The sequence below is a fragment of the Comamonas composti DSM 21721 genome (assembly GCF_000429845.1).
GTDB lineage: Bacteria > Pseudomonadota > Gammaproteobacteria > Burkholderiales > Burkholderiaceae_C > Comamonas > Comamonas composti.
Genome location: NZ_AUCQ01000001.1, coordinates 325,653 through 383,323, shown reverse-complemented (window position 1 = coordinate 383,323; position 57,671 = coordinate 325,653). Strand labels below are relative to the sequence as shown.

The 57,671-nt window shown below is 64.1% G+C and carries 42 protein-coding genes, 1 tRNA gene and 2 pseudogenes (2 of these 45 cut by a window edge); 21 read left to right on the top strand and 24 right to left on the bottom strand.

Annotated elements, in window-relative coordinates:
• The 4 genes in view from G486_RS0101665 to cydX are tightly spaced (at most 49 nt apart) and all read left to right on the top strand, a layout consistent with a single transcriptional unit that may run on beyond the window.
• Window positions 1-907: the 3' portion of an amino acid ABC transporter ATP-binding/permease protein gene (locus G486_RS0101665; protein WP_027013964.1), read on the top strand. It extends 794 nt beyond the left edge of the window; the window shows 907 of its 1,701 coding nt (coding positions 795-1,701); its start codon lies beyond the left edge, outside the window; it ends in the stop codon at window positions 905-907.
• A 49-nt stretch (window positions 908-956) separates the two neighbouring features.
• On the top strand, window positions 957-2,543 hold the full coding sequence (locus G486_RS0101660) for a cytochrome ubiquinol oxidase subunit I (protein WP_027013963.1): 1,587 nt from the start codon (window positions 957-959) through the stop codon (window positions 2,541-2,543).
• Between the two features lie 22 nt (window positions 2,544-2,565).
• Window positions 2,566-3,717: a cytochrome d ubiquinol oxidase subunit II gene (cydB, locus tag G486_RS0101655; protein ID WP_027013962.1), complete on the top strand. Its 1,152-nt coding sequence runs from the start codon at window positions 2,566-2,568 to the stop codon at window positions 3,715-3,717.
• A gap of 25 nt (window positions 3,718-3,742) precedes the next feature.
• Complete coding sequence (gene cydX, locus G486_RS0101650) at window positions 3,743-3,883, top strand: cytochrome bd-I oxidase subunit CydX (RefSeq protein WP_027013961.1); 141 nt, start codon at window positions 3,743-3,745, stop codon at window positions 3,881-3,883.
• Between the two features lie 118 nt (window positions 3,884-4,001).
• Here the strand turns inward: cydX and G486_RS0101645 are convergent, their stop codons facing one another.
• Entirely contained in the window at window positions 4,002-4,583 is a 582-nt protein-coding gene (locus tag G486_RS0101645; protein ID WP_211233741.1) for a GbsR/MarR family transcriptional regulator, read from the bottom strand.
• Window positions 4,584-4,692: 109 nt separating this feature from the next.
• Here G486_RS0101645 and G486_RS0101640 point away from each other — a divergent pair, with 109 nt between their 5' ends.
• The gene (locus G486_RS0101640) at window positions 4,693-5,820 is read left to right on the top strand and encodes an acyltransferase family protein (RefSeq protein ID WP_027013959.1); all 1,128 of its coding nucleotides are present in this window, start codon (window positions 4,693-4,695) and stop codon (window positions 5,818-5,820) included.
• Between the two features lie 59 nt (window positions 5,821-5,879).
• Here the strand turns inward: G486_RS0101640 and rnk are convergent, their stop codons facing one another.
• A complete protein-coding gene (rnk, locus tag G486_RS0101635) occupies window positions 5,880-6,287 on the bottom strand; it encodes a nucleoside diphosphate kinase regulator (protein ID WP_027013958.1) in 408 nt (135 codons plus the stop codon).
• 289 nt (window positions 6,288-6,576) lie between these two features.
• Here rnk and G486_RS0101630 point away from each other — a divergent pair, with 289 nt between their 5' ends.
• Window positions 6,577-7,692, top strand: a complete 1,116-nt coding sequence (locus G486_RS0101630; RefSeq protein WP_027013957.1) for a PA0069 family radical SAM protein — start codon at window positions 6,577-6,579, stop codon at window positions 7,690-7,692.
• A 6-nt stretch (window positions 7,693-7,698) separates the two neighbouring features.
• Here G486_RS0101630 and G486_RS0101625 read toward each other — a convergent pair whose 3' ends face one another.
• From G486_RS0101625 to G486_RS24760, 3 genes are all read right to left on the bottom strand, one after another.
• Complete coding sequence (locus tag G486_RS0101625) at window positions 7,699-8,484, bottom strand: LytR/AlgR family response regulator transcription factor (RefSeq protein ID WP_027013956.1); 786 nt, start codon at window positions 8,482-8,484, stop codon at window positions 7,699-7,701.
• A 10-nt stretch (window positions 8,485-8,494) separates the two neighbouring features.
• Complete coding sequence (locus G486_RS0101620; RefSeq protein WP_034386256.1) at window positions 8,495-9,544, bottom strand: sensor histidine kinase; 1,050 nt, start codon at window positions 9,542-9,544, stop codon at window positions 8,495-8,497.
• Between the two features lie 149 nt (window positions 9,545-9,693).
• Window positions 9,694-10,662: a DUF6622 family protein gene (locus tag G486_RS24760; protein ID WP_342667314.1), complete on the bottom strand. Its 969-nt coding sequence runs from the start codon at window positions 10,660-10,662 to the stop codon at window positions 9,694-9,696.
• Between the two features lie 405 nt (window positions 10,663-11,067).
• Between G486_RS24760 and G486_RS0101605 the strand changes: the two genes are divergently transcribed.
• The 4 genes from G486_RS0101605 to G486_RS0101590 all read left to right on the top strand — a co-directional run bounded on the left by G486_RS0101605 (window position 11,068) and on the right by G486_RS0101590 (window position 15,012).
• Window positions 11,068-12,213 carry a hemin-degrading factor gene (locus G486_RS0101605; protein WP_051302989.1) on the top strand — a complete coding sequence of 382 codons (1,146 nt, stop codon included), beginning with the start codon at window positions 11,068-11,070 and terminating at the stop codon, window positions 12,211-12,213.
• A complete protein-coding gene (locus G486_RS0101600) occupies window positions 12,210-13,097 on the top strand; it encodes a heme/hemin ABC transporter substrate-binding protein (RefSeq protein WP_027013953.1) in 888 nt (295 codons plus the stop codon). The genes G486_RS0101605 and G486_RS0101600 overlap by 4 nt, the downstream gene beginning before the upstream one ends.
• Before the next feature lie 89 nt (window positions 13,098-13,186).
• A complete protein-coding gene (locus tag G486_RS0101595; RefSeq protein WP_027013952.1) occupies window positions 13,187-14,212 on the top strand; it encodes a FecCD family ABC transporter permease in 1,026 nt (341 codons plus the stop codon).
• The gene (locus G486_RS0101590; RefSeq protein WP_027013951.1) at window positions 14,209-15,012 is read left to right on the top strand and encodes a heme ABC transporter ATP-binding protein; all 804 of its coding nucleotides are present in this window, start codon (window positions 14,209-14,211) and stop codon (window positions 15,010-15,012) included. The genes G486_RS0101595 and G486_RS0101590 overlap by 4 nt, the downstream gene beginning before the upstream one ends.
• 244 nt (window positions 15,013-15,256) lie before the next feature.
• Here the strand turns inward: G486_RS0101590 and ppsR are convergent, their stop codons facing one another.
• Entirely contained in the window at window positions 15,257-16,078 is an 822-nt protein-coding gene (gene ppsR, locus G486_RS0101585) for a posphoenolpyruvate synthetase regulatory kinase/phosphorylase PpsR (RefSeq protein ID WP_027013950.1), read from the bottom strand.
• Between the two features lie 231 nt (window positions 16,079-16,309).
• Here ppsR and ppsA point away from each other — a divergent pair, with 231 nt between their 5' ends.
• From ppsA to G486_RS0101565, 4 genes are all read left to right on the top strand, one after another.
• A complete protein-coding gene (gene ppsA, locus G486_RS0101580; RefSeq protein WP_027013949.1) occupies window positions 16,310-18,703 on the top strand; it encodes a phosphoenolpyruvate synthase in 2,394 nt (797 codons plus the stop codon).
• Between the two features lie 40 nt (window positions 18,704-18,743).
• Complete coding sequence (locus G486_RS0101575; protein WP_407059779.1) at window positions 18,744-19,061, top strand: DUF4212 domain-containing protein; 318 nt, start codon at window positions 18,744-18,746, stop codon at window positions 19,059-19,061.
• The gene (locus G486_RS0101570) at window positions 19,054-21,114 is read left to right on the top strand and encodes a VC_2705 family sodium/solute symporter (RefSeq protein ID WP_027013947.1); all 2,061 of its coding nucleotides are present in this window, start codon (window positions 19,054-19,056) and stop codon (window positions 21,112-21,114) included. Before G486_RS0101575 ends, G486_RS0101570 begins: the two co-directional genes overlap by 8 nt.
• Before the next feature lie 173 nt (window positions 21,115-21,287).
• Complete coding sequence (locus G486_RS0101565) at window positions 21,288-21,803, top strand: hypothetical protein (RefSeq protein WP_027013946.1); 516 nt, start codon at window positions 21,288-21,290, stop codon at window positions 21,801-21,803.
• A 28-nt stretch (window positions 21,804-21,831) separates the two neighbouring features.
• On the opposite strand, the gene G486_RS0101560 is transcribed toward G486_RS0101565, so the two are convergent.
• Window positions 21,832-22,185: an FKBP-type peptidyl-prolyl cis-trans isomerase gene (locus G486_RS0101560; RefSeq protein WP_027013945.1), complete on the bottom strand. Its 354-nt coding sequence runs from the start codon at window positions 22,183-22,185 to the stop codon at window positions 21,832-21,834.
• 95 nt (window positions 22,186-22,280) lie between these two features.
• Entirely contained in the window at window positions 22,281-22,586 is a 306-nt protein-coding gene (locus tag G486_RS0101555) for a winged helix-turn-helix transcriptional regulator (RefSeq protein WP_027013944.1), read from the bottom strand.
• A 267-nt stretch (window positions 22,587-22,853) separates the two neighbouring features.
• Between G486_RS0101555 and G486_RS0101550 the strand changes: the two genes are divergently transcribed.
• Window positions 22,854-24,086, top strand: coding sequence for a CaiB/BaiF CoA transferase family protein (locus G486_RS0101550; RefSeq protein ID WP_051303009.1), 1,233 nt, complete (start codon window positions 22,854-22,856; stop codon window positions 24,084-24,086).
• Between the two features lie 3 nt (window positions 24,087-24,089).
• Here the strand turns inward: G486_RS0101550 and G486_RS0101545 are convergent, their stop codons facing one another.
• The 10 genes and pseudogenes from G486_RS0101545 to G486_RS23875 all read right to left on the bottom strand — a co-directional run.
• A complete protein-coding gene (locus tag G486_RS0101545; RefSeq protein ID WP_027013942.1) occupies window positions 24,090-24,980 on the bottom strand; it encodes a LysR family transcriptional regulator in 891 nt (296 codons plus the stop codon).
• 119 nt (window positions 24,981-25,099) lie between these two features.
• Window positions 25,100-26,716, bottom strand: coding sequence for a methyl-accepting chemotaxis protein (locus G486_RS0101540; RefSeq protein ID WP_027013941.1), 1,617 nt, complete (start codon window positions 26,714-26,716; stop codon window positions 25,100-25,102).
• A gap of 385 nt (window positions 26,717-27,101) precedes the next feature.
• Window positions 27,102-29,534: an RNA polymerase sigma factor RpoD gene (rpoD, locus tag G486_RS0101535; protein ID WP_027013940.1), complete on the bottom strand. Its 2,433-nt coding sequence runs from the start codon at window positions 29,532-29,534 to the stop codon at window positions 27,102-27,104.
• Window positions 29,535-29,824: 290 nt separating this feature from the next.
• On the bottom strand, window positions 29,825-31,957 hold the full coding sequence (locus G486_RS0101530) for an SWIM zinc finger family protein (protein WP_034386252.1): 2,133 nt from the start codon (window positions 31,955-31,957) through the stop codon (window positions 29,825-29,827).
• Window positions 31,954-33,078: a VWA domain-containing protein gene (locus G486_RS0101525; RefSeq protein WP_027013938.1), complete on the bottom strand. Its 1,125-nt coding sequence runs from the start codon at window positions 33,076-33,078 to the stop codon at window positions 31,954-31,956. The genes G486_RS0101530 and G486_RS0101525 overlap by 4 nt, the downstream gene beginning before the upstream one ends.
• The gene (locus G486_RS21295) at window positions 33,068-35,473 is read right to left on the bottom strand and encodes a DUF5682 family protein (RefSeq protein ID WP_034386250.1); all 2,406 of its coding nucleotides are present in this window, start codon (window positions 35,471-35,473) and stop codon (window positions 33,068-33,070) included. Before G486_RS21295 ends, G486_RS0101525 begins: the two co-directional genes overlap by 11 nt.
• Window positions 35,470-36,591 carry an ATP-binding protein gene (locus G486_RS0101515; RefSeq protein ID WP_051302987.1) on the bottom strand — a complete coding sequence of 374 codons (1,122 nt, stop codon included), beginning with the start codon at window positions 36,589-36,591 and terminating at the stop codon, window positions 35,470-35,472. The genes G486_RS21295 and G486_RS0101515 overlap by 4 nt, the downstream gene beginning before the upstream one ends.
• Before the next feature lie 219 nt (window positions 36,592-36,810).
• Window positions 36,811-40,998 carry a DUF4132 domain-containing protein gene (locus G486_RS0101510; RefSeq protein WP_027013936.1) on the bottom strand — a complete coding sequence of 1,396 codons (4,188 nt, stop codon included), beginning with the start codon at window positions 40,996-40,998 and terminating at the stop codon, window positions 36,811-36,813.
• Window positions 40,999-41,141: 143 nt separating this feature from the next.
• Entirely contained in the window at window positions 41,142-43,163 is a 2,022-nt protein-coding gene (gene dnaG / locus G486_RS0101505) for a DNA primase (RefSeq protein WP_027013935.1), read from the bottom strand.
• A gap of 289 nt (window positions 43,164-43,452) precedes the next feature.
• A pseudogene (locus G486_RS23875) lies at window positions 43,453-43,595 on the bottom strand (IS3 family transposase); the annotation flags it as partial.
• A gap of 223 nt (window positions 43,596-43,818) precedes the next feature.
• Between G486_RS23875 and G486_RS23305 the strand changes: the two are divergent.
• From G486_RS23305 to G486_RS0101475, 5 genes are all read left to right on the top strand, one after another.
• Entirely contained in the window at window positions 43,819-44,376 is a 558-nt protein-coding gene (locus G486_RS23305) for a sigma-70 family RNA polymerase sigma factor (RefSeq protein WP_084454968.1), read from the top strand.
• 79 nt (window positions 44,377-44,455) lie between these two features.
• Window positions 44,456-45,520, top strand: a complete 1,065-nt coding sequence (locus tag G486_RS0101490) for a FecR family protein (RefSeq protein WP_027013932.1) — start codon at window positions 44,456-44,458, stop codon at window positions 45,518-45,520.
• An 88-nt stretch (window positions 45,521-45,608) separates the two neighbouring features.
• On the top strand, window positions 45,609-48,032 hold the full coding sequence (locus G486_RS0101485; protein WP_084454954.1) for a TonB-dependent siderophore receptor: 2,424 nt from the start codon (window positions 45,609-45,611) through the stop codon (window positions 48,030-48,032).
• Complete coding sequence (locus tag G486_RS0101480; protein ID WP_027013930.1) at window positions 48,022-49,260, top strand: MFS transporter; 1,239 nt, start codon at window positions 48,022-48,024, stop codon at window positions 49,258-49,260. Before G486_RS0101485 ends, G486_RS0101480 begins: the two co-directional genes overlap by 11 nt.
• A gap of 40 nt (window positions 49,261-49,300) precedes the next feature.
• Window positions 49,301-49,756 (top strand): hypothetical protein, encoded by a 456-nt coding sequence (locus tag G486_RS0101475; protein WP_169728565.1) that lies wholly within the window; start codon window positions 49,301-49,303, stop codon window positions 49,754-49,756.
• A 193-nt stretch (window positions 49,757-49,949) separates the two neighbouring features.
• Here G486_RS0101475 and G486_RS0101470 read toward each other — a convergent pair.
• The 4 genes and pseudogenes from G486_RS0101470 to G486_RS0101455 all read right to left on the bottom strand — a co-directional run bounded on the left by G486_RS0101470 (window position 49,950) and on the right by G486_RS0101455 (window position 53,855).
• Window positions 49,950-50,039, bottom strand: a tRNA-Ser gene (locus tag G486_RS0101470).
• Between the two features lie 293 nt (window positions 50,040-50,332).
• Window positions 50,333-52,630 carry an NADP-dependent malic enzyme gene (locus G486_RS0101465; RefSeq protein WP_027013928.1) on the bottom strand — a complete coding sequence of 766 codons (2,298 nt, stop codon included), beginning with the start codon at window positions 52,628-52,630 and terminating at the stop codon, window positions 50,333-50,335.
• A 215-nt stretch (window positions 52,631-52,845) separates the two neighbouring features.
• Window positions 52,846-53,126 (bottom strand): annotated as a pseudogene (locus G486_RS23870) (solute carrier family 23 protein); the annotation flags it as partial.
• Between the two features lie 63 nt (window positions 53,127-53,189).
• On the bottom strand, window positions 53,190-53,855 hold the full coding sequence (locus G486_RS0101455) for an MSMEG_1061 family FMN-dependent PPOX-type flavoprotein (protein WP_051302983.1): 666 nt from the start codon (window positions 53,853-53,855) through the stop codon (window positions 53,190-53,192).
• Window positions 53,856-53,949: 94 nt separating this feature from the next.
• Between G486_RS0101455 and G486_RS0101450 the strand changes: the two genes are divergently transcribed.
• A complete protein-coding gene (locus G486_RS0101450; RefSeq protein ID WP_027013925.1) occupies window positions 53,950-54,753 on the top strand; it encodes an AraC family transcriptional regulator in 804 nt (267 codons plus the stop codon).
• A gap of 287 nt (window positions 54,754-55,040) precedes the next feature.
• Here the strand turns inward: G486_RS0101450 and G486_RS0101445 are convergent, their stop codons facing one another.
• The gene (locus tag G486_RS0101445) at window positions 55,041-56,315 is read right to left on the bottom strand and encodes a M20 family metallopeptidase (RefSeq protein WP_027013924.1); all 1,275 of its coding nucleotides are present in this window, start codon (window positions 56,313-56,315) and stop codon (window positions 55,041-55,043) included.
• 25 nt (window positions 56,316-56,340) lie between these two features.
• Window positions 56,341-57,671, bottom strand: the 3' portion of a protein-coding gene (uraD, locus tag G486_RS0101440) for a 2-oxo-4-hydroxy-4-carboxy-5-ureidoimidazoline decarboxylase (protein ID WP_027013923.1). It continues 523 nt past the right edge of the window; 1,331 of the gene's 1,854 nt are visible here — the last part of the coding sequence; the start codon falls outside the window, past its right edge; the stop codon is at window positions 56,341-56,343.

Sequence of the window (57,671 nt, the reverse complement as noted above, 5' to 3'; positions counted from 1 at the left end):
CCTGGCCCTGGCCCTGGCCTTGCTTGGCCTGGGCTGGCTGGCTCAGGAGGGGAAACTGGGGGCGCCGGTGGCAGCGTTGGGCTTGCTGCTGGTTCTGTCTGCCATGGAGCCTTTCTCCGCACTTCGCCGGGGAGCTCTGGAAGCCGGGCGCAGCTGGCTGGCCGCGCGCCGTCTGGCGCCTGCCTTGCTTGATGGCGTGCGCGAAGCTGCTCCCGAAGCTCCTGCGCCAGGCGTGGCCGTGGAGCTTGTCGCAGCCATGCCGCGTCATGGCTTGGCGCAAGGTATTCATTTGCAGCTGCGCACAGGTGAGCGGCTGGCCTTGCTGGGTCCAAGTGGCGCAGGCAAGAGCTCGTTGCTGGGCTTGATTGCCGGTGAGCTTGCGCCCATGCAGGGCAGGGTGCGGGCCGGCGGCTGCAGCTGGCTGACCCAGCGTACCGAATTATTCCTGGACAGCTTGCGCGACAACCTGCGTCTGGCCAGTCCCGATGCCACCGATGAGCAACTGTGGCGGGTGCTCAAGACAGCAGGCCTGGCCGACTTCGTGCGCAGTCTGCCGCAGGGCCTGGACACGCAGCTGGGCGAAGGCGGCCTGGGCCTGTCCGGTGGGCAGGCCCGGCGCCTGGCCCTGGCCCGGCTGCTGCTGAGCCCTGCTCCCTGCTGGCTGCTGGACGAACCCACGGAAGGGCTGGATGCAGCGACCGCCATGGATTTGCTGCAGCGCCTGGACCAGGCCGCGCATGGGCGTAGCCTGATTCTGGCAACTCACAAGTACCGCGAGGCCTGCCTGGCCGACAGATTGATATGCGTGGATCGGGGCCGAGTGGTGCTGGAGGCCGTACGCGGCACAACGGCTTTCGAGCAGGCACTGGAGCGCCTGCGCAGGGACGAATTTGAGGAACGGGGCTGAGGGCGGGGCCAGGCTTTAGTCAATAAAAATCTTTGGAAAGGACTTCAACATGAGCTTAGATATCGTCGATTTATCGCGGCTTCAGTTCGCGGTGACGGCGCTCTACCACTTTCTGTTCGTGCCATTGACGCTGGGCCTGTCGGTGCTCATCGCCATCATGGAGACGGTTTATGTGATGACGGGGCGCACGATCTGGCGCGACATGACCAAGTTCTGGGGCGTGTTGTTCGGCATCAACTTCGCGATGGGCGTTGCCACGGGCATCGTCATGGAGTTCCAGTTCGGCATGAACTGGAGCTACTACAGCCACTATGTGGGCGATATCTTTGGTGCCCCGCTGGCCATCGAAGGTCTGATGGCCTTTTTCCTCGAGGCCACGTTCGTGGGCCTGTTCTTCTTTGGATGGGAGCGCATGAGCCGGGTCGGGCACTTGATCGCGACCTGGCTGGTGGCCATAGGCTCGAATTTCTCGGCCTTGTGGATTCTGATTGCCAACGGCTGGATGCAAAACCCCGTGGGAGCCCAGCTCAATCCACAGACCATGCGCATGGAGGTCACGGACTTTGGGGCCGTGCTCACGAACCCCGTGGCCCAGGCCAAGTTCGTGCATACGGTCTCGGCCGGCTATGTGACGGCAGCCATTTTTGTGCTGGGCGTCTCGGCCTGGTATCTGCTCAAGGGCAGGCATGCGCAACTGGCCAAGCGCTCCATGACAGTGGCCGCTTCGTTCGGCCTTGCGGCTTCGCTGTCGGTCGTGGTGCTGGGAGACGAATCAGGCTATCTGTCTTCCGAACATCAGAAAATGAAGCTGGCGGCCATCGAGGCCATGTGGGATACCGAAGCTGCTCCAGCGGCATTCACGGCCTTCGGCTTTCCTGACCAGGATGCGCGCGAGACCCATTACGCGGTGCACATTCCATGGGTCATGGGGCTGATTGGCACGCGTTCGCTGGATACCGAAATCCCGGGCATCAAGGATCTCGTCAACAACGCCGAAGGCTATATCCGAAACGGCATTGATGCCTACGACGCGCTGCAGACCATTCGTGCGGCCAAGACGGAGGCCGAGGTCCCGGCCGAGGCTCGCATGCGCTTCGAGAACAACGGTGCCTACCTGGGCTACGCCCTGCTGCTCAAGCGCTATCTGGACGATCCGCGCCAGGCCACGGATGAGCAGGTCCGCCAGGCGGCCATGGATACGGTTCCGCCCGTGGGTCCGCTGTTCTGGGCCTTCCGTATCATGGTCGCCCTGGGCATGTTCTTCATTGCGCTCACGGCCTGCTTCTTCTGGCTGTCGGTTCGCCGCAGGCTGGATGCCCACCCCTGGCTGCTCAAGATCGCCGTGCTGTCCATTCCCCTGCCGTGGATTGCTGCCGAGAGCGGCTGGATCGTGGCCGAGCTGGGCCGCCAGCCCTGGATCATTGAAGGCGTTCTGCCCACGGCGCTGGCCGTCTCCAACCTCGGAGCCAGTGCGTTGCTGGCCACGATTGCGGGCTTCATCCTGATCTACACCGTGATCTTCGTCATCGAGATGAAGCTCATGCTCCATTCCATACGCAAGGGGCCGCAAGAGGTGAGCGACGCCCATTTGAGCAATTACTACCCGCTCATGAAGCAGATGGCCGGCAAGGCCTGAGGCAGACAAAGGAAAGAGTCACATGATCTTGCATGAACTAATAAGTTACGACATCTTGCGCCTGATCTGGTGGGTGCTGCTGGCTATCTTGCTCATAGGCTTTGCCGTGACCGACGGCTTCGATCTCGGGGCGGCGGCCTTGCTGCCGCTTGCGGCCAAGACCGATGTGGAGCGGCGCGTGGTCATCAACTCCATAGGCCCGGTCTGGGAAGGCAACCAGGTCTGGCTGATCCTGGGGGGGGGAGCCATTTTTGCGGCCTGGCCGCAGCTGTATGCAGTCTCGTTCTCGGGCTTTTACCTGGCCATGTTCGCGGCTCTGGTGGCACTGATTCTGCGTCCCGTGGCCTTCAAGTTTCGCAGCAAGCGAGAGAGCCCGGCCTGGCGCTCGCGCTGGGATGCGGTGCTGTGCATGGCCGGGGTCGTGCCCGCGCTGATCTTTGGCGTGGCCGTGGGCAATGTGCTGCAGGGCGTGCCCTTCGGCCTGGGCTCGGACATGCGCATTTATTACGAAGGCAGCTTCCTGGGACTGCTCAATCCGTTTGCGCTGCTGTGCGGCCTGGTCTCGCTGGCCATGCTGCTCATGCATGGCGCGGCCTGGCTGTTGTTCAAGACCGATGGCGAGGTCGCCGAGCGCGCGCGCAAATGGGGCGTGCTGGCGGCCGTGCTCACCACGCTGCTGTTCGCGGTGGGTGGCCTGTGGCTGAGCGGCCTTGATGGCTACAGCATTACGAGTGCTGTGAACAAGACCGGACCTTCGAACCCCATGCTCAAGACCGCAGCGCTTGAGGCGGGGGCCTGGTTCGCGAACTACAAGGCACAGCCAGTGCTGTATCTCGTGCCGGCCCTGGGATTGCTGCTGCCGCTTCTGTCGGCCTGCGGCATGTGGCTGCGGCGAGAGTGGCTGGGCCTGCTGGCCAGCGGTCTGGGCATTGCGGGCATCATCCTGAGCGTGGGGGCTTCCATGTTCCCCTTCATCCTGCCTTCATCGCTGGATCCGCAGTTCAGCCTCACGGTATGGGACTCATCCTCCAGCCATTTGACGCTGTTCATCATGCTGGTCTGCGCCCTGATCTTCGTGCCCATCATTCTTGCCTATACCAGCTGGGTCTACAGCATCTTGCGCGGCAAGGTGGACCCGATGGCAATTGCAACGGGCAAGGGCCACTCCTATTGATTTGCTAGAAAAGGATTGAAACAGCATGTGGTACTTTGCCTGGTTGCTAGGCCTGCCTCTGGCGGCCGCCTTTGCCGTACTCAACGCCATGTGGTTCGAACTCATGGATGATGAGCACACCCGCCGTGAACTGCTTGCGGACAGCCAGCGCGAAAAGCGCAGGTGAGTGCAAGTCTCTTGAAGGCAATGACAGCCGAAGAGTGAGGCTGCCATTGCGTCATTGAAGACTTGAGGTATCAAAAAGCCGCTCATCCGAGCGGCTTTTTACTTTGGTGCCGGCGGTCTCAATCCTCTGCGGGCAGGCTCTTGCCCTTCTTGCCGGAGATCCGGTCCTTGAACTCGAGCAGGCGCGTGACAGCCGTGCCCATGCCCATGAGCTGCATGGCCGTCTCGGGCGACAGCCGCTGCACATCGTCGAACCAGCTCATGAGCCGGTCTATGAGCTCATACATGTCGCGCATGCGCTGCTGGGCGTAACGTTCATCGTCGGTACTGGCCTCCTCGAGCATGGCGGCCCGCAGCATGGACTGTGTGGGCTCGATCTCTCGGCGCCGGCGCTCTTCGGCCAGGCGGCGGAAGATCTCCCAGACGTCCTGTGGCGCCTCGAAATATTCACGCCTGTCTCCGGGCTGATGGCGCAGTTGAACCAGACGCCAGGCTTGCAGCTCCTTGAGGCCCATGCTCACGTTGGAGCGCGAGAACTCCAGGGTCTCGGCAATCTGGTCGGCATTGAGCGGTGTGGGAGAGAGATAAAGCAGTGCATAGATCTGGCCCACGGTACGGTTAATGCCCCAGCGGCTGCCCATTTCACCAAAGTGCGAAACAAACTGCCGGTTCAACGCGGGCAGCGGAGTGTTGTGCGTCATGCCCACCATTGTGCCTTTGTGGGCTGAGGCGCTGCAGCTGTGTTCTGAAACGCGCACAATCGCGGGTTTGGCACGCTTGCCAAACCCTGACACATATCAACTTCCCATCATGTCCCAAGCAAGCCGCAGCGCCCTGCTCGATTGCACCAAGGGCCTGGCCTGTGCTGCCATTGTCTGGCACCACCTGGCTTTTTACGGACCCATGTCCGATGTGGCGCGTGCAGAGATCCCAGAGCTGATCGACTGGCTCTACGAATACGCGCGCATGGCCGTGCAGATTTTTCTGGTGCTGGGCGGCTACCTGGCCGCTGCCAGTCTCGCGCCCCAGGGGCAGGCTCGCTTCGATGCGCCCTGGCTGCGGATAGGGCGGCGCTTCGTGCGGCTCATCGTGCCTTATGCCGTGGCCCTGGTCGTGGTCATGCTGGTGTCCGAGGTGGTGCGGCCCTGGTTTGATCACGAGTCCATTTCGGCCGAGCCGGATCTTTGGCAGCTCATCACCCATGCGCTGCTGCTGCAAGGCATTGCGGGGGAGGAGTCGCTGTCGGCCGGTGTCTGGTATGTGTCCATAGACTTTCAGCTGTTTGCACTCACGGTCCTGCTGCTGGTCTTGGCGCGCGGCTTGAGCCACAGGCCTGCGGCCTGGCCCCCGGGATGGACGCTTTCACAACTCCTGGTCGTGCTGCTGGCTGCAGCTTCGCTGCTGGGCTTCAACCGTGATGCCGATTGGGACGACTGGGCGCTGTACTTTTTTGGTGCCTACGGGCTGGGCATGATGGCCTGCTGGGCAGTACAGGCTCCGAAAAGGGCAGCAGCCTGGGCCTGGAGTCTGTTGATGGTGGGCCTGGTCATGCTGGCTCTGGCCTTGCAGTGGCGTGACCGCATCGCCCTGGCCGGGGCCACGGCCCTGGCTCTGGTGGCCGCAATGCGCAGCCCGTCGCTGGCGCAGTGGCAGGGCTGGAGGCCGTTGGGTCGGCTGGGGCAGATCTCGTATTCGGTGTTCCTCGTGCACTTTGCAGTCTGCCTGCTCATGAATGCGGTGGTTCATTATTTCTGGCCTGATTCCGTGGTCGCCGCCTTGTGGGGCATGCCAATTGCATTCGTGTTGTCGATTGCGGCCGGGTATGGGCTTTATGAGCGCGTGGAGCGTCCTGTGTCCACCTGGCAGGTGGCGCTGCGCTGGCAGGCCGGTCTGGTCGGGGCAGGCATGCTGGCTGCGGCCGTGGCCGCGCTCCACTGAAGGAATGTGCGTAAAAAAAGCAGCCGAGGCTGCTTTGAGGTTGGGAGCTGGCTTCAGGCTTAGCGGTGCAGCTCGCCCGCGCTTTCGGGCTGAAAGTCTATGCCGTCCACACGAACCGTGACCTGGCCCGTGGGGCTGGGCATGCGGAATTCATCGCCGACGCTCAGGCCCAGCAGGGCAATGCCCACGGGCGCAAACACGGAAACCTTGTCGACGCTACCGTCCATTTCCTTGGGGTAGACCAGGGTCAGGGTATTCGTCTTGCCGGACTCCAGAATGGTGAAGCGCACCGTGGAGTTCATGGTCACCACATTGGGGGGCATGTCCTTGGGATCGAACACGTCGGCCCGGTCGAGCTCGGCCTCCAGAGACTCACGGCCTGGAAAGTTGCCGGCGAGCTTGTCCAGCAAGGCCTCTATGCGCTCCAGATCCAGGGACGACAAAATAATGTGGGGCTTGCGCTCCATGGTAGGGCTCCTGTGAGTGAATGCAGGGCGCCACTGCTGATGAGGAATCAGTGGCGTTCAAACGGACAAAAGCCCGGGCAACGTGCTTGTCCGGGCCTAGGCATGAGATGGCACCAAGTTGGTGAGTTCCTTACATTGTGCAGCCAATAAAAATCCCTGCCAAGCGATCCCGCACGAAGCACTGCGAAATCCTCTTGCCAAACGCAGGCGAATTGCGTAGCCCTGATGCAGAAATGGGGTCTGGAATTTTCTCTTGGCGATGAATGCTGTATTTATGTACAGTATCTTGATGAGCCAAGAATTCTCTCCAGTACAGCCCTTGCTGCCCATCAAGGGGCGTGGTGCAGCCAACTGGCCCGAGCATCGCTTTGCCAGGGATGAGCGCTCGGCTTTCGACGATGGCTGGGGTGGTGGGGCCCTGGCCGACGACCCCGGGGCCGTACGCACCGAGCTCAGTTGGGAGCAGGCGCGCTCGGCGCTAAGCCGCCATGAGTCTCCCGATCTGCCATATCACCTGGGCCTGAATCCCTACCGAGGCTGTGAACATGGCTGCATCTACTGCTATGCACGGCCCACGCACAGTTATCTGGGCTGGTCGCCAGGGCTGGATTTCGAGACCCGGCTCATTGCCAAGAAGAATCTGCCCGAATTGCTGAGTGCCGAGCTGGCGCGCGACAGGCATGTGCCCAGCCCCATCATGCTGGGCTCGGTCACCGACTGTTATCAGCCGATTGAACGCGAACTGAGGCTCACGCGCAGACTCATCGAAGTGCTGGCCCGGGCACGTCACCCCTTCACCATCGTGACCAAGGGCAGCGGCGTGGAGCGCGATCTGGATCTTCTGGCGCCTTTGGCCGAGCAGGGGCTGGTCAGCGTGCACCTGTCGCTGAGCACCTTGAACCCGGAGCTTGCCCGCCGGCTGGAGCCGCGCGCTGCCGCTCCGTACAGGCGCTGCAGCACCATTCAGACCCTGGCCGCAGCCGGCGTGCCCGTAGGCGTGAGCCTGGCGCCGCAGATACCGTTTCTCAACGATGACATGGAGCAGGTGCTCGCAGCCGCAGCCGAGGCTGGCGCGCGTCACGCTTTTTACGCGGTGCTGCGCCTGCCCTGGGAGCTTGCGCCGCTGTTCGAGCAATGGCTTGGGTTGCATTACCCGCAACGTGCGACAAGAGTCATGGAGCGCGTGCGCGACCTGCATGGCATAGACCAGGCCGGGCGCGAGGCAGGCCGCAGCTACAACAGCCAGTTCGGCCAGCGCATGAAGGGCCAGGGGCTCTGGGCCCAAATGCTGGCCCAGCGTTTTCGGCTCGCCTGCCGCAAACTGGGCCTGAACCGCGAACCCTTGCGCCTTGACTGCAGCCAGTACAGTCCTGCGCTTTTGCAAAAGCAGCAACGTCTGTTCTGAATGTGGCTACATGGCCTTGAAACGAGTGGCATACAGCCGGCTCACGGCCAGTCTTTCGGGCCTGTCGCGCAGACTGAGCCACAGGCGGCTGGCCTCATCGCGCTGGGCGCAGGCTATGCTGCTGGCGCGCACCACGGTGCCGCGATGTATCTGCCAGAACATTTCTGGGTCCAGCTGCGGCAGCAGCTCCTTCAAGGGCATGCGAAGCAGGTATTCGTGCCTGGCCGTGAGCACACGCAGATATTTGTCCGAGGCTTCGAAATACACGACTTCGGACAGGGGCAGCATCTGGATTTGATGGCCCATGCCCACCTGTATCAACTGCAGTCGGGGCGAAGCGGGTGCAGAGGCCTGGTGCATGAGCTCGCGCAATTGCTCCAGCGTGCTTTCGAGCCTGCCGGACCGGCACTGGGCCAGTCGTTGCTGTATGCGCTTGACCGTGAGCGCAAGGCGCTGGGGCTGCACGGGCTTGAGCACATAGTCGAGTGCCTGGGCATCGAACGCTGCCATGGCGTACTGGTCATAAGCGGTCACAAAGACCAGAACCGGAAAAGGTAGAGCCTCTGGCCAGGCCTCGGCGAGTTCGGCAGCGGCTTCTAGACCACCTTGGCCTGGCATGCGTATATCGAAAAACAGCACATCGGGCCGCAGGTCCAGGGCCTTGTGCACGGCACTCAGACCGTCGCCGGTCACGGCAGCAATCTGCAGAGCAGGCCAGGCCAGGGCAAGGGAGTGGCATAAATCCTGGGCCAGCAAAGGTTCGTCTTCGGCGATGAGCGCACGAGCTTGCATATGGAGGCGGTTACAGAGGAAGGCGAATGATTGCCAGAGTGCCGTCTTCGGGCCCTGGCCGCAGTTCAAGACTTGCCGCCGGTCCATAGCGGCTGGCCAGTAGCTCGCGCAGATAAGCTGTGCCAAAGCCGGTAGTCCCGTCTTCGGGGCTGGTCTGTGCATGCTCCAGCCCCTGACCGTTATCGGCCACGCAAAGCTCAAGGCAGGGGCCGCAGATGGCTGATGTGCGGCGTGCGCTGACGCTGATGCAACCACCTTGCACACGCGGCTCCAGCCCGTGGCGGATGCTGTTTTCGACCAGCGGCTGCAACAGCAGAGGCGGTACGGCCGTGGTGGCCAGATCCTCGGGTAGATCCAGTACGTAGCTCAGGCGCTGGCCCATGCGCATGCCCATCAACGCCAGATAGCTGTGCAGCAGTTCAAACTCCTGGGCCAGCGTATGCCCGAGTGGAATGGTGTTTGTGCGCGAGCCTTGCAATGTGGCGCGGAGAAAAGCAATCAAATGATCGAGCATGAGCCGAGCGCGCTCGGGGTCCGACCCAATCAGCACACGCAGATTGGCCAGGGTGTTGAACAGCATGTGAGGCTCAAGCTGGGCTTGCAGCAGCTGCAGTTGAGCTTGGGTGGCCTGATGCTGGGCCTGCTGCAGCCGACTCTCAAACCACATGCTGCGGCTGCGGCTGTAGAAGTAATAACAGCCTGCAAGGCTTGCGATTAGCGCAATCGCCATCGTGGTGCGCAGCCGGCTCAGACCCGAATGCCAGGTCGAGAGGCCAGTCCAGAGATCGGCCAGGAACGTGCCCAGCACAAAGCCGATGGCAATACCTGCGGCGGGCAGTCCCCAGGCCAGCCAGCCCCGGGGCCAGCCGGTTTCGGCGCTGGATGGAAAAGCATGGCGACCCAGGTCAATCAAGGCCCAGGTACACAGGCCTATGGCGAGGGAATAGACCAGTGGAGTCTCATAAGACCCATCGGGTTTGAACGCGTATTGCACCGAGGTCACGAGCAGGCAAAAAACCAGCATCTGCAAAAAATGCCTGAGCTTGTGCTTCCAGTTCATGCTGCTCAAGATCCGTCGCTCGGGCTGAATGGAAAAGCCGAAGCACCGAGAAAGGCCGAGGCACGCAGACCCCAGGCGCTTGTCCGTTGGCGTGCCAGTTGCTCCAGGTGGTGGTCGGATGGCATGAAGTTCATTGTAGGGGTCGGGCATCAGGTCATCGCCAGCTGACGGGGGCCAGGCTTCAGCCGCAACAGCCTGGCGGTGCGTGCCATGAACCAGCCGCTGAACAGGCCATAAAGCACGGCCATGGAAAAACCCAGCTGGATGTCTCCAGCCAAGCCGGGGTGCAGGGCCAGCTCCAGACCCAGCAGGTATTTGGTCATGAAAATGCCAAGAATCAGCAGCAAGGGCAGGGGGCTGCCCGGGAGCACGAACTTGTGGCTCGTTGTGTCATAGTGCGTGCCAGCTGGTGCTTGAGGCAGAAGAGTCAGAATGAGTGCTCCGGTCAACAGCGTGAGCAGCAGCCAGGCCAGGAGCAGGCCTGCGCTCTGGCCTGCGGGGCCAAAGGCCGACAGCAGGCTCCAGATGGACAGCAGCCCCATGGCCGAAGGCATGAGCAAAATGCGTAGTAGGCCGGCCTCGCGCGCTCGCAGCTGGCTTGCACCCAGGGCTATCAAGGCGAGCAGCAAAGCCCAGACCCATGCGGGCGTTGCCTTGAGCAGCATGCCGGGCTGGTTGAGCAAAAGCTTGAACAGCAGGCTGGATTGCGAAAACTGCTGAAACTGCCCGATCAGCCATTGGCCCAGCCGGCGGTCGGGGGCTAGCGTGAACAGGCCGGCACCCACGCAGGCACCGAAATATAGGCGCTGCATGGTCTTTCTGTGGCCGTCGATATTGCCGCGCAGCAGGCTGCGAAAGCTCATGAACAGCATGGCCAGCGTCAGCAGTACCAGAAAATGCACAAGACCCAGGCCTTGCCATGAGGGGCCGAGACGGGCGGGTATGAAGATGGCAGAGAGGGCCGTGGCCAGCATGAGCGTGACCCAGGCATGGCCAGCGGCTCTGTGCAGGTGCGGTCTTGCCGCGCCGCGACGCCTGGCCCAAAGTGCCACAGGCCCTACGGCCGTGGCGGCCAGGGCTGCAGCCAGATGCACGGCGATGGCGGGAGTCCATTGCATGTCGGTTGTCCAAAGTGTTGGTGCGCTCACTGTGGAGTAGGCCGCTTTTTGGGGCCAGGGATTTGCGACGGACTGCAGATGCAGGTGTGTGGAATGCCGGGGCTGGACGTGAGCTGGGCACATTCCTTGGATAGAAGATTGGCGTCGAAATGGAAATCAAATGAAAATCATTTGCATATAATTCCAGGTTCAGCCAGCAATGATGCCGCCCGGGGGCAACACCTCCGCCGCCGCAAGCCAGCTCTTGAAATGTTCGAGCAATGGTTTTCCTTGAGGGCTGCACAGTGCGGCTTCTGGCTTGACAGGGTCTGGTTTTGCGCAAGCCATCCTCATGCGCCGTTCGAACTTTCATGCTTTTCATTTTTTCGCATGCCTGTGGCGGCATGCTGCATGGAAGGTTTTGCAATGACAGCAGCAGTTATCGAAAAGCAGAGCTACGAGAATGTGATTGCGGTCAACGCACCCCAGGTACGCGAGCTTTTTGCGCGCGAGCGACTGGGCGGCTTGCGGGCCAGGGAAGCGGCCCAGGCCCTGGGCTTGCCGGAGGGCGCGGTCATAGGCGCGCATGCGGGAGAGCATGGTGCCAGCTTGCAGGCCAGGCCCCTGCGCCCTGAATGGCTGAGCCTGCTCAAGGCGCTGGAGGCTTGTGGGCCCGTGATGGCCTTGACGCGCAACGAGTCAACGGTGCACGAGAAAACCGGGGTGTATCGGAAGCTGTCGGCCCAGGGGCCGGTTGGCCTGGCCCTGGGGCGCGAGATCGACTTGCGCCTGTTTTTCACCCAGTGGCATGCGGGCTATGCGGTGACCGAGCAATCGGCCGCGCCAGGCAAGACCATGCACAGTCTGCAGTTTTTCAATGCCCAGGGGCTGGCCGTGCACAAGATCTATGCACGTGAGGCCACGGACATGCAGGCCTGGCAGGCCCTGGTCGAGCGCTTTGCCGAGCCCAGCGCCGGCTATGTGTTCCGCCGCACAGTGCCATGCGCCGTGGTCAAGCCTGATGTGGACATTGATGTCGCAGGCTTGCGCAGCGCCTGGGCGGCAATGCAGGACACGCACGAATTCTTCGATCTGCTCAAGCGCTTTGGTGCCGAGCGCCAGCAGGCCTTGCATCTGGTGGAGGGCGACTTCTGCGAGCGCCTCGCGCCTCGGTCCCTGCAGGGGCTGCTTGATGCGGCCGCGCTCGACGCTCTTCCCATCATGGTTTTCGTGGGCAGTCCGGGCTGCATACAGATTCACACGGGGCCGGTGCGCAACATCAAGCCGCTGGCCTTGCCGGGCAAGGGTGAGTGGCTCAATGTGCTGGACGAGGACTTCAGCCTGCACCTGCGCTGCGACCAGATCGACGCGGTCTGGCTGGTGCGCAAGCCCACGGCCGATGGCGTGGTGACTTCGGTCGAGGCGTTTGATGCCCAGGGCGAGCTCATGGCCATGTTTTTTGGTGAGCGCAAGCCCGGCAACCCCGAGCTTGGGGCCTGGCGCCAGTTGGCGGAACAGCTGCCGCGTCTGGAGCCGGCGGGCCAGTCGCGGGAATCCAAGGAGTCGGCATGAGCCATGCGCATCAAAGGCGCGCTGCGCTGCGCTGGATGGGGATGAGCATGGCAGCGGGAGCCATGGCCCGCATGGGTCTGGTCCAGGCCGCAAGCCAAGTCCAGCCTGCGCGGCGCCTGGTATCGCTCAGCGGTGCCCTGACCGAGATGGTGTATCACCTGGGCGCAGAAAGCCTGCTCGTGGGCACGGACACCACCAGCCTCTACCCCGAGGCCGCGCAGAAGACGGCCAAGGTCGGCTATGTTCGCCAGCTCTCGGCCGAGGGTCTGCTTGCGCTCAGGCCGGATGCGGTGATAGGCACCATGGAGGCCGGGCCTGCCGTGGTGCTGGATCAGCTGCGTGCGGCAGGCGTGCGCGTGAGCCTGATCGAAGGGAGCAATGACTGGGCCGAGGTCCAGGCCAAGCTGCAGCTCGTGGGTCGAGAGACCGGGCGTGCGAGCCAGGCCCAGGCCTTGCAGCTCAAGCTGGACAGGCAGTGGCAGCAGGTACAGGAGCGTGTGGCCAGGGCCGGGCGCCAGCCGCGCGCGCTGTTCATGCTTGCGCATGGCGGCACACCTTCGGTTGCGGGCCGGGGCACCAGCGCCCATGCCCTGATCTCGATGGCTGGCGGTGTGAATGCGGGCGCTGCCTTCGAGGGCTACAGGCCGTTGACCGCCGAGGCCATGGCGGCGGCTGCGCCCGATGTGCTCATCAATACCGAGCCAGGGATCGAGGCCATGGGCGGGGAGACGGCGTTCTGGCGTCGCCCCGAGCTGGCCTTGACGCCTGCCTTCGCACGCAAGGCCCTGGTCATGGTCGATGCCGGGCAACTGCTGGGATTCGGGCCGCGCCTGCCAGAGGCCGTGGACCGGCTGCACCGGCAGTTCCAGTCACTCGTTGCATGAACCAGGCACGGGTCCGCAGCCTGAGCGAGTTGCTGGTGCTGGCAGATGTCGTTGTGCCGACAGCCGACTCGAATCTTGCGCGCCCAGGAATGCGTCCTGGCCTGGTGCTGCTGCTGGGCCTGTGTCTGGTGCTCGCGGCGTTGCTGATCGGCATTGCCAGCGGCGCCTATGCGATCGAGCCCCGAAGGCTGCTCATCCTGCTATGGCAGTCCGTGGCGGGTTCAGAGCCTGCAGGGCCCGAGCAACTGGTGCTGCTCCATATTCGCCTGCCGCGCTTGTTGCTGGGCGTGGCCGCGGGGGCCGGCCTGGGCCTTGCGGGCGCCTTGATGCAGGCCTTGTTCCGCAACCCCCTGGCCGATCCCGGACTGATCGGCGTGAGCAGCGGTGCTGCATTGTTTGCTGGCTTGGCCATTGTCCTGGGCGCGGCCTGGGCGCCGTTCCTGCCCAGGGCCCTGGGCAGCTGGCTGCTGGTGCTCATGGCTTTTGGCGGCGGTCTGCTGACCACGGCCCTGGTCTATGGGCTGGGGCGCGGCCGCGAGGGCGCGAACATGGGCCTGATGCTGCTGGCCGGCATTGCCATCAATGCGCTGGCCGGCGCAGGCCTGGGCTTTCTGAGCTTTGTCTCCACCGATGAGCAGTTGCGCAATCTGCAGATGTGGCTGCTGGGCAGCCTGGGTGCGGCGCGCTGGAGTGCCGTGGTCCTGGTCGGTGCGGCCGTGGCCGTGTGCCTGTGCGCGGGCCAGGCGCTTGCGCGCCCGCTGAACGCGATTGCACTGGGCGAGGCCCAGGCCCGTCTTCTGGGCGTGGCCGTGGAGCGCTGCAAGCGCCGCGCCGTGCTCATCGCGGCTTTGGCCGTGGGGGCGGTGACCGCAGCCACGGGCATCATCGGCTTCATCGGCCTCGTAGCCCCGCACTGGGTGCGTCTGGTGGCCGGGCCCGATCATCGCGTGGTGCTGCCGGGATCGGCCCTGCTGGGCGCGGCCCTGGTGGTGGTGGCCGATGCCATGGCGCGAACCCTGGTCAGCCCGGCGGAGCTGCCGCTGGGTGTGCTCACGGCCTTTGTGGGCGTGCCGCTGTTCTTGCTCATGCTGCGTCAGTTCGGGAATCGGGTATGAGTGCCCGCAGCTCTTCGCTGGAGTGCCGGAGCCTGGGCGTGGGGATAGGCATGGGGCCGCGCCTGGCCGTGGTGGATAAGGCCCTGCAGGCGGGGCGCTTCACGGCCATCCTGGGGCCCAATGGTGCGGGCAAGTCCACGCTGATGTCCATGCTGGTGGGGGAGCGCATGCCTCAGTCCGGTGACGTCTGGCTCGACGGCCAGCCGCTGGCCGCGCACGATGGCCAGCAGCTCGCGCGCCGGCGCGCCTTCATGGCCCAGGATTGCAGCGTGGCCTTTGACTTCACGGCGCGCGAGGTCGTCGAACTGGGACGCTACCCGCACCGTCAGCATCCCAGCCCCCAGGAGGAGGTGATCGCACCGCAGGCCATGGCGCTTGCGGGTGTGGCCCATCTGGGTGGGCGCAGCATACGCCAGTTATCGGGAGGAGAAAGGGCGCGCGTCCATCTGGCGCGCGCCCTGGCCCAGGTCTGGGAGCGGCCTGGCGATGAGGATACCTGCTGGCTGTTGCTGGACGAGCCCACGGCGGCCCTGGATCTGGCCCACCAGCACCGCTGCATGGGCTTGCTGCGCCAGCTGGCCGAGCGCCAGGGCCTGGGCGTGGTGGCCGTGATCCATGATCTGAATCTCGCGCTGCGCTATGCGCACGAGGTCTTGCTGCTGGGGGCGCAAAGCCTGTGCGGTCCCGTGGCCCAGGTGCTCACGCCTCAGGCCATAGAGCGTGTCTGGGGTGTGACCTGCACCCCCGTCACTGCCGAAGACGGTGTGCAGCAATACCTGTTTGCCAATAAAAATGAATGAAAATAGGCTTTAGCCCTTATGGGGAGCGCGCTATAAGCTATCTTTTTTGATGTTTTTTCGGCGCTGCGCAGCCAATCGGCGCGTCAGCGCCTCAGGGTGAAAGCCAGGCGGATAGCGGATCCACTTGGCGCGGCCCAAGGCCAGGGACAGCAAGCAAGGGCCGCCCCGCCGCGAGGCTGTCGTCCCCCTCCCGCGAAGCGAGAGAGGGGGAAGGCGCGTCAGCGCCTCAGGGGGTGCTTGATTCTCAATGCCCCAGATGCTGGGGCAGCACTTCCTGCAGGATGGTGGTGGCGATCTCCTCGATCGACTTGGTCGTGCTTGACAGCCACTGAATGCCACTGCGGCGCATCATGGACTCGGCCTCGGCCACTTCGTTGCGGCAGTTCTCAAGACTTGCATAGCGCGAGTCGGGGCGGCGCTCGTTGCGTATGCTGGACAGGCGCAGGGGGTCGATGGTCAGACCGAACAGCTTCTTGCGGTAGGGCACCAGCGCCGGAGGCAGTTGCTTGCGGTCGAAGTCCTCGGGGATCAGGGGGTAGTTGGCGACCTTGAGCCCGAACTGCATGGCCAGGTACAGGCTGGTCGGCGTCTTGCCGCTGCGCGAGACGCCGACCAGGATCACGTCGGCGCCGCTGAGGTCGGTATTCGTCTGGCCGTCGTCATGGGCCAGCGTGTAGTTGATGGCCTCCATGCGCTCCAGGTACTCCTTGCTCTCGCTGATGTCGGCGAAGCGGCCCACGCGATGCAGGGATTTCTGGCCCAGCTCCTGTTCCAGCGGGCGCACGAAGGTGCCGAACATGTCGAACACCTTGCCCTTGCACTCGGCCTCGATCATGTCCAGCACATCCTGGTTCACCAGGGTGGTGAAGACGATGGGCTTGTGGCTTTCGACCTCGGCCACATGGTTGATCTGGCGCACGGCCTGATGGGCCTTGTCCATGCTGTCCACGAAGGGGATGCGTACCAGGCGGGGCTTGGTGTCGAACTGGGCCATGATGGCCGTGCCAAAGGTCTCGGCCGTAATACCTGTGCCGTCGGAGATCACGAAAATCGTATGGGTATGCATGGTGAACGGGCACTGCGGCCCTGGTGGCAAAGCAGAACAAGGCAGGCGCCCCGGGCCAGGTGGCCGGCATGCGCCTACAATGGCGCCCATTATTCACAATTTCCCGCCCATGCTTGTTGCCGGCCTCCAACCAGAACAGCAAAGCCTCGCGCCAACCCGCGTGGGCGGATTCGTCGTGCCCGACTTCTGCGGCAACGGCGGACAACGGTTTTCTAACTTTGGAGCTTTCCCATGTCTCAACTCTTTGAGGCGACCGCCCTGGTCGTGGCGTTTGAAAAACTGAGAATGACGGACGTCGAGTCCGTTGGCGGCAAGAACGCCTCGCTCGGTGAAATGATTTCCCAGTTGCCCCAGGGCGTGCGCGTGCCCACGGGCTTTGCGACCACGGCCCATGCCTTCCGCGAATTCCTCGCGCACGACGGCCTGGCCGGCAAGATCAGCGCCAAGCTCGCGGCTCTGGACGTGGACGACGTGCGCGAGCTCGCCCGCGTGGGGGCCGAGATCCGTGCCCTGGTCGAGAACCAGCCTTTCCCTGCCGATCTCGAAAAAGCCATTCGCGAGGAATTCGTGCGCCTGCAGGGTGGCAATGAAGCGGCCTCGTTTGCCGTGCGCTCCTCGGCCACCGCAGAAGACCTGCCCGACGCCTCGTTCGCAGGCCAGCAGGAAACCTTCCTCAACGTGGTGGGCATCGAGGACGTGCTGCACAAGATGAAGGAAGTGTTCGCCTCGCTCTACAACGACCGCGCCATCTCCTACCGCGTGCACAAGGGCTTCGAGCACGACGTGGTGGCCCTGTCCGCCGGCGTGCAGCGCATGGTGCGCTCCGACCTGGGCGCGGCCGGTGTGATGTTCACCATCGACACCGAATCGGGCTTTGAAGAAGTGGTCTTCATCACCTCCAGCTATGGCCTGGGCGAGACCGTGGTGCAGGGCGCCGTCAACCCCGACGAGTTCTATGTGCACAAGCCCATGCTCAAGGCCGGCAAGAAGGCCTTGATCCGCCGCAACCTGGGCTCCAAGCTGATCCAGATGGTGTTTGCCACGCCTGAGGAAAAGGCCGCCGACGGCAAGCTGGTCAAGACCACCGATGTGGCCCATGAGCTGCGCAACCGCTATTCGCTGAGCGACGAGGATGTGCAGCAACTGGCCCACTATGCGCTGGTGATCGAGCAGCACTACGGCCGTCCCATGGACATCGAGTGGGGCAAGGACGGCACGGACGGCCAGCTCTACATCCTGCAGGCTCGCCCCGAAACCGTGAAGAGCCAGGCCAAGGGCCAGGCCGAGCAGCGCTATGCGCTCAAGGGTACGGGCACGGTGCTGGCCGAGGGCCGCGCCATCGGTCAGAAGATCGGTACCGGCCCCGTGCGTCTGGTCAGCGATATCTCGCAGATGGACCAGGTGCAGGCCGGCGACGTGCTGGTCACCGACATGACCGACCCCAACTGGGAGCCGGTGATGAAGAAGGCTGCGGCCATCGTCACCAACCGTGGCGGCCGTACCTGCCACGCGGCCATCATTGCGCGCGAGCTCGGCATTCCCGCCGTGGTCGGCTGCGGTGACGCCACCGAGCTGCTGAAGAACGGCACCCTGGTGACCGTGTCCTGCGCCGAAGGCGATACCGGCAGGATCTACGACGGCCTCATCGAGACCGAGGTCACCGAGGTGCAGCGCGGCGAGATGCCGGCCATCAAGACCAAGATCATGATGAACGTGGGCAACCCCCAGCTGGCCTTCGACTTTGCCCAATTGCCCAACGAGGGCGTGGGCCTGGCGCGTCTGGAGTTCATCATCAACAACAACATCGGCGTGCACCCCAAGGCCATCCTGGACTACCCGGCTGTGGACGCCGACCTCAAGAAGGCTGTGGAATCCGTGGCCCGTGGACATGCATCGCCGCGCGCCTTCTATGTGGACAAGGTGGCCGAAGGTGTGGCCACGATTGCTGCGGCTTTCTATCCCAAGCCCGTGATCGTGCGCATGTCGGACTTCAAGTCCAACGAATACCGCAAGCTCATCGGCGGCAGCCGCTACGAGCCCGAGGAGGAAAACCCCATGCTGGGCTTCCGCGGTGCGGCGCGCTACATCTCCGAGGACTTCGGCGAGGCCTTCCGCATGGAGTGCGAGGCGCTCAAGCGCGTGCGCGAGGACATGGGTCTGACCAACGTCAAGATCATGATCCCCTTCGTGCGTACCCTGGGTCAGGCCAAGCGCGTGACCGAACTGTTGGCGGCCAACGGCCTCAAGCGCGGCGAGAACAGCCTGGAGCTGATCATGATGTGCGAAGTGCCCTCCAACGCCATCCTGGCCGACGAGTTCCTCGAGTACTTCGACGGCTTCTCCATCGGCTCCAACGACCTGACCCAGCTGACCCTGGGCCTGGACCGCGACTCGGGCCTGGAGTTGCTGGCAGCCGACTTCGACGAGCGCGATCCTGCGGTCAAGAAGATGCTGGAGCGTGCCATCTCCGCCTGCCTGGCGCAGAACAAGTACGTGGGCATCTGCGGCCAGGGCCCTTCGGACCATCCCGACTTTGCGCAGTGGCTGTCCGACCAGGGCATTGCCTCCATCTCGCTGAACCCCGACAGCGTGGTTGCCACCTGGCAGCGTCTGGCGGCGGGCTGAGCATCCGGGCCGGCTCGTCATGCACCAGGATCCCGGATACTTGCATGACGATGGCCCGGATCCCGGGGGACAGGGCTTTCCCCCGGATTTCCACGATGCCGGCCACCTGAGGCTCAAGGCCGCTTTGCTCGCGGTCTGGGCTCTGGCATCGTTTGGCGTGGTCTATTTTGCGCGCGATCTGCAGTCGCTCATGCCCGACTGGCCCCTGGCCTACTGGCTTGCGGCGCAAGGCTCGGTGCTGATGTTTCTGGTGGTCCTGATCGTCTACTGTCTGGCCATGAGTCATCTGGAGCGCCGTGGGGCACGCTCCGGCACAGCGCCCAGCCATGGCGCGCAGCAGCCCCCACCGCATGACTGAGTCCCGCTCGCGCGCCTGGCGGCGCCATCGCGGCATGGGCTTTTACATGCTGGGCGTGCTGGGCTTTCTGGCCCTCATGCTGTGGGCCGAACAGCAAGGCCTTTCGCGCCACTGGATCGGCCCGATCTTTCTGTTCTTCACCGTCATGGTCTATGCGGCCATAGGCGTTTATCTGCGCACCAGCAGTCCCGACGAATACTACGTGGCCGGGCGCAACATCCCGCCCGTCTACAACGGCATGGCGGCAGCGGCCGACTGGATGAGCGCGGCCTCGTTCATCAGCCTCTCGGGCGCGCTGTATCTGCAGGGATTTGCGGGCCTGCCCGGCCATGCGGGCGGCCTGGCCTATCTGCTGGGCTGGACCGGCGGCTTCTGCCTGGTGGGCATGCTGATCGCGCCGCATCTGCGCGCCATGAATCTCTACACCATTCCGGACTTCTTCCAGGTCCGGTTCGGCGGGCGCTGGCCGCGCGTGATTGCGGCGCTGGCGGCGATCATGTGCTCCTTCACCTATGTGGTGGCGCAGATCTACGGCGTGGGCCTGATCGCCTCGCGGCTCACGGGCGTGCAGTTCGAGATCGGCATCATGCTGGGCCTGGGCGGCGTGCTGCTGTGCTCGTTTCTGGGCGGCATGCGCGCCATCACCTGGACCCAGGTGGCCCAGTATGTGGTGCTGCTGCTGGCGTTTCTGATCCCTGTCTCCTGGCTGGCCTACAAGCAGCTGGGCAACCCGCTGGCGTCGGTGGTCTATACCCAGCAGCTCGGCAAGATCGCCCAGCTTGAGCAGCAGTTGCAGCAGTCCCCGGCCGAGCAGGAGGTGCAGGCCGCCTACCGCGCGCGCGCCCAGGTGCTGGAGGCCAGGCTGGGCGACGTGCAGCGCAGCCTGGAGGCCGAGCGCCAGGCCTTGATGGAGCGCATACGCGGGCTGCGCACCAGCAGCGGCGACATAGGCGCCATCATGGCCGCGAGCCGCGAGCTCGCGAGCCTGCCGCGCGACGAGGCCTCGGCGCGCGAGCGCTGGACCCAGCAGTTGCAGGAGGTGTGCGATCGCATGCAGCCCCTGGCCGGCATGCCCTTGCACAGCCATCCGTTTGCGGGCGATCCCGATGGCGGGCCCGAGGAAAAGCAGGCATTCGAGAGCAGCCGGCGCAATTTTCTGGCCCTGATGTTCTGCCTCATGGTGGGCACGGCGGGCCTGCCGCATCTGCTCACGCGCTACTACACCGTGCCCTCGGTCTCGGCTGCGCGCGCCTCCGTGGGCTGGACGCTGTTCTTCGTGGGCCTGCTGTATCTGAGCGCGCCGGCGCTTGCGGCCCTGGTCAAGTACGAGGTCATGAGCACCCTGGTGGGCACGCGCTTCGACGAGCTGCCCAACTGGATCGCCCAGTGGTCGCGCGTGGAGGCCGGGCTTTTGTCCGTGGAGGACGTGAACGGCGACGGCATCCTGCAGTTTGGCGAGATCCGCATGGGGGCCGACCTGATCATGCTGGTCACGCCCGAGCTCGGCGGCATGCCGTATGTGGTCTCGGGCCTGGTCGCTGCAGGCGGCCTGGCCGCAGCCCTGTCCACGGCCGACGGCCTGCTGCTGACCATCAGCAATGCACTCGTGCGCGATCTTTATTTTCGTGAGCGCCGGCGCCGAGCCTCGCCCGAGCAGCGCGTGATTCTCTCCAAGTTTGCGCTGCTGGTCGTGGCCTTGTCGGCAGCCTTCGTGGCCTCGCTGCGTTCATCGGACATCCTGCCCATGGTCTCGGCCTCGTTCTCCATTGCGGCCTCGGCCTTTGTGCCGGCCATGGTGCTGGGCATCTTCTGGCGCGGCACCACGCGGCAAGGCGTTGTGGCCGGCATGCTCGCGGGCCTGGGGGTCACGCTCTACTACATGCTGTCCCATGTCGCGGGGCTGCAGGCTGCGCTGCCCGGGTTTTTGCGCAGCGGCCTGTGGTGGGACATACAGCCGATCTCGGCCGGGGTCTTTGGCGTACCCCTAGGCCTGCTTGTGACCTGGCTGGTGAGCTGCCTGGGGAAGTCTGCACGCGACTATCTAAAAGAGTAGCGCCTACCGCTTGCCATATAAGGATTTCAAGACGATTTAGTAATGAAATCGTTATGTATCAAGCGCAAGCCGCTATGGTCTTGATAGAGACTGACCTGCGGAAAACCCGATTGGGCCCAGGCCCTGACCATGGCAGTCTCTAGGCCTCAAGCGACTCCTGTGGATCTGGGTTTATGTATTTCATGAAGACGCCGGCTGGGCAGCAGGCCTTCCAGCAGCGGCATGCGGATCTTTCTCCGCGACTGCGATCGGCCTTTTTGCTGTTCAACGGCGAGCGCAGCCTGGCCCAGGTGCTTGAGTCCGTGACCGGCATGGGCGTGACGCGGGACGAGATCATGGGCCTGGTGGAACGCGCCTGGCTGGCGCCGCGCGATGCCCAGCGCGACAGCGGCACGCCCGAAGGGGCCGAGGCCCGGCCCGAGCAGGAAAAGACCCAGGCCCGACCCGGCCGCGCAGGGCCGCTGGATGCGGCCCAGGCCGCAAAACGCTATGCCAGCGCCTATCCGCTGGCGGTTTCCCTGACGGGGGCGCTGGGGCTCAAGGGCTTCAGGCTGAATCTGGCCGTGGAGGCGGCCGTGGGCTACGAGCAGCTCGCCGCCCTGGCACCGCGCATACGCGATGCGGTCTCACCCGAGCTCTATGCGCCGCTGCACAAGGCCTTGTTCGAGGAGCAGGAGGGCGGCAAGTGAGCTGGCTCAGCCTCTTGCCGGCAGCGCATCAGACGCCCAGCAACTCCACATCGAACTTGAGCGTTGCATTCGGCGGAATCACGCCGCCTGCACCGCGCGCGCCATAGCCGAGCTCGGCGGGGATGATCAGCGTGCGCTGGCCGCCGACCTTCATGCCCTGCACGCCTTCGTCCCAGCCCTTGATGACCATGCCTGCGCCCAGGGGGAACACAAAGGGATCGTTGCGGTCGCGGCTGGAGTCGAACTTGGCGCCTTGCACGCCGCTTTCATAGAGCCAGCCCGTGTAGTGCACGGTGACTTGCTGGCCGCGCTGGGCTTCGGCGCCTTCGCCTACGGTCGTGTCTTCGTATTGCAGGCCCGAGGCCGTGGTCGTGAAAGCCATGTGAGTCATCCTTGAAATCGAAAGAGGATAAGAAAAAGGGCCTGACGGGAATGGCCCCGTGGCCCTGCGGTGGATGCTGGCTTGTCGGCCGGCGCCTATTTCTTGGCGCGTGCCGTAGCCCAGCGGTTGGCAAAAGCCTGTACGTCGGACAGGCGCTTGAGCAGGTCCTGGCCTGACAAGGTGACGGTATAGCCGTCCGAGCCATGCTCCAGCAGACCGCACTCGCGCAGCTCCTTGATGCGCGTGTTCAGCGTATTCGGCGTGATGCCGCCCACGCTGTCCTGCAGCAGGCGAAAAGTCTGTGGATGACCATCGCGCAAGGCCCAGAGCACGCGCAGCGCGTAACGGCATTCGAGCTTTTCGAACAACTGGTTGATGGCGGCGTTTTCCTTGGAGCTCATGGACGCTTCTCCTTGCGCAATAGTGTTTGTTGAGCTTGTGCGTTTGGCCAAACGCACAAAGCCAAGTCTCGAAGACTATAGCCTGTGATCCATTTTGCTACAAGTTTCGTAGCTCAAAATCCATGACGGCAACGCCTTGGGGTTTGCCGTGAGTGAAAAAATGAGGAAGTGTTGCAGACCGGCCACGCTCCGCAGTGACGAGCACTGCCATGGCCAGAAGGCATGGCAGCGGCCGGGCCGGGAGACCTGATGGCCGAGAATGCAGGCATGAATGCAATCGAGGAAAAAGAGGGCGCCGAGACTGTTGCCAGATCGGCGGCGCTGCCGCTTGCGGGTCTGCGCGTGGTCGAGTTTTCACACATGGTCATGGGGCCTACCTGCGGCATGGTGCTGGCCGACCTCGGGGCCGAAGTCATCAAGGTCGAGCCCGTGGACGGCGACCGCACGCGCCACCTGCTGGGTGCGGGCGCGGGTTTTTTCCCCATGTTCAACCGCAACAAGAAGAGCATGGGCCTGGATCTGCGCTCGGCCCCGGGGCTGGCGGCCGCGATACGTCTGGCGGCTTCGGCCGATGTGGTACTGCAAAACTTCAAGCCTGGCGTGATGAAGAAGTACGGGCTGGACTACCGGGCCTTGTCGCGCCTCAATCCGGCCCTGGTCTATGTGAACCATGCGGGCTTTCTGCCCGGACCCTACGAGCATCGCACGGCGCTGGACGAGGTCGTGCAGATGATGGGCGGCCTGGCCTATATGACGGGGCGCTCGGGCGATCCGCTGCGCGCGGGCTCCAGCGTCAACGACATCATGGGCGGCATGTTCGGCGCCATAGGCGCCATGGCAGCGCTGATGCAGCGCCAGAGCACGGGTTGTGGCCAGGAGGTGGATGCGGCGCTGTTCGAGAACAACGTGTTTCTTGTGGGCCAGCACATGATGCAGTATGCGGTCACGGGCCAGCCTGCTGCACCCATGCCCGAGCGCATCTCGGCCTGGGCGGTGTATGACGTTTTCAGCGTCAGGGATGGCGAGCAGATCTTTCTGGCCGCAGTCAGCGATGCGCAGTGGCACAGCCTGTGCCAGGCCCTGGGCTTTGACGACCTGCTCGCCGATCCGCAGCTTGCCAGCAATAACGACCGCGTGCGCGCCAGGCCCAGACTCATGCCCGAGTTGCGCGCGCGTCTGGCGGACCGGGAGGCCGCCGAGCTGGCGGAAATCTTCGAACGCCATGGCCTGCCCCATGCGTCCATCATGCGGCCCGAGCAGTTGTTTGATGATCCGCATCTGAATGCGACGGGCGGGCTCGCAGAAATCACGCTGACCGACGGTGAGCGCGCGGGGGAGAAGGTGCGAACCACCTTGCTGCCCCTGAGGCTGGGCGGCCAGCGTCCGGGTGTACGCATGAACCCGCCGAACCTGGGCGAGCACACTCAAGAGTTGCTGCTGGGCCTGGGCTATGCCGAGCAGGAGATACAGGCAATGCAGCAAGAGGGTGCTGTCGTGTGAGGATCAGGGCGGCGGCTCATGGGCCTGCCCTGCCAGGGCCAGCCAGGCCTGGGCAGCCTGGCCTGGCCTGCTGCCACGCGGCCAGGTCAGGGAGTAATGCCACAGAAGAGGAAGGTCTTGCACTTCGAGGCTTAGCAGCTGCGGGTGCGGATGGCGCTGCATGAAGGAGCGCGGCTGCAGCGAGAACCCCTGACGGGCGGCAAGCATCTCAAGCAAATAATCGCTGGCCCCGGGGCTGACAAGCATCACATGCGGGTGCAGTCCCGCATGGGCGCAGGCCTGGAGCAGGCTGGCATTGAGGCTGCGGCACTGCTCGAACAGCAGCAGCCGCCAGGGGGCCAGCGCCCGGGCCGCAAGGCCTTGCGGGAGCGGGCCCAGCAGGCTCTCGTGAAGGACGGCAACCACCGGCTCGGTGTGCAGCAGACGGGTGTCGGGATCTGTGGCATGGGTGGTGATGACCAGGGCCAGGTCCAGACTTCCCTGATGGATTTGCTCCTCAAGCACATCAGGCGGCAGCAGGCTGACACTCAGCTCGATGCCCGGGTAGCTTTGCTGGAAGCGGGTCAGCATTTTCACGCAAAGCGAACTGGCGCCCAGGCATGGAAAGCCCAGGCGAAGAGAGCCATGCCGCAGTTCGCGCAACTGGTCGAGCTCTGCCTGCAAGCCAGAGACCTCATCCATGATGCGCCGGGCCCGCTGCAGCAGTATCAGACCCGCAGGTGTCAGACCCTTGGCGGGGCCGCCGCGAACCATGAGAGGCAGGCCCAACTCCCGCTCCAAGGCCTTCAAGGCCTTGCTGACGGTGGATGGGGTGGTGCAAAAAGCCTTGGCAGCCAGCGTGAAGCTGACCTGCTCGGCTGCTGTTGCGAAGAGGCGTAGGGTCTTGAGATCCATGAGCTTGAGGCAGAAGCCGAGCCCGGGCGTATGGATGCATGGTCGCTGTTGCAACGCGCCTTAACGGCCCTGGCTGCAGGTACCAATGTCGGGGCTGAAGAGAGGAGCATGACCGAGCTTCACGGCCCTGCGTCTGGCCGGCCCGTGAAGCTTACGGCAGCAAGGGCATCGTGACCAGGCAGGCGAAATTGCGACACTATCTGCATCAGGGCCTCTGCTTTTTGGTGCAGGCTTTCTGCAGCCGAGGCGCGCTCCTCGACGAGGGCTGCATTTTGCTGGGTGGTTTGATCCAGCTCCTGCATGGCATTGCCCACCTGATGAATGCCGCTGGCCTGATGAAGGCTGGCCTCGCTGATCTGGGTGATGAAGTTTGCAACCTGGGTGATCTGCGTCACAAGGTCTCGGATGGTGTGCTGGGTCTGTCCCACATGGGTGTTGCCCATGCCTACATGCCTGATGCCTGTCTCTATCAGGGCCTTGACCTCCTTGGCTGCGGCGGCACAGCGCTGTGCGAGGTTGCGGACCTCCGAGGCAACCACGGCAAAGCCTCGACCCTGTTCGCCTGCGCGGGCAGCCTCCACGGCCGCATTGAGTGCCAGGAGGTTGGTCTGGAAGGCGATGTCGTTGATGACGGAGATGATGTCGGCCATGCGCTCGGAGCTGTCCTGAATGCCGCTCATGGTGTTCACGACGGAGCCGACAGCGGTTGCGCTGAGGCTGGCGACTTCGGATGCTTGATGGGCCAGCTGCTGAGCCTGCTTCGCGGAATCGGCATTTTGCTGAACGGTGGAGGTGAGCTCTTCCATGGACGCTGAGGTCTCCTGGAGACTGCTGGCCTGCTCTTCGGTGCGCAGGCTCAGTTGGGCGTTGTCGTTGGCGATCTGCGCAGCCTCGGTGGCAATCCCTGCGGAGGCGGAGCGCACATCGCCCACAATCCTCACAAGGCTTGCATTCATGCTGCCAAGCGCCGAAAGCAGGCGGCCGGCTTCATCCTTTCTGACCACGGTGATCTGGGTGCTGAGGTCGCCTGCAGCAACTGTCTCGGCGATATGCACGGCCTGACGCAGCGGCGCCGTGATGGAGCGTGTGAGCAGCCAGCCGAGCAAGATTGACAAGAGGGTGCAAGCGCCGCCGGCACTCACGACAAGCACCATTCCCAGGCGCACCTGGTTTTCGGCGAAGTCGCTGGCACTGCTGGTCAGGTCTTCCTCGAACTTGATCAGCCGGTTCATGCCATCCACATAGGCCTGCTGATGCAGGCGCAGATCGCCTTCGAGCAGGCGGCGCGCCTGAGCGCCCTCTCCTTGTCCTAGAAGCTCGAGCAGGTGATTCAGGGTGTGAACATAGATGTCGCGCTGCTGCAGCAGTTCGTGCATCAGCTTCTGGCCTGTCGGAGCGTGGATGGTCAGACTCAGGCGCGTATACATCGGCTCGATGGTGGTGTAGCTGTCCTCTATGCCTTTGAGGTCCTGCTGGTGCTGGATGGGATCATCAAAAATGAACAGATTGCGCACCAGCAGTCCCTGCTTTCCGACTTCCGAAGCAATCTGGTGCAAGGTGTGGACCTTGATGTAGTAGTCCTGGGTCACCAGATGCAGGGACGCAGTGACCTTGATCAGGGCAAGCACTGCGAGCACCGTGACGATGGCCGACAGGGCGATCGTGAGCGCAAAGGCCAGGCCTATGCGAAGCCCTATGTGCAGATTCCCGAAGCCTGAAGAACGAGGCAATGACATGCTCAGGCAGGCTCCATATGGCGTGTTTTCCTGTGTTCCTGGCCTGTTGGCCGCAGATCTGGAAGCCGTAGCCGTGCCGGGCAGGGATGGGCCGCAAGCGAGCGCATGATGGGCTGGTTGATCTTCGGGAAGTCGTGCTAGTCCTCAGAGCGTGTTCACGATCTCTACGCAGGCGCGCCGTGAGGAGATCGTGAACACGCTCTGAGTCTAAGAAGACTGCCTGGCGAGGGAAAGCGAAACGTGCGCAACAGGGGAATGCGTTTTTGGAAACAAGACTCGCCGGCGGACATGGGGCAGTCGGCAATATGTCTGGGAGTGGCCCGGCGACAAAAAAGGCCTGCCCCGGATCCGGGACAGGCCTTGATGGCAAAAGACCGAGGCTGGGTTACAGCGAGTCGATAAAGCTGCGCAGCTTGTCGGAGCGGCTGGGGTGCTTGAGCTTGCGCAGCGCCTTGGCTTCGATCTGGCGGATGCGTTCGCGCGTCACGTCGAACTGCTTGCCCACTTCTTCCAATGTATGGTCAGTGGACATTTCAATGCCGAAGCGCATGCGCAGCACCTTGGCTTCACGCGGGGTCAGGCCGTCGAGAATGTCCTTGACCACATCGCGCAGGCCGGCCTGCATGGCGGCTTCCACCGGAGCGGTGTTGTTCGTGTCCTCGATAAAGTCGCCCAGGTGGGAGTCGTCGTCGTCGCCGATGGGGGTTTCCATCGAGATCGGCTCCTTGGCGATCTTCATGATCTTGCGGATCTTGTCCTCGGGGATCTCCATCTTGGCCGCCAGGATGGAGGCATCGGGCTCGAAACCAAACTCCTGCAAGTGCTGGCGCGAGATGCGGTTCATCTTGTTGATGGTCTCGATCATGTGCACCGGAATACGGATGGTGCGTGCCTGGTCCGCAATCGAGCGGGTGATGGCCTGGCGAATCCACCAGGTGGCATAGGTCGAGAACTTGTAGCCGCGGCGGTATTCGAACTTGTCCACGGCCTTCATCAAGCCGATATTGCCTTCCTGGATCAGGTCTAGGAACTGCAGGCCTCGGTTGGTGTACTTCTTGGCAATCGAGATCACCAGGCGCAGGTTGGCCTCGATCATCTCCTTCTTGGCATTGCGGCTGGAACGCTCGCCGTCGTTCATGCGCTTGTTGATGCGCTTGAGCTCGTCCAGCGGCACCACCACACGAGACTGCAGGTCGATCAGGCCTTGCTGCAGCTCCTGCACGGGCGGGATGTTGCGCTCGAGAACGGCGCTGTACGGCTTGCCTGCGGCAGCATGCTGCTCCACCCATTTAAGGTTCAGTAGATTGGGCGGGAACTGCTCGACGAACATCTGCTGGGACATGCCGCACTTGTCGACGATGATCTTGCGCAGCTCGCGCTCCTTCTTGCGCACATCGTCCACCTGGGCGCGCACCAGATCGCACAGCTTCTCGATGGTCTTGGCCGTGAAGCGGATGGTCATCAGCTCCTCGGTCAGGGATTTCTGTACCTTGGCATACGAGGCCGAGCCGTAGCCCTCCTTGTCGTAGAGCTTGTGCAGGCGCTCGAACATGTCGCGCATGTTGTCGAAGCGGCGCAGGGACTCGTTCTTGAGCTCTTCGAGCTTTTTGGTCAGCGCCTTGGAGCCGCCCTTTCCATCGTCGTCGTCCTCTTCGTCGTATTCGTCGAAGTCTTCCTCGGCCACGTAGTCATCGTTTTCGTTGGCGTTCACAAAGCCGTCAACGATGGTGGAGATCACGACCTTGCCCTCGCGAATCTCTTCGGCCATGGAGAGAATCTCGGCAATGGTGGCAGGAGAGCCGGAGATGGCCTCCATCATGTCCATCAGGCCGCCTTCGATGCGCTTGGCGATTTCGATTTCGCCTTCGCGCGTCAGCAGCTCCACCGTGCCCATTTCACGCATGTACATGCGCACGGGGTCGGTGGTGCGGCCGAATTCCGAGTCCACGGTGGACAGGGCGGCCTCGGCTTCTTCCTCGGCCTCTTCCACCGTGGTGGCCGTGGGCGTCACGTTGTTCTGGAACAGGGTTTCCGCGTCGGGCGTCTGCTCGTACACGGCCACACCCATGTCGTTGAGCATGGAGATCACGACTTCCAGCGTTTCGGCATCGATCAGCTTGTCGGGCAAGTGGTCGTTGATTTCGCTGTGGGTCAGGTAGCCGCGCGTCTTGCCCAGCGTGATCAGCGCCTTCAGGCGCTGACGGCGGGTGTTCATTTCCTCTTCGGTCAGGACGGTTTCGTCCAGGCCGAATTCCTTCATCAAGGCACGCTCCTTGGCCTTGCTGATCTTCATACGCAGCGGCTTGACCTTTTCGACAGGAGCAGCTTCGACCTCGACTTCTGCCTCGACTTCAACCTCGGTCTCGACGTCGGTATCGATCTCCCCGTCAAAGTCCGAATCCATGTCCGACATCTCGTCGTCCATGTCCTCGCCTTCCTTGGCTTTTGGTTTGCGGCCACGCTTGGCTGCAGGCTTGCTCGCGGCAGCACTCTTGGCGGGAGCCTTTTTGGCAGCAGGGGCTTTCTTGGCTGCAGGGGCCTTCTTGGCGGCTACAGTCTTTTTGGCAGGCGCTTCGCCTGCGGCGTCTTCGCTTTCAGCGGCTTTCTTGCGGCTGCGCTTGGGGGCGGCTGCAGCGAGCAGCTCGTCGGCCATGGCTTTGAGTTCGGCTTGTGATTTGGTTGCCACTATCGTGTCTTTCCTGGCTTTGGTCGCGGTGGCGACGCTCTTCGCGGCTGTCGCAGAAGAGCTGGTAGAAATCTTGGACTTGGCCGCGCTTTCAAGGGCTTGCTTGGACTTCACGGACTTTGATTGGGGCATGAACACCTCTCGCTCAAAAGCAGACGCACGCAAAGGAAAATCAAACAGGCGCCATAAAAGCCGGCGCGCGAGCATGCAGGTTGAAAGCATGCATGCTCGGGAGCGAAAACGCTCCAAGGCAAGATGTCTGGGCGAACATTTGGTATGCAGTCCTTGCGGAATATTGGGCCATGCACTTGCTGCGAATCACGTGATTGCTTCACGGGGCCCGGGCCGGAGGTGCTGCTGTCGCTCTTGCCGATAAGATTCATATTATAACGATTTGCCAGATGTCAAGAGCTCTCGCACATTTATTTTTGATCCTGCAGCAAGAGCGTCAAAGCCCCCAGGCTGGCCAGCAGGGCCGGGTGTTCGCTGCTTCTGAGCTGCGCCAGCGCCCGCCGCATCAAGGCCGCGCTGCGTGGCAGTCCGGCCTGGTCCAGGCCTGTGGCCTGCTCGGCAGCGCGCGCCAGGGCTGGGGCGGACTGGTGGCGCAGCCCTTGGCGCAGCCAGATGGCCAGCAGGTCCAGGCTGACATCGGTCAACGCCTGCAGCGCGCCGCGTTCCGGTCGGCCCTGGGCCAGTGTCAGCTGCTGCGTGCCGGCACCGGGCTCGGCCTGCAGGGCCAGGCCGCGTTCGGCTGTGAGCAAGGCCAGGGGCTGCATCACCAACTGACCCGCCTGCAGGCGCACGCTGCCTGCTACGGCACGCAGCGGCCCCCATTCGCCGGCCAGGGCGCGGGTCAGAGTGTCCACGGCCGCAGGCGCGGCGGCATGGTGGGGCAGGGCTAGGTGCAGCACATCACGCTCCTCTGCATCTGCTCCGGTTTCCTCCGCTGTTGCCAGCTGTGCATGCAAGACCTGGGCGCCCGCATCCCAGGCCTGTTCCAGCAGCCGCAGCTGCGCGCTGGCCAGCACATGCAGGGCACCGCCCGTGCCAGCGGCCGCGCCGGTGGCGGCCTGGCGCGGGGTGGCAAAGTCGGGCAGGGCGCTCTCCAGCGCCTGGCGCAGCGTGGCCAGGCTGTGGTGCTTGAGCGGGGCGGTCAGATCGTCCCAGGAGCGGGGCGACAGCGGCATCACACCGGTCTGGCGTGTGCCGGAGCTGATGTCGATCAAACCATTGGCACGGCGCACGGCGGTCTTGGTGATGACCTGGCCGCTGGCCAGCTGGCGCAGCGGAAAACCGGCCACGCGGCGCTGCAGCAGGGCCGTGGGCGCAGGGCCAGGGTTTCTGCTATCGGCCAGTGGCCACTCGCGCTCCAGCACGGTGACGGACTGGGTGTCGGGGTCGGCAAACAGCAGGCTGGCGCCTTCGGCGGTTTCGCTGCGCCACAGTGCCGCGCCCAGGGACACCAGGCGCAGATGGTCCAGCGCCAGCTCGCCCTTCACACCCAGGCCCAGGATCTGGCTGGAGAGCAGTGACGGTGCGGCATCGGGCGCGCAGCCTTCGGCATGGGCGGCGGCGCGCAGCCGGGCCCAGAGTTCGGTCGCTACGGCCAGCAGGCGATGGGCATCAAAGCGGCTGCTGCGTGCCTGGTGGGCCTGCAGCAGCTGCCACAGCTCGCCCAGCCCATCGTCCACCCAGGCCCAGCCCAGGGCTTGCACCTGGGCGCGCAAGGCTTCAAAACGCGCTGCCAGGGCCAGCAAGGGCTGGCTGGCACCCTCCAGCCACAGGGCGGCAAGCAGTTGCTCCAGCGCCTGCTGCGCGCTGCATGCGGCCGCGCTGTCCAGCAGCTTGCGGGGGGCTTGGGTGGTCTTGGCAGCATCCGTGCGCGGCTGGAGCTCCACCATGCGCTCGGGCGCGTCAGCGGCCATGGGGCCGGCCTGCTGGTAGGCCCATACGGCCAGCAATACATGGGCGCAGCCGCTGCCCTGCTTGCAGTCGCAACGCGCATGGGCCAGGGAGCTGCGCGAGAAAAAACGCACGCTGCACATGGGCAGGCGGGCACTGGGTGCCTGCTGCTCGCCCACACCAGGCAGCAGGGCAATCACCGGGCGCTGGGCTGCCAGCTCGCCTGCCTGGGCCTGGACCGAGGGCGAGAACACCTGGGCCAAGGCAGCGGCGTCGAACTCGGCGGGGGTCCAGACCTCGGCAGGGGCCTGGGTCGGAGCTTGGCTGTCAGCGACCGGCGCTGGCGCACTGTCTTGTCCCGGTGCTTGTGCCTGTGACTGTGCCAGCGCCTGGTAGGCCAGCACCAGCATCACCCGGTGCCGGCACATGCCGCTGGCCGGGCAGGAGCAGCTGGCATCGCGCAGCGTGCGGCCAGCGGGCAAGCGGGTGCTGACGCCATCGTCAAAATGCGCGGCCACCTCGCCGCCTTCGCTTTCCTCTATGCGCGGCAGCAGGCCGGCGGCCACGTCTTTTTGTGCGCGTTTCACAAAGCCGGCATTGGCCAGGACCGTCAGAGCCTGGGGCGTGAGTTCCAGCAGATCGGGGCGACTCATGCCTGCACCTTTTCTGCCAGCCAGCCGGCCAACTGGCCCGGTGTCATGGCGCCCACCTGGGCGCCCACGTTCACCAGGCGCGCGGCCATGTCCCGGTCATAGGCGGGCTTGGCTTCGGCATCCAGCGCGGCCAGGCCCAGCACCTTGGTGCCGGCCTCGGTCAGCGCACGCACGCGGCGCACCAGCTCGCTTTCGCTGCCGCCTTCGTAAAAGTCGCTGACCAGCACCACCATGCTTTTGGCCGGGTTGCTGATCAGCGACTGGGCATAGCCCACGGCCTTGGCGATATAGGTGCCGCCACCCAGCTGCACCTTCATCAGCAGCTCCACCGGGTCGGCCACATCGGCGGTGAGGTCCACCACCTCGGTGTCAAAGGCCACCAGGCGTGTGCGCATGCCCGGCAACTGCCACAGACAGGCCGCCATCACGGCGCTGTGGATCACCGAGTCCACCATGGAGCCGCTCTGGTCGATGAGCAAGATGATGTCCCAGGGTTCGATATGGCGGCGTGTGCGGCTGTTGAACAGCGGGGTCTGCAAATACAGGCGCTGGCTTTTCGGGTCCCAGCGGTGCAGATTGGCCGCAATCGTGTGCTTGAAGTCGAAGTTGCGCGCAATCTTGATGCGCGAGCGCCGGCGCCGGTCGCGCGTGCCGCCAAAGGCCTGGCGCACCTCGGTGGCCATTTTTTCCATGATGCGGCGCACCACCTCGGCCACCAGCTTGCGCGCCGCGGCCAGCACCTCGGGGTTCATCAAATGCTTGGTGTGCAGCACGGCGCGCAGCAGCGATTCCGAGGGCTCTATGCGTTCCAGCACTTCGAGGTTGGTCACCACCTCGTCAATGCCGAAGCGCTCCACGGCGTCGCGCTCCAGCCGCTCTATGACCTCTTGGGGAAACAGCTGGTGGATGGTGTTGATCCAGTCGGGTGTGGACAGGGCAGAAGGCCCCAGCCCGGCCGCGCGTTCGCCGCGCTGGGCACGCTCGGGGTCGCGGCCGTAGAGCCAGTCCAGGGCCGCGTCCGCCGCCTGGGCCTGTTCGCCCAGGCTGCCGCAGGCCGCTTCGGCGGATTCGCCCAGCAGCAGGCGCCAGCGCTGCAGGGGCTCGGTAATGTCAAAGGCCATGTGCGATTCCTGTGTCTATGCCCCAGCGTGCGATTCGCTGTGCGGCCTTTGTCTCCCAGGCCGTGGCCTGGGCGGTTTCCTCGGGGGAAAGCGTGGTCTGCAAGGGGCCGGTCAGCACGCGCTGGGGCAGATGCGTGGCCTGGTGCAGCTGCAGGACCTGCTCGGCCAGGGCCGCGCGCTCGCGTGGCGGCAGCCAGGCAAAGGCCGCGCGCAGCGCGGGCAGGGCCAGGGCAAAGTCCGCGCCGTCCAGTGCGCGCACCAGGCCGTCAAGGCCGGCGGCAAAGCCGGGCTCGCTGGCCAGGGCCTCGCGTGCCAGCGCCAGCAGGCCGGCCAGGGCATCGCCCAGCGTGGCCGGCGGCAGCTGTTGCAACAGGGCCATGGCCTGTTCCAGGCTCGCCCCCTGGGTTTCAGGCACGCGGCCCGAAAGGCTGAAGGCTGCGCCCAGGGCCGCGCCACGGCTTAAGGGCGCGGCGGCGGGGTCTGCGGCCTTGCGCTGCCACAGGCCCAGGGCGCGCAGCGGCTCAATGTCCAGGGCCTGGCCATCGCCGGGCTGCGCCGCCAGCTTGTCGCTGACAATCTGCAGCAGCGCCTTGTGGCCTTGCAGGTGCGCTTCCATCTCGGCGGGGGGAATGACGGCGGCGGGCTCCAGCAGCCACAGCGCGCGGTCAAAGCCGGCCTGCACCACCACACGCAGCACGGGGGCACCGGCCATGCCCAGCACCTGGCCGTGGCGCAGCAGCACATGCAAAAGCCCCAGGGCCGGGGCCAGGGCCTCAAAGCGGCCCTCGTTGGCCACGGCGGTCTGCAGCTCGTGCAGCAGCCGGTCGCTCAATGCGGCAAGCCCGGCCCAGGCCGCACGGTTCAGGCCCTGGGCCAGCGGCTCTATGCGGCCCTGGGCGCGGCGCAGCTGGTCTTCCAGCTTGGCGCAGGCCGCATCCTGCAGTGTGGCGCCCCAGGCGCCGGCCTCAATCAGTGCGGCCTGCTGCTCCAGTACGGGTCTGAGCTCCCACTGCTCGCCGCGTTCGGCAGACAGCGCCAGCTCAGGGCCCTGGCTGCGGCGAATGCCGGGCAACTCCAGTATTTGCAGCCGGTGCAGCAAGCGGCTTTTGGCGCGGTCGCCCTCGGACAGCAAATCCAGCTGGAGCGTGCCGCGCTGGGGTATGCCCAGGGCCTCCAGCTCGGCGGCCACGGCGGTCACCAGCGGAGGTTGGGGTGTGCCGGGGGCCAGGCGGCCCGTGGCATCGCCTGCCAGCACATCCATGGCCAGCACCAGCACGGGGTCGGTGCCCGGGCGCAGCGGGCCACGGTAAGACCAGGGCAGGGGGGCATCCAGCGCGTTCTTGACCAGGGCACCGGCCAGGGCGTCCAGCCAGTCGCAGCGCAGCGGCTGGGCATGGCCACGCAGCCGCGCCAGCCCCAGGGCCTTGCCGTGCACGGCCATCAGGTCGGCGGTGGAGGCAGGCAGTTTTTTGTCACGCATGCGGCCCAGCACGGCCTGCAGCGCGCGCCGGGCCGCGCCCTCGCTGCCATGCTCCCACAGCCACTGGTACCAGGTGGGCGAGGGCATGCCCGCGGCATAGCCGGCAAACGCATCCAGGCGCTTGAAGGTATAGGGCACGAGAAATGAGCCAAATCGCGGTGCGTCGCTTGCCCCATCAGCACTGATAGCTCCTGATTCCGTAGTGGAATCAGGCAGCGGCGTTTCCGGAAGCTCTGCGGACACCTCGGTCCACAGCCGCCCCAGCGCCGGGGCGTGGTAGCCCCCGCACACCACCAGCACCGGGCCGGCGCCCTGGGCCATGGCCCAGGCGATCCAGCGGGCCATCATCTGCTCGCGCTGCTGGTTGCCCTGCGAGCCGGGCGCGTGTGCCGGGCGCAGGTGGGCGAAGTAGGTGGACAGGCGCTGTGCCAGCTCCTTGCCCTCACCGTCGTTTTCGAGCGCGTCTTCGAACAAATGGTCCCACAGCGCGTCGCGCCCTTGCACGGACAGTTGCTGCTCCAGCGCCTGTTCGTAAGCCTCTGCCTGGTGCTCGTGCTCGGCGTCGGCCACATCGGCATAGCGGTTTTCCAGCTGGCCTAGGGCCTTGTGCCAGGCCGGCAGGTCGATAAAGCGCAGCTGCGCCCCCGTCTCGCGGCCCACGACCAGGGCCTGCCATTCGGGCGAATGCTCGGCAAAGGGCGACCAGGAGCCGTGGTGGACTTCCCCCGTGGACAGATAGCTGTAGATGGCCACTGGCAACTGGTGGGGCAGGGCCAATTCATCCAGGCGCGCGTTGAAGTCTGCCGGGCCCTCGATCAGCACAAAGGCTGGGCGCAGCGCGCGTATGCGCTGTGCCACCAGCCGCGCGCAGGCCGGGCTGTGGTGGCGCACACCAATGATTTCAGGAGCGCTCATGGAAGCCTATGTCTTGCTTCGTAGTAAGCCTTCCAGTGCAGCCCCTGGCGCTTGGCCGCTTTTTGCTCAAAGTAGCGGCGCAGCTTGGCGCGGTCATCGGCATTGTCCTTGACCACGGTGCCGGCAATGCAGTCCACCAGGTCCTGGGGCGAGCCCTCGCGCTGCTCCAGAAACCAGGCGCGCACGCCTACGGCATGGGCCACGTTCACGGCCTCGGCCGTGGACATCACGGCGCTGAGCTTGTCCATGGCGCCGCTGCCCCCACTGTCACTGGCGCCGCGCAGATCGCGGAAGGTGGTGACCAGCAGCTCCAGCACGGGCGCGGGCAGCGTTTGCGGAATGCCGCTTTGGGCCAGCAGGCGGGCACTGGCCTCTTGCACCAGGGCCAATTCGCTGTCGAAATTGAGAATGGGGAACACGGTCTCGAAGTCGAAGCGGCGCTTGAGTGCCGCGCTCATTTCGTTGACCCCGCGGTCGCGCGTGTTGGCCGTGGCAATGATGTTGAAACCTTCACGGGCATAAAGCATGCCGTGCTCGCCGGCCAGCTCGGGCACGGCCATCACGCGGTCGGACAGCATGCCCAGCAGGCAGTCCTGCACCTCCAGCGGGGCGCGTGTGATTTCTTCAAAGCGCACGATCTGTCCGGCCTGCATGCCCTGGTAGAGCGGGGCCGGCACCAGGGCCCGGGGGCTGGGGCCCTCGTTGATCAGCAAGGCGTAGTTCCAGCCGTATTTGATCTGGTCCTCGGTGATGGAGGCTCCGCCCTGAATCGTCAGCGTGGAGCTGCCGCAGACGGCCGCGGCCAGCAGCTCGGACAGCATGGACTTGGCCGTGCCCGGCTCGCCTACCAGCATCAAGCCCCGGCCCGTGGCCAGGGTCACCAGCATGCGTTCAATGCTGGCCACGGGGGCCATGATCTTGGGCGCAATGCCCAGAGCCGCATTGCCCAAAATAAAGCTGCGCGCGGCCTTGAGGCTGAGCCGCCAGCCCGGCGGGCGCGGCTGGTCCGCGTCCTGGGCCTGGAGCTGTGCCAGCTGCGCGGCGTACTGGATTTCCGCCGGCGGGCGCTGCAGCACGGGCTGGGCCGCGCTGGATGTCGATTTACGTGAAGTCGCCATACAAATTTCTGTGTGTTGGATGGTCAAAGCGAAGGCGGGTGAGGCCGGCGTAGTGCGCCGTGCCAGCAGGCCCCTCTCCCCAAAGGGGCGAGGGAGTAAGGCAAAGGCGCGCAGCGTAAAAAACTGGCGCGACCCAGCTCAGAGACAGCGAGCAAGGGCCGCCCCGCAGCGAGGCTGTCGTCCCCCTTTCAGGGGGAAGCGGCGCAGCCGCACAGGGGGTCATCCTTTTAGCGCCTCCAGGTCCCGTACCAACTCGCTGGCCGAGATGGGGTCGAGCAGGGTGAAGGCCTCGGGCTTGTCGATCTCGCCCCAGGAGGCGGGCTTGCCCACATGGACGTCGCCCAGCTCCTGCTCGGGGTATTCGTCCACCATGCCGACGATGATGCCTGGGTCCAGATACAGCTCGATGACCTTGTGCTGGCCCAGGGGCTTGGTGAAATACCAGATGCCGCCGCCGTCCTGGGCCTGGCCACGGCGCCAGCCCTTGTTGACCAGGCCCAGCACGCGGCCGGTGGGCACTTTGGCGCCCTTCCAGCGCTCAAGTTTGAGGGCCTTGGTTTCGTCTTCGCTCAGCGTATAGGTGTCGCGGCCAATCTGGGCAAAGGGCTGGAGCAGCTCGTAGTCGGCAAACACCTGGCCAAAGGCGGCGGCATCGGCCGCCGACAGCTCCAGCGCATGGGGCACGCCAATGCGGATGCTCTCGCCCTCGGGCAGTTCGAAGTCATCGTCCTCGGCCGTGGTGAAGCTGCCATCCTCGGCCACGCGGAAACAGGCTTGCAGCTGGCCGCCATAGCTGCTCTGGCCCGGCAGCGCGTACACGCCCCAGATCAGGCGCTGCACGATGTGGCGCACCAGCGGATGCTCGACCAGGAACATGCGGAACAGCGCGGGCGTCCAGCGGCGGCGCGCGCACATGGCCACTTCCAGGCGCAGCAGCTGCTGACTGGCAATGGTGCGCACGTCTTTTTTCAGCAGCTTGAAGCGCTCGGTCGCCTCCTTGGACAGGGCAGCGTCATCGCTCTTCTTGGGCTTGGGCAGATCGGGCAGGCGTGCGCCGGGGCGGCCGTCGGTGTCCAGCTCGCGCACATAGGGCTTGAGCGTTTCGTCAAAGCCCACCACAAAGGCGCGCGGGCCAAAGTCGAGTTTCAAGGTGCCCTGGGCGTCCAGGCCCAGGTCGGGGGCGAGGCGGTCTTCCAGCTCTTCGGTCGACAGGCCTCGGGCCTCGGCAATGGCATTGATTTTTTCGCGGGCCTTGTCCTGCAGGCCCTTGAACTTGATCTTCTGTGCAATGCCATTGAGCAGCATCAGCGCCACATCGGTGCCAATGCCGGCCAGCACATCCAGGCCGGTGACGGCGCGGGCATGGGCCGATTCGCCGGGCCAGGTGCGGATAAAGGGGGTGAGCTTGCGCGCGGTCTCGTCCGTGCCCAGCAGGCCCAGGGCCGTCAGCGCCCAGCCTTCCTTGCTGGGGGCACCGGCCTCCAGCCAGGCGCTGAAAGCGTCCCAGCCAAAGTCGGCCAGCGATTCGCGCGTGCAGGCAGCCTGCACGTCGGCAATGCCGGCATACACCTCTTCGTTGGTGGGAAAGCCCAGCATCTGGCCCAGGGCGTCCAGGGCCTCGTCGGGCAGGGCCTTATCGTTTTGCAGTACGGGGCGGCGCCAGCCGCGCGGCTGCCACCACTCGGGCAGCTTGGCGCGCTTGGTGGGAAAGCGGTCCAGCGGGTTCTCATCCAGCACGGCTTGCAGGGCGCTCACCACGTCTTCGCGGCCATAGCGCGCTGCCACCTCTTGCAGCAAGGCCGCATGGCCGTTGGCCTGCAGCAGGCGCAGAGCCGAGCCTGCGCAGTCGCGGGCCTCGCCGGGCTTGCCCAGGGCCGGAGCCAGCAGGGCGCAGGCCGCGTACTCGGGGTAGCGGAGCAGCCATTGGCGGCCCGCGTCGCGCAGCGATTTGAGCTTGGCAAAGGCCCGGGCCGCAGGGGCTGCCAGCTCCACGGCGCCAAAGTTCAGCGCCAGCTCCAGGTTCTCGCTGGGCTTGCTGCGCACCATGGCCAGCAGGCCGGGCAGCCCGGCCAGGCCCAGCTTGGCGGCCATGAAGTCCACGCCGCGCGTGTCCGTGGCTTCGCCGGCCACGGCATTCCAGAACGGGGCGGCCATCTCCTCGGGCAGCAGGCTGATGTATTCGGCGTAGAAGTAAAACCAGTAGTAGCGCTCTTTTTTGCGCTGCTCCACCATGGCGCGCCAGGCCGCGATCAAGGCCTCTGTGTCGCGCTGGCGTATGGCTGCGGCGGCGTTTTCCAGCAGGTGCTTGAACTGTTTTTTGTTGTCGTCAAAGCCCAGCCGGTCCACCAGCTCCAGCACGTTCTTGCTGGCGCTGTCAAAGCGCTTTTGCTCCCATTGGTTGAGCTGCAGTGCCTGCTCGCGCGCGCCGTCGGCCCATTGCTCCACGGGCTCCAGCGTCAAAGGCGCAAGCGCCAGGGCGGTGGCGGCCTTTTTTTGCACCTTGGCCTGCCAGGGCGGTGCGGCCAGCACCTGGGGCAGCTCGCTCGCGGCGGCCACTTCGGCGGGGCCGGCCAGCAGGGCCAGCTGGCGGTCTATGCTGGCCTGGGCCGCGCTGTCCAGCCAGGGGCGCAGCGCATCGACCTGCCCGCTGTGGGCGCGCAGCAGCCGCGTGAGGCTGGGGGTCAGGAAGCCGGCGTCCTTGCCGCCCGAGGCAATCAGCTTGGCCAGGGCCACCATGGCCGCCAGCGGCCAGCGGTCCACCGCCAGGGCCAGGCGCGCCAGCGCACCCTTGGAGCCGCTGGCCACGCGGGCCAGTGCGGTCACGGCCTCGGGCGTGCCCATGGCGGCCAGGGCGTCGCCGGCCTCATCCTGGGCCGCGCCGCGTTCCAGCAGCGCAATGGCATCCAGTCCACGTTCCAGCAGCAAGGTGGCCACCATGCGCTGGTTGTCCCACAGGCCGCTGGAATAGCTTTGCTTGACCTTGACCAGGGCCGCGATGGCGGCAGGGTCGGTGACCGTGAGCAGCAGCCAGTGTGCGTTTTCGGGGGTGTCTTTTTCGGCCGCGAGCTCGAAGGCCAGTGCATGGCTCATGTCGCTGCATTCCGGCACCAGCAGAACCACGGCGGTCTTGCGGCTGGGGTGCAGCGTGGGCAGGGCGGCGGCGATCTTCTCGGCGCAGACCTGCCACTCTTCCTCGGGGGCGGCCGACAGGTGCTTGCGCATCTGCTCCTCGGTCTGGCCCAGGGGGCCATACCAGCTGTCAGAGACCGGGCTGGTGACGGTGTGGCTGAGCGTGCTGACATGGCCCTTGGCCTTGCTGTCATAGCTGCTGCTGACCTGGATTTGCTGGGACGCCAGGTAAATGTCCACGGCACCGGGCAGGCCGTACTGGGCCACCAGATAGTCGATGAGGTGGCTGCCGATTTCGGCATCGCCGTGGTAGCGGCGCGTGCCCATGGCGCGGGCCAGCAGCAGGGTGTCGGCCTCGATGTCGGCCGCAGGCTCGGCCAGGGTCAGGCGCGAGAGCTGGCGCTCCAGCGCGGGGCGCAGCAGAGGCTCGCAGCCGGCCAGATCGACACGGCCATTGTCCTTGGCCATGGGGCGCACCAGATGCCACGCCGCAGCCGCGCTGGGCTGTGGGGGCTTTTGCGGGTGGCGGCGCGTGGCATAGGCGAGATTGCGCAGGCCGGCAGGCAGGCGCAGCAGCTCGCCCTGGGCCCAGGGCGGTGTGCCGGCGTCGGCCACGGCGGTGGTCGTTGCTTGGGGCTGGCTGGCCATTTCGGCCAGGTGCTGTGCTCTTTCCTCGCCCAGTTCTTTGGCAATGGCCTGGGCCTTGTCCTGTACCTTGGCCGTGCTGCCCCAGCCGTAGAGCATGCCCGTGGACTTGAGCTGGTCGAAGGCCATGCTGGCTCCCAGATCGCTCACGCCATGCAGGCGCTTGAGTTGGGCTGCAGACAGATCATGGCCCAGCTTGAAGCTGCCGTCGGCAATCTGGGCGCGCACGGCCTCGAACACGCGCTCGCACTGTGCGTCCAGGCTCTCTGCGGGGGCCGTTGCTGTAGCAGGCGCCACAGCTGCTGCAGGCGCGGCTGCTGCGGTTTTGCTGGCTGCGGCCTTGGCTGGCTTGGGGGCTGCGGCTTTGGCTGCTGGAGCAGGGCTTGCTGCGGGCGTGGTGGCGGGTGCAGCAGCACCGGAAGCCGCGCTCCCGGTTTCGCTATAGCCCTTGGCGGTTTTTTCCTTGACCAGCTTGTTCAGCGCCGCCAAGGCCTTGGCCGCATCGGCAAAAGACTTGGTCTGGCTTTGGCCTGCGGTGCCTATGCGGCCCCAGGCGATGTTGAGATCGCTGTCGTTTTGCTCGATTTCCCAGAACTTGCTGGCCGTTCCTTCGACCAGTTCAAAACGGCGCATGCCTTCTTCCTTTCAGAGATCACCAACAAAGTCTTTGCCAGCTTGGGCTGAAGACTTTGTGAACCTGTGAATGGTATAGGCCCGGCGCAGGTCTCAAGCCCTGCCGACCTGGAAATTTGCCAGGCAGCTCGTGACCAGGCTCTTCAGTTCGAGCCCGAGAGCTGGGCGTTCAAGGCCTCTTTGCGCGCCTGCAGCTCGCGCCAGCGCTGGGCTGCGCCGGGGTCGCTGGACAGGGCCTTGAGCGCTTCCTCGGTGAGCGTGGTGATGCGGCTGATCTGCATGCGATTGAGCACGTCGCGCAGCTCCTGGCGCAGCTCGGGCAGCTCGCCCTCGGGTTGGGCATGGGGGCCGCTCATGAGTTTGTCGGCCAGGCCCTCGTGGGGCTGGCCGCGCAGCATCTCGCGCAGCAAGGCCCAGGGGCGGGGGCCTGCTTCCTGGAATTGCGCCTCCAGCCAGCGAAACAGAGCACCGTGGCTGGCGCCGCTATGGGCCAGGGCATCGAAGTCCTCGTGTGTGAGCTCTTCCATGAACTCCATGTGCGACATCAAAAGGCGTGCGGCCTGGTCCAGGCGCATGGTGGGCGACAGGCGCGGGCCGGGCTGTGGAGCTGGCGCCCAGTCCCGCTCCCCCTTGCCGCGCCCCCAGGGCTTGCGGCTACCTCGGCCCTGTTGCTGGCGCGCACCGCGCCAGCCTGCGCCCTGGGCCGGGTGCGGCGAATAACCACCATGGCCGGGCATCTGGGACTCGGGCACGCCGTAGCTGCTGTCCCATTCAGGTGCAGGGGCAAAGCCGGATGGATGGCCGGGCGGCACAGGTGTGCCTTGCGCGTGAGCCGCTTCATGGCCGATCCGCCGGGGGGCTGTGCGTGCGGCTTCCTGGGCCCAGATTTCGGACAGGTCGCGTGCGTCGAGCTGGGCCAGGGCTGCGATCTCGGCCAGCAACTGGCGCTTCAGGGCGCCGTCGGGCAGGGCACTCCACAGCGGGCGTGCATTGCTGGCCATGTGGGCGCGGCCTTCGGCTTGGCCCAGGTCGCAGGCTTCGCTGGCGGCCTCGATCAAAAAGCGCGACAGCGGCAGCGCATCACCCACATGGCGCGCGAACGCGTCGGGGCCGTGCTCGCGGATAAAGCTGTCGGGGTCATGCTCGGCGGGCAGGAACAAAAACTTGATGCTGCGCGTGTCGTTGGCGTGGGGCAGGGCCGCATCCAGCGCCTTGCGCGCCGCGCGCCGGCCAGCGCTGTCGCCGTCGAAGCTGAAGACGATGGCATCGGTAAAACGCAGCAGCTTTTGCACATGCTCGGGTGTGCAGGCCGTGCCCAGCGTGGCCACGGCGTTGGCAAAGCCCAACTGGGCCAGAGCCACCACGTCCATATAGCCTTCGGCGACCAGGGCATAGCCCAGGTCGCGCAGCGCCTGACGCGCCTCGTACAGGCCATAGAGCTCGCGCCCCTTGTGAAACACCGGGGTTTCGGGCGAGTTCAGGTACTTGGGCTTTTCATCGCCGAACACGCGCCCGCCAAAGCCTATGCACTCGCCCTTGACGTTGCGGATGGGAAACATCAGCCGGTCGCGAAAGCGGTCGTAGCGCTTGTCCTCCTCGCCCACGATGACCAGGCCGGACTCTTCGAGCTGCGGGTCATCGTATTGGGGAAACACGCTGGCCAGGGAGCGCCAGCCTGCGGGTGCGTAGCCCAGGCCGAAGCGCCGGCTGGTTTCGGGTGAGACGCCGCGGCGCCTGAGGTAGGCGATGGCCTGCTCAGAGCCGGCCAGGTGCTTGCGGTAGGCGCTGCCCGCCTGCTCCAGCACATCGGTGAGGCTGGCCTGCTTTTGCTTTTGCGCGGCCTGGCGCTCGCGCTCGGCGGGGCTGATGTCGTCCTGCGGAACCGACAGGCCCACCTGGCCTGCAAGATCCTGTACGGCCTCGACAAAGCCCATGCCCGCATGCTCCATCAGAAAGCCGATCGCATTGCCGTTCTTGCCGCAGCCAAAGCAGTGATAGAACTGCTTGCTGGGGCTGACCGTGAACGAGGGCGATTTTTCGCTGTGGAACGGGCACAGGCCCATGAAATTGGCGCCGCCCTTTCGAAGCTGCACATAGCGGCCCACGATATCGACCACGTCGATGCGGGAAAGAAGCTCCTGGATGAATGATTGGGGAATGGCCACGCACGTATTGTGCCTGCGTCCGGCTGTCGAGCAGGGCCAGGGGATGCTATGGCTACGGTAGCTTCTGGCGCTGTATATATCTGGGCGGATTCAAGTCCAAGTGCAATAAAAGGTTGATGCACAGATTCTGTGCTGCAAAGCAAGCTGAGCCAGATGCTGCGCATAAACATCGATCGGCGTGCGCCAGCCCTGGGGCATCCCGGGCCGTCCATTGGGCTGGCCTGCTACCGCATCGAGCTGTTCTTTGATATAGCCACTGGCCCTTGGCACACGCACCGGTACCCGTGCCAACTGCGGCTCGCAGTCGCGCAACCTCCATCTGCTCGGCGCTCACAGGCTTGCTGTGCGCGCCGCCGCCGCAATGCTCTGCCCGCCTTCAACCAGCCGCACAGCCCCCCGCTTGAATTCCAGCGTGTAACGCGCCCTGGTCATCGCCGTCTTTGTCTTCTTCATTTCGTTACCCCTTGCTTGATTGGACCACTCAGCAAGGGATACGTTTTTCGAGGGTAAGGTCAGTGTCCAAAGTGTAGGGCCAGCAACAATGCCCATTACTTGGTAGATAATGAGAACTATTTGCAAATAAGTGCTCTACCCAAAACCTTTGCAGGGTGATTTCGGGCTTGATGCGCTAGCCCATCTAACTGCTGCTGTCCTTGTGATCGAACACTATTACCGTGAACTGCTGAGCTTTCTGGCCCGCAAGGTCAGGGACCGTGATGTGGCTGCGGATCTCACACAAGAGAGCTTTGCACGCGTGTATGCAGCCGAGCGAGCGGGCTCTGCGATCCACAATCCACGCGCACTGCTGTACCGAACAGCCCGTAATTTGTTGGTAGATAACCATCGACGCGCGGGAGTCCTGTCTGGGGACAGCGATCTCCATACGTCGCAGGCCTTGGTCGAACCGGATATGCATGCAGGGCCCGAGACCCTCGAGCCTGAAATTGCTCTGGCTTCTCGACAGCGTTTCGAGGCCATGGCCCAGACAGTGGACAGTCTGCCCACGCGGTGCAGAGAAGCTTTCATCTTGGTCAAATTTGATGGGCTAACGCATGCCCAGGCCGCAGACCGGATGGGGATTGCAGTAAAAACGGTAGAGATGCAGATCCAGATTGCACTGCATGCATGTCGTGCGCGTATGGATGCAATAGAGTCATTGACTCCACCAATACGCCGCCCTAGAGGCAGGCCCCCCAAAGCGAAATCAAAATAATGAAAGAGGCTTGGTTCTCCGCGATGTTATCTACAGGGTTGTGGACTGCGCATGTGTCTACTTTTCAAAGAAAGCCCCTATGCCTGTGCTGAATGGCTCCGCTGATGATGCCCAGCGCCTTTACGAGGTGGCGCTGAGATGGTTTGTGCGCCGTCGTGATGCGGGGTGGAGTGTGGAAGAAGAAGCCAGTTTTGAGGCCTGGCTTGCGGCAGATGTGCTACATGCCACAGCCTATGCGCAATGCAGTGCGCAATGGCAAGAGATGGATGCCATGCCTGCCGATTTGCTGCAGGGGATGCGTTCTCGCCTCGCTCATGACAAATTACACGAGCGCAAACGCTTATCGGCACCTGCATTGGCACGCCGCCGATTTCTGGCATGGCCTGCGGCTTCGGCCATGGTAGCTGCCGCTGCCGCAGGCATGGGTTATATGGCATGGCAACACCTACAGATGCAACCAGTCTGGACCCAGGCCTATCGTACCGAGCAAGGCCAGCAGCAGCAGCTTACCTTGGAAGATGGCAGCCGCCTCCGACTGGACACGCAAACGCAGGTAGAGGTGCGCTTTTACCGCCAGCGGCGTGAGGTGCAGCTACTCGATGGCCAAGCCGTCTTTGAGGTGCAGCATGATGGTCGCCCATTTCATGTGCTTGCAGGAGGAGCGCGGGTGACAGTGGTCGGCACACGATTTGCGGTGCGCTACACACCGCGACTGGCAGGAAATTCGCAAGTGCAGGTGGCGGTCGAAGAAGGCAAGGTGCGCGTGTCGCGTTTGCAGGTCTCTGAGGTAGAGAAAAACACGTATGACCTGGAAGCCGGGGCTTTGCTTACGGCCGGGCAGCAGACGACAGTGGATGAGCAGGGTGTGGTCAAAGCCACCACCGTGGTGCCTGCTGACGGTATTGCCCCATGGCGTGATCAGCGCATCAGCTTTGTGGATGTGCCTCTGGCACAGGCCTTGGCAGAGCTGGAGCGCTATGGTGCAACAGGGTTGCGGGTAAAGGACCCCGCAGTGGGTGCTTTGCGCCTGTCCGGGACTTTTGATCCCATGGAAACTGCCGCTTTGTACAAGGCATTGCCGCGTGTTCTGCCGGTACGTCTGCAAGTGGGAGGCGAGTTCACCGACATCGTGACACGTAACTGAATAAGAATTTTTCGTATTGATTACAGGGTTTCGCGCGGCTGCTGCGTCTACCTCATAGACATCCAATTTTCTATGGGAGAGATTTCACATGAATCGCCGCACGTTTCGGCTTCTGCCTGTTGCCATGGCTATGACACTGGCATGGGGAAGCAGCATATTGCACGCGCAGACTGCGCCCGCATCCCCTTCGACAGGTGCAGCTGTGCTGTTTCAGTTAGAGGCCCAGCCCTTGGCCCAGGCGCTGAATCACTGGGCGCGTCAAACACGCATGCAATTGCTGGTGCAGCAAGACCTGGTGGCAGGAAAAAATGCGCCCTCCGTATCAGGCAAGTGGACGCCACGCGAAGCGCTGGAACGTCTTCTCGCAGGCAGCGGCCTGCAGGGGCGCTTTGATGGAAACCTGGTCACGATCGAGCTGCGTTCACGCGCCAGCAGTACGACTCCTGCATTGCCTGAAGTGGAGGTTTCGGCGCAAAGCTACCAGGAAGTTGGCAACGGGCCTGTTCTGGGCTATGTGGCAAAACGCAGCCTGACGGCCACCAAGACAGACACTCCGTTGATGGAAACGCCCATGTCCATCCATGTTGTTTCCAAGGAGCAGATTGAAAACCTGGGCGCTCAGCAGTTGACCCAGAGCTTGCGTTATACGCCCGGCTTGTCTGCGGATATGCGCGGAGATACATCACGGTTTGACATGATGGCCTTCCGAGGCATTGGTGGTGTGTCTGACACTTTCTTGTACCTCGACGGGCTGCGTATGCCGCGTGGGGCCTCCTACTTGGTGCCGCAAATTGACGCCTTTTTGCTGGAGCGCGCGGAGGTGTTGAAGGGGCCGGCTTCGGTCATGTATGGGCAGGCTCCACTGGGCGGTATTGTTAGCATGGTCAGCAAACGCCCCACACCAGAGGCATTTCATGAGGTCGGCATATCAGCAGGCAGTCACAACCGCCGGCAACTGGGCTGGGACAGTGGCGGAGCGCTCAATGAAGATGCCAGCGTGCAGTACAGATTGACGGCATTGGGCCGCAAGTCTGACACCTCGGTGGACATGACCCAGGAAGAGCGCGTGTTGATTGCACCATCGATAACCTGGAAGCCGAATGCCGACACGCAGCTGACGGTTATGGGGCTGTACCAGCATGACCCCAAGGGCGGGTTCTATGGTGTCCTGCCCTCGAATGGCTCCATCTTGCCGAATGTGCATGGTGCATTCCCACGCAACTTCTTCGATGGCTCGCCAGACATGAATGAATTTGACCGGACGCACAGCAACATCGGCTATGAGTTTAGCCACCGCTTCAACGCGCAATGGAGCCTGAGACAAAACCTGCGCTACACGCGGATGGATCTGGACTCCAGCCAAGTGGGGAGTACCGGCTTGCAGGCGGATCAGCACACGCTGAACCGCTATGCGCTGTGGTCCAAGGAGAAGCTGAATGCCCTCAACATCGACACGCACTTGCAAGGCAATCTGCAAGCGGGGGCGGTGTCTCACCAAGTGCTGCTGGGAGTTGATCTTCAGCATGACCGCTGGCAACAAACACAAGGCTATGGCGCCGCGCCCACACTGGATTACTTGGAGCCTGATTATGGCCAGGCGATCACACGTCCTGCGGCCAACACCAGTCCGGATCGCAAGCAAAACATTGCAGGGGTGTATGTGCAGGACCAAATGAAGTGGGGGCAGTGGGGCTTCACGTTGGGAGGTCGCTTTGACCGTGCGCGTGTCAAGAACGAGAACGCACTGGCCAAGTCATTCACCGAGCAAACGCTGAGCAAATTCACATGGAGAGCGGGTGTTATCCGCAACTTCGACAGCGGCTTTGCCCCCTATGCCAGCTATGCCACCTCGTTTGACCCATCGGTTACGGCGAACCCTTATGGGGATCCATTCAAGCCCTCGACCGGAAAGCAATTCGAGCTGGGTGTGAAGTATCAGCCACCTGGTAAGAATGCGCTGTTTACACTGTCTGCCTTTGACCTGACCCAGCAGAACGTGTTGACGCAGGATCCACGCTCACCCTTGCCGAATGCGCGGGTACAGACCGGGGAAATCAATTCGCGTGGGATAGAGCTGGAGGCGCGCTTCAGTCCCGCTAAAGGCCTCAACATCATCAGCGGCTTCAGTGTGATTCATCCCGAGGTGACGCGCAGCAACGGTGCGGATCTGGGCAAGCGCCCTATCACGGTGGCCAAGCAGACAGCATCGGTGTGGGGCGACTACAAATTTGCCGAAGGTGTAATGGCGGGCTGGACCCTGGGTGCGGGCGTGCGTCATGTGGGCTCTGCCTTTGCTGACCCGGCCAATACCCAGAAGATTCCTGCATATACCTTGATGGATGCGATGTTGCGCTATGACTTGCGCCATCTGGATCCGGCATTGCGTGGTATGTCGCTGACGCTGAATGTTTCCAACCTGACGGACAAGACCTACTTCACCTGCAACGGCGTGAACTTCTGCAACTACGGACAAGGCCGCACCTTCCTGGCCTCGCTGAAGTATGGCTGGTGAGCACAAGTACATGGGGGGGGCGCCCACCCAACAGGGCGGCGCACGCATCATGGTTGCAATGGGCCTGCTGTATGTGGGATTCGGCGTGATCGTGGGCTTGCTGCAAGGAGGCTTGCCCCCTGTCTTGCGGGCACGCGGAATGGCTGTGGACCAGATCGCCTGGACGTTCGCCTTGTATTTGCCCATTGGTTTGTCCTTTCTATGGGCTCCATTGGTAGACCGGCTGCGCTTGCCATTTCTGTCGCCGCGCATTGGCTGGATCGTGCTGGCTCAGTTGCTCACTGTGGTTGGGCTGGGAGCGGTGGCTTTGCTGGAGGGGGCACCGCTGGGTGTGCTCTTTGGTCTGGGCTTGCTGGTGGCGATGGCAGTGGCCACGATGGATCTGGCGCTGGATGCCCTGGCCGTAGAAATGACCAGTGAAGCGCGCAAACCGATGGCTGCATCATTGAAACTGGCCGCGCTGGCCACAGGCTCTATGCTGGGGGGCGGCGTGCTGGTCGTGGTGCTCGGGCGGTGGGGATGGGGCATCACCTTCGCGCTGATGGCCGTGTGCATGCTGTTGTCCTTGCTGCCTGTGTTGGGTCTGGTCGAGCAGGAGCGGGCCCATGTGCGCATGGGCAAAGCATTGGCTGGCGGGCACCTGTTTGCCTGTTTGCGCCAGCCGCAGATGCGCAAGTATCTGGTTCTGCTGGTGACTGCTGCCGGTGTCATCTTCCCGCTCAGTGCCCTCAATCGCGTCATGCTGGTCGATGTGGGGGTGCCGATGGAACGTATTGCATGGCTGGTTGGCACGCTACAGCCTCTGGGGTTGCTGGGTATTTCGGTGCTGACTACGCCATTGATTCGCTATCTAGGCCATCAAAAAACGATGCTGCTGCTGGCTGCGATAGGTGGGGGATGCATCGTGCTGTTGATGCTGGGGCATCAAGGTAAGTCGCAGGCCCTTGCAGTGGCCGGCACCGTGGGCATGTCCACGGTGGTGGGTGGGCTGATGGTGGTCTATGCCGCGTTGATTCTGCGCTGGTCATCACAAGGTGTGCAGGCTGCGACCAACTACGCCGTGCTTTTTTGCGGTACCCGACTGGCCGGCATTGTGACCTCGGTGCTGGCGGGAAAGTTGCTCGTACGCATGGAGTGGACCGCCTTCTACAGCCTGGGTCTTTTGGCCTTGCTGGCATCCACGGCATGGATGCTGATCAGCCTGCGCGGCATGGAGCCCATCGACTGAACCTTCTCGCCGTTTTGGCGTGATTTTTCCATTTTCAATGATGACAAAACCTGAATTCTCTATCCCTGGCCTGGACGCCACATTGTTCGATGCCAGCGAATGGCCATTGGTGTATGGCCGTTTTCCCGAGCTCAATGAGCCTGATCGTGTCTCACGGATCTTGGATTCGCTGGATGCGATCCTGGCGCTGAAGCAGGCGTTTGTGATGGCCTGGATCCCCCCCAGCCATGACCATGATGACGAACCCCACGAAGACGAGAAACGCTCAGTGGTGTGGATCAAGCAGCGCAAGGCAGATTTGCGCCAGCACTGCCGTGGCTATCTGTACATAACGGCAGAGCCTGCGTTGCGTGCATTACTGGAAGGACGCTTGGAAACAGTGAAGAAAATGTACGGCTTCCCCATGGTGGTGGTCGAGGACCGCACGGTTGCCCGTGGGCAGGCAAAGAGCTTTTTGCAATTGCATGGGATACGGAATCCGAGGGCAAGGTCGTAAAAAGCGCCATGTGACGGCTCAGGCGGATAGTGTTGGTATCGGCCTTGGTTGGTACATCAAACCACCAACAAAAGTACCCGCAAAACATGAGATGACAATGCATCTCACGACACAAGCCGGGACAAGAAGTCAGCCTTCACAGAGGGGGAAAAGAAAATCCCGCGACGTTGTGACACGTTGCGGGACCTTGATATGGCGGAGGCTGTGAGATTCGAACTCACGGAAGGATCACTCCTTCGGCAGTTTTCAAGACTGCTGGTTTAAACCACTCACCCAAACCTCCGAAGCTGCGTATTTTAGCCGGGCTTGGAGGCCTTTTGCTCCATCCTTGGTTACCAGGCTTGCGATAGAGGCTGAATCATCAAGAATATGAGCGCCAAGCGCTTGATTCTATTGGATTCTGGGTCGTTTTTGGCTTGGAGTTCAATATGGGCGCGCGCAAGCCGCTTTGTTTTTGATACTGATGTCAGCCCCTTTCTGGGCGAGGCCTGCATGAAAAAGGGCGCCACAAGGGCGCCCTGGATCTTGGAGGGCGAACGCCGGCGCGCTTCTTGGGGCGCGTCGGCTCCGCCAGGCTCAGCTTCGTTGCGCGATGGCCTGGGCTGCGGCAAGGGCCGTCATGTTGACCAGGCGGCGCACGGTGGCCGAGGGCGTGAGCACATGGGCTGCCGCCGCGCCGCCGAGCAGGATCGGGCCTATGGTCGTGCCGTGGCCGCCCGTGGTCTTGAGCACGTTGAACAGGATGTTGGCCGCATCAAGATTGGGGCAGATCAGCACATTTGCCTCGCCATGCAGGCTGGACTCGAGCAGGGCGCGGTTGCGGATGGTCTCGGACAGAGCGGAGTCGCCATGCATTTCGCCGTCGCATTCGATGCTGGGGTTGGCGGCAGCAAACAGGTTGCGGGCCTCGCGCATTTTCAGCGCGGAGGGGCGGCTGGACGAGCCGTAGTTGCTGTGCGAGAGAAAGGCCACCTTGGGCGGTAGGCCGAAGCGGGCAACCTCGTCGGCGGCCAGGCGGGCGATGTCGGCCAGCTCGGCAGCGTTGGGGTTCTCGTTGATGTAGGTGTCGGCGATGAACAGCGTGCCGCTGTCGAGCATGACGGCGTTGACGGTGGCGAATTCGCCAGCGCCCGTCGCCATGCCCAGCACGTTGCGCACATAGCTGAGGTGGCCGTCGAACTTGCCGACCAGGCCGCAGAGCATGGCATCGGCGTCGCCGATGTGGACCATGAGGGCCGCGATCAGTGTGTTGGAGCGGCGCACTGCGGATTTGGCGGCTTCGGGCGTGATGCCGTCGCGGCCCATGAGGCGGTGGTAGGTTTCCCAGTATTGGCGAAAGCGCGGATCGTCCTCGGGGTTGCAGATCTCCACGTCCACGCCGGGCTGCAGGCGCAGGCCGGCCTTGGCGATGCGCGCTTCGATCACGGCAGGGCGGCCGATCAGAATGGGCTTGGCCAGGCCGTCGTCTATGGCCACCTGGGCCGCGCGCAGCACGCGCTCGTCCTCGCCTTCGGCATAGGCCACGCGCTGCAGGCTGGTCTTGGCAGCGGCAAACACCGGGCGCATGAACATGCTGGTCTGGTAGACGAAGCGGGTCAGGCTGTCGCGGTAGGCCGCGTAGTCGGCAATCGGGCGCGTGGCCACGCCGGATTCCTCGGCGGCCTTGGCCACGGCGGGCGCTATGCGCAGGATCAGGCGTGCGTCAAACGGCGTGGGAATCAGGTAGTCGGGACCGAACTTGAGCTCCTTGCCCTGGTAGGCGGCGGCGACTTCATCGCTGACGTCCTGCTTGGCCAGGGCGGCGATTTCGCGCACACAGGCCAGCTTCATGGCTTCGGTGATCTTGCTGGCGCCGCAGTCCAGCGCGCCACGGAAGATATAAGGGAAGCACAGGACGTTGTTGACCTGGTTGGGGTAGTCCGAGCGGCCGGTGGCGATGATGCAGTCCGGGCGAATGGCCTTGGCCAGTTCGGGGCGGATTTCGGGCTCGGGGTTGGCCAGGGCCAGAATGATGGGCTTGTCGGCCATGGTCTTGACCATGTCGGCCGTCAGCACGCCGGGGGCCGAGCAGCCCAGGAACACGTCGGCGCCGTTGACCACGTCGGCCAGGGTGCGGGCCTCGGTCTTCTGGGCGTATTGGGCCTTGGAGGCATCCAGGCCACCAGGGCGGCCTTCGTAGATCACGCCCTTGGAGTCGCACATAAAGACGTTCTCACGCTTCACGCCCAGGCCCACCATCACGTTCACGCAGGCAATGGCGGCAGCGCCGGCGCCCGAGACGGCCACCTTCACTGCGCCAATGTCCTTGCCCACCAGCTCCAGGCCGTTGAGCAGGGCGCTGCTCGAGATGATGGCCGTGCCGTGCTGGTCGTCATGGAACACCGGAATGTTCATGCGCTTGGAGAGTTCTTGCTCAATATAGAAGCACTCGGGCGCCTTGATGTCTTCGAGGTTGATGCCGCCCAGCGTGGGCTCCAGCGCGGCCACGATTTCGATGATCTTGTCCGGGTCGCGGGCGTCCAGCTCGATGTCGAACACATCCACGCCGGCAAACTTCTTGAACAGGCAGCCCTTGCCTTCCATCACGGGCTTGGCGGCCAGCGGGCCGATATCGCCCAGGCCCAGCACGGCCGTGCCGTTGGTGATCACACCCACCAGATTGCCGCGCGAGGTGTATTCGGCGGCCTGGCTGGGATCGGCCTCGATGTCCAGGCAGGGATAGGCCACGCCGGGCGAGTAGGCCAGCGACAGATCGCGTTGGTTGGACAGCGGCTTGGTGGGGGTCACCGAAATCTTGCCCTTGACGGGGCTGCGGTGGTATTCGCGTGCGGCTTCGCGCAAGGCTTGTTCTGCGGCGGACAGGTTTTGTGTCATACGGAAATCTCAACGAAAAATCGGAGCTGACAGGAAGCTTACCTGATGACTATCGGGCTCAAACCAAAGTACGGTTTCATCAGGCAGCAGATATTGACTTGTACGGGATCAACACGCCAAAACCCCCTGGAAAGCGGTGTCGTCCAGGGGGCGCACGCCCGGCGGTGGCCGGGCAGGGGGCTGCAGACAGGTCTTGGGCCTCAGTGGGCGTCGGCCTAGCGTGCAGCACGGATGGCAGCTTGGTTATCGCCACGCGTGCCGTTGAAGAACATATTCAGCAGCACGGCGCAAAGCGAGGCCAAGAGAATACCGGATTCGATCAGTGGATGAAGAGCGTGGGACATCCACGGATGGAAACTCGGGGCCACCGGGGGTGCATGCCCACGCCAATCGACATGGCCACCATCATGGCCTGGTTGCGTTTGTGTTGGAAATCCACCGTCTGGAAGATGCGGATGCCGGTGGTTGGCATCATGCCGAACATCATCAGGGCCGCCATCCTGGGCAGCAGGTCCGGCGGTTCTTCACCCCGGCAAGCGGTGTGCCGGTTGCGTGGGGCTCAATAGAGCGCGTGGCGCATGGCGTGCGCGTAGTGGGCATCGGCCTGCGTCACCTCGCTGCTGCTGGGCTCGGCCTCGCCGCGCAGCTTGCCCATGGCCGCCATGACCTGGCCCACACTGGGCAGGTCGCTGCGGCCCAGCTGGGCATCGGCCTGCCAGAGCTGGGCCCGGTTGACGGCGCGGCCACAGTGAAACAGCACCTCATCGATGCGCACCACGGTGGCTGCCTTGGGCGTTTTGCCGGCTTCGCCCAAGCTCTCGAGCAACTCGCTATCGGTGGAGATGCGGCCTTGGCCGTTGATGCGCAAAAAGACGTCCAGGCCGGGAAACAGAAACAGCATGGCCAGGCGGCTGTCGCTTTGCAGATTGCGCAGCGATGCGATGCGGTTGTTGCCCGGCCAGTCCGCGAAGGCCAGGGTGTGGGCATCCAGCACCTGGACAAAGCCCGCTGGGCCACCGCGCGGAGAGGCATCCAGGCCGCAGCCATCGCCGGTGGCCAGGCAGAAAAACCGGGCCTGGGCCAGGTAGCTGCGGTGAAAGTCATACAGCCGGTCAAGCACGCCTTGCTGGATGCGCTCCGTGGGCGGCTGATAGAGACTGTCCAGGTCGATGGCCCGTGGGCCGTCGGGCTGCAGATGCTGGGAAGAAGAGGGGGCTGAAGACATGGGAAAACCTTGTGCGAGGGGGATGTCTGCAGCTTAAGACGCCAAGGTTTGGCGGCTATAGAATTTTCAAGCCAAGAAACAATGAAAATCCGCCATGTCTGATCTTTTCCTCGAACTGGGCCAGTACATCGATTCCGCCGAGGGGCCCTGTGTGATTGCCGCCACCCGTTGGCAGGAAAAAGAGTTGTCGTCCGAGCCACACCAGCATGCGCGTGGCCAGCTGTTCGGCTCGCTCAAGGGCCTGATTTCCGTGCAGGTGGAGGATGCGGTCTGGATGGTGCCCGCCATTCACGCGGTCTGGCTGCCGCCCCACCATGTGCACGCGGGCCGCTCCTATGGGCCCTACCATGGCTGGAGTGCCTATGTGGCCGAGCCTGCCTGCGCCGACCTGCCCCAGCAGCCCTGCACCATCCGCATCTCCGGCCTGCTGCGTGAAGCCGTGCTGCGCCTGGCCAGTGCAACGCCCGACGCCGCATTGGCGCACAGTGCTGCACACCAGCATATTTGCGCCGTGATCCTGGATGAAATCCGCCATCTGCCCATAGAAGCCTTTGGCCTGCCCCTGCCGCGTGATGCCCGCTTGCTGCGCATTGCCAAGGCCTTGATCGCCGACCCGGCCGATGCACGCGATATCGAGGCCTGGGCCAGCTGGGGGGCGCTCAGCACGCGCACGCTCAGCCGCAGGTTTGTGAGCGAGACCGGCTTTAACTTCAGTACCTGGCGCCAGCGCGTGCGCCTGCTGCGCTCGCTGGAAATGCTGGCCGAGGGCCAGAGCATCACCGCCATTGCGCTGGACCTGGGCTATGCCAGCGTCAGCAGCTATATCAGCCTGTTTCGGCGTACTTTTGGCAGCACACCCGCAGCCTATCGATTGCAGCAGCAGGCTGCGGCCGGGTGAGCTGAAGGGACTACGGCGCTCCTGCCATGTGAGCCAGCCATGCAGACAGACTCAGCGTTTGCTGGGCTTTGGTGGGGCAGCCCTCACCCCAACCCTCTCCCGCAAGCGGGAGAGGGGGAAAAGCAAAAAGGACAAGGTCAGGAGCGCAGCACTTGAAACTGGCGCGCCCCAAGGTCAGGGCTGCCGCGCAAGGGCCGCCCCGCCGCGCTGGCAGCGTCCCCCTGCCCGCGAGCGTAGCGAGCGAAGAGCGGGGGGAAGGCGCGCAGCGCCTCAGGGGGGTGTTCCCATTACTCCAGCCAGTCCACCAGCGAGCGCGCCACCACCTTGGTGGCGCGGCGCAGGTCTTCCAGCTCCAGGCGCTCGTCGGCGCGCTTGGCATGGGACTCCAGCACGCTGCGGGGGCCGGCGCCATAGATCACACCGGGAATGCCGCGCTCCACATACAGGCGCACATCGGTGTACAGCGGCGTGCCCACAGCGGGGGGTATTTCGCCAAACACGGCTTCGCCATGGGCCTGGATGGCGTCCACCAGCGGGGCATTGCCGGGCAGTGGCGTCATGGCGTTGGCCAGCAGCAGGCGCTTGATGTCCACGCGCACCGCGTCTTCACCGCTGTAGCCGCGCTGCTGGTTGAAGCCCTCCACAGCCTGGGCGATCACGGCGCGGATGCTGGCTTCGACCTCGGCGGGGTTCTCCTCGGGGATCATGCGGCGGTCCAGCTTCAGCACCACCTTGCCGGGGATGACATTGGTGTTGGTGCCGCCCTCGATGCGGCCGATATTGAGATAGGGGTGCTTGATGCCCGGCACCTTGGACGTGATCTGCTGGTACTTTGCGTTCTCGGCATATAGCGCGTTCATGATGGCCACGGCGCCTTGCAGGGCGTCGACCCCGGTGTGGGGCACGGCGGCATGGGCCATCTTGCCGTGCACGGTGACTTCCATCTGCAGGCAGCCGTTGTGGGCGGTGACCACTTCGTAGCTAAAGCCTGCGGCCACCATCAGGTCGGGTTGGGTCAGGCCTTTTTTCAGCAGCCAGCCCGGGCCCAGTTCACCGCCAAACTCCTCGTCGTAGGTGAAGTGCAGCTCCACCGCGCCCTTGGCAGGTTTGGCCACGGCCTCCAGCGCACGCACGGCAAAGGTGAAGGTGGAAAAGTCGCTCTTGCTCACGGCCGTGGCGCGGCCATACATCTTGCCGTCTTCAATCAGTGCGCCATAGGGGTCTTTGCTCCAGCCTTCACCCGGGGGCACCACATCGCCGTGGGCGTTCAGGGCAATGGTCTTGCCGCTGCCGGGCTGGCCGTAGGGGCGACGCACGATGAGGTTGGTGATGGACTCCATGCCGTAGTCCTTGACCTCTTGCGCGGGCACCACATGCTTTTCGGCATCAAAGCCAAAGGCCTGGATGAGCGCGGCCGTGCGCTCGGCATGGGGGGCGTTGTTGCCCGGTGGCGTATCGGTGGGCACTTGCACCAGGGCCTGCAGAAACTGCACCTGCTCGTCGAAATGCTGGTCGATCCAGGCGTCCAGTGCGGCATAGGTGGCTTGGCGGTTGGGGGTCATGGTGTGTGTCTCTTGTCTGCGGTATTTATTCGGAAGCCAGCTGCTCCAGCACATGGCTGAAGGCGTCAACGGCCAGCTGCATATCGTCGCTGGTGGTGGATTCCAGCGGGTTGTGGCTGATGCCGCTGTTCAGCCCGCGGGTGAACAGCATGGCCTGGGGCATGATTTCATGCAGCTTCATGGCGTCGTGGCCGGCGCCGCTGGGCATGCGGTGCAGTGGCACGCCCAGGGCGCTCACGGCTTTTTCCCAGCGGGCCTGCCAGGCCGGAGCGCTGGGTGCGGCGGCGGCTTGCATGGCCAGCTCGGTCTGGTATTGCAGGCCGCGGCGCTGGGCGATTTCTTCCAGCTTGGCCAGCACGTCCTGGACCAGGGCATCGCGTTGGGCATCGGTGGGCGCGCGCATGTCCATGCTGAACAGGCAGCGGCCCGGCACCACATTGATGGAACCATTGGGCACTTGCAGCATACCTATGGTGGCCACGCTGTCACCGTCTTGTGCAGCGCGCTGCTCCATGTACAGGCCCAGCTCGGCCACGCCCAGGGCCGCGTCGCGGCGGCGGTTCATGGGGGTGGTGCCGGCGTGGCTGGCTGTGCCCAGCATGGTGCAGCTGTAGCGCACGCCGCCATTGATGGAGGTGACCACGCCCAGGGGAATGTCCAGCTCGTTGAGCACCGGGCCTTGTTCGATATGCACCTCGATAAAGCCCAGGTAGCGGGCCGGATCGCGCTGCAGCTTGGGAATGTCGTCTATGCACAGGCCAGCGTGTTGCATGGCTTCGCGCATGGTGATGCCGTCGGCATCCTGCTGGTCCAGCCATTCGGGCTTGAAGTCGCCAATCAGCGCGCCCGAGCCCAGGAAGGTGGCCTTGTAGCGCTGGCCTTCCTCCTCGGCAAAGCCCACGACTTCAATGCCAAAAGGCAGGCGCTTGCCGGCGCGGTGCAGCTCGCGCACGCAGGCCATGGGCACGAAGATGCCCAGGCGGCCGTCGTATTTGCCACCGTTGCGCACGGTGTCGTAATGGCTGCCGGTGAGCAGGTAACGCGCCCCCACGCTTGCCACTTCGTGTGCTGCGCTGCCCCCCGAGGGGGCCGCGGCTTGCTTGGGGCGGCCCGGCGCTGCGCCGTTATCGTCGGGTGGAGCGGGGTGGTAGCGGCCCACCACATTGCCCACGGCGTCGATTTCGACCTCGTCAAAGCCGCAGTCGCGCATCCAGTGGCTGATGCGCTGGGCACAGGCGCGGTGGGCATCGGTGAGGTAGGTGACGGTGAGCTGGCCCAGCTCGGCGTAGCCAGGGTCGGTGTGGGCGCTGAGTTTTTCCTGCCAGTCCCACACGTCATGGCCCAGTACGGGCTCGT

What these genes read in the sequence shown, in the direction of transcription:
- G486_RS0101605 (WP_051302989.1), top strand. Translation starts at nt 11,068, where the DNA reads ATGACAGCAGCAGTTATCGAAAAGCAGAGCTACGAGAATGTGATTGCG.
- G486_RS0101510 (WP_027013936.1), bottom strand. Translation starts at nt 40,998, where the DNA reads ATGCGCCGTTTTGAACTGGTCGAAGGAACGGCCAGCAAGTTCTGGGAA.
- G486_RS0101560 (WP_027013945.1), bottom strand. Translation starts at nt 22,185, where the DNA reads ATGGCTTTCACGACCACGGCCTCGGGCCTGCAATACGAAGACACGACC.
- G486_RS0101660 (WP_027013963.1), top strand. Translation starts at nt 957, where the DNA reads ATGAGCTTAGATATCGTCGATTTATCGCGGCTTCAGTTCGCGGTGACG.
- G486_RS0101645 (WP_211233741.1), bottom strand. Translation starts at nt 4,583, where the DNA reads ATGACGCACAACACTCCGCTGCCCGCGTTGAACCGGCAGTTTGTTTCG.
- G486_RS0101450 (WP_027013925.1), top strand. Translation starts at nt 53,950, where the DNA reads ATGTCTGATCTTTTCCTCGAACTGGGCCAGTACATCGATTCCGCCGAG.
- G486_RS0101570 (WP_027013947.1), top strand. Translation starts at nt 19,054, where the DNA reads ATGACTGAGTCCCGCTCGCGCGCCTGGCGGCGCCATCGCGGCATGGGC.
- G486_RS0101625 (WP_027013956.1), bottom strand. Translation starts at nt 8,484, where the DNA reads ATGCAAGCTCGTGCGCTCATCGCCGAAGACGAACCTTTGCTGGCCCAG.
- G486_RS0101640 (WP_027013959.1), top strand. Translation starts at nt 4,693, where the DNA reads ATGTCCCAAGCAAGCCGCAGCGCCCTGCTCGATTGCACCAAGGGCCTG.
- G486_RS0101555 (WP_027013944.1), bottom strand. Translation starts at nt 22,586, where the DNA reads ATGAGCTCCAAGGAAAACGCCGCCATCAACCAGTTGTTCGAAAAGCTC.
- G486_RS0101530 (WP_034386252.1), bottom strand. Translation starts at nt 31,957, where the DNA reads ATGAGTCGCCCCGATCTGCTGGAACTCACGCCCCAGGCTCTGACGGTC.
- G486_RS0101490 (WP_027013932.1), top strand. Translation starts at nt 44,456, where the DNA reads ATGCCTGTGCTGAATGGCTCCGCTGATGATGCCCAGCGCCTTTACGAG.
- G486_RS0101465 (WP_027013928.1), bottom strand. Translation starts at nt 52,630, where the DNA reads ATGACACAAAACCTGTCCGCCGCAGAACAAGCCTTGCGCGAAGCCGCA.
- G486_RS0101545 (WP_027013942.1), bottom strand. Translation starts at nt 24,980, where the DNA reads ATGGATCTCAAGACCCTACGCCTCTTCGCAACAGCAGCCGAGCAGGTC.
- G486_RS0101515 (WP_051302987.1), bottom strand. Translation starts at nt 36,591, where the DNA reads ATGGCGACTTCACGTAAATCGACATCCAGCGCGGCCCAGCCCGTGCTG.
- G486_RS0101475 (WP_169728565.1), top strand. Translation starts at nt 49,301, where the DNA reads ATGACAAAACCTGAATTCTCTATCCCTGGCCTGGACGCCACATTGTTC.
- G486_RS0101590 (WP_027013951.1), top strand. Translation starts at nt 14,209, where the DNA reads ATGAGTGCCCGCAGCTCTTCGCTGGAGTGCCGGAGCCTGGGCGTGGGG.
- G486_RS24760 (WP_342667314.1), bottom strand. Translation starts at nt 10,662, where the DNA reads ATGCAATGGACTCCCGCCATCGCCGTGCATCTGGCTGCAGCCCTGGCC.
- cydB (WP_027013962.1), top strand. Translation starts at nt 2,566, where the DNA reads ATGATCTTGCATGAACTAATAAGTTACGACATCTTGCGCCTGATCTGG.
- G486_RS21295 (WP_034386250.1), bottom strand. Translation starts at nt 35,473, where the DNA reads ATGAGCGCTCCTGAAATCATTGGTGTGCGCCACCACAGCCCGGCCTGC.
- G486_RS0101595 (WP_027013952.1), top strand. Translation starts at nt 13,187, where the DNA reads ATGCGTCCTGGCCTGGTGCTGCTGCTGGGCCTGTGTCTGGTGCTCGCG.
- rnk (WP_027013958.1), bottom strand. Translation starts at nt 6,287, where the DNA reads ATGGAGCGCAAGCCCCACATTATTTTGTCGTCCCTGGATCTGGAGCGC.
- G486_RS0101525 (WP_027013938.1), bottom strand. Translation starts at nt 33,078, where the DNA reads ATGGCCTTTGACATTACCGAGCCCCTGCAGCGCTGGCGCCTGCTGCTG.
- ppsA (WP_027013949.1), top strand. Translation starts at nt 16,310, where the DNA reads ATGTCTCAACTCTTTGAGGCGACCGCCCTGGTCGTGGCGTTTGAAAAA.
- cydX (WP_027013961.1), top strand. Translation starts at nt 3,743, where the DNA reads ATGTGGTACTTTGCCTGGTTGCTAGGCCTGCCTCTGGCGGCCGCCTTT.
- G486_RS0101455 (WP_051302983.1), bottom strand. Translation starts at nt 53,855, where the DNA reads ATGTCTTCAGCCCCCTCTTCTTCCCAGCATCTGCAGCCCGACGGCCCA.
- G486_RS0101620 (WP_034386256.1), bottom strand. Translation starts at nt 9,544, where the DNA reads ATGAACTGGAAGCACAAGCTCAGGCATTTTTTGCAGATGCTGGTTTTT.
- G486_RS0101485 (WP_084454954.1), top strand. Translation starts at nt 45,609, where the DNA reads ATGAATCGCCGCACGTTTCGGCTTCTGCCTGTTGCCATGGCTATGACA.
- G486_RS0101445 (WP_027013924.1), bottom strand. Translation starts at nt 56,315, where the DNA reads ATGACCCCCAACCGCCAAGCCACCTATGCCGCACTGGACGCCTGGATC.
- G486_RS0101565 (WP_027013946.1), top strand. Translation starts at nt 21,288, where the DNA reads ATGTATTTCATGAAGACGCCGGCTGGGCAGCAGGCCTTCCAGCAGCGG.
- G486_RS0101550 (WP_051303009.1), top strand. Translation starts at nt 22,854, where the DNA reads ATGAATGCAATCGAGGAAAAAGAGGGCGCCGAGACTGTTGCCAGATCG.
- rpoD (WP_027013940.1), bottom strand. Translation starts at nt 29,534, where the DNA reads ATGCCCCAATCAAAGTCCGTGAAGTCCAAGCAAGCCCTTGAAAGCGCG.
- G486_RS0101540 (WP_027013941.1), bottom strand. Translation starts at nt 26,716, where the DNA reads ATGTCATTGCCTCGTTCTTCAGGCTTCGGGAATCTGCACATAGGGCTT.
- G486_RS0101630 (WP_027013957.1), top strand. Translation starts at nt 6,577, where the DNA reads ATGAGCCAAGAATTCTCTCCAGTACAGCCCTTGCTGCCCATCAAGGGG.
- ppsR (WP_027013950.1), bottom strand. Translation starts at nt 16,078, where the DNA reads ATGCATACCCATACGATTTTCGTGATCTCCGACGGCACAGGTATTACG.
- G486_RS0101600 (WP_027013953.1), top strand. Translation starts at nt 12,210, where the DNA reads ATGAGCCATGCGCATCAAAGGCGCGCTGCGCTGCGCTGGATGGGGATG.
- G486_RS0101480 (WP_027013930.1), top strand. Translation starts at nt 48,022, where the DNA reads ATGGCTGGTGAGCACAAGTACATGGGGGGGGCGCCCACCCAACAGGGC.